Origin of the sequence: Aeromicrobium flavum (assembly GCF_007992115.1) — a bacterium.
GTDB classification, from domain to species: domain Bacteria; phylum Actinomycetota; class Actinomycetes; order Propionibacteriales; family Nocardioidaceae; genus Aeromicrobium; species Aeromicrobium flavum.
This window is the reverse complement of record NZ_BJZQ01000018.1, coordinates 1-57,035: the sequence shown is the minus strand read 5'-3', so window position 1 is coordinate 57,035 and position 57,035 is coordinate 1. Positions and strand designations below refer to the sequence as shown.

General features: G+C 71.1%; 54 protein-coding genes and 1 riboswitch (1 of these 55 running past the window's edge). Of the genes, 30 read left to right on the top strand and 24 right to left on the bottom strand.

The window, feature by feature from the left end:
• The 3 genes in view from murJ to AFL01nite_RS13785 are tightly spaced (at most 50 nt apart) and all read right to left on the bottom strand, a layout consistent with a single transcriptional unit that may run on beyond the window.
• Positions 1–104, bottom strand: partial view of a murein biosynthesis integral membrane protein MurJ gene (gene murJ / locus AFL01nite_RS13795; protein ID WP_146828342.1) — the start only. Its footprint begins 1,540 nt before the window's first position; 104 of the gene's 1,644 nt are visible here — the first part of the coding sequence; its start codon is at positions 102–104; the stop codon falls past the left edge of the window.
• Entirely contained in the window at positions 97–2,142 is a 2,046-nt protein-coding gene (locus tag AFL01nite_RS13790; protein ID WP_246119728.1) for a DUF6049 family protein, read from the bottom strand. The genes murJ and AFL01nite_RS13790 overlap by 8 nt, the downstream gene beginning before the upstream one ends.
• Positions 2,143–2,192: 50 nt before the next feature.
• Entirely contained in the window at positions 2,193–3,617 is a 1,425-nt protein-coding gene (locus tag AFL01nite_RS13785) for a CCA tRNA nucleotidyltransferase (protein ID WP_186813958.1), read from the bottom strand.
• A 244-nt stretch (positions 3,618–3,861) separates the two neighbouring features.
• Between AFL01nite_RS13785 and AFL01nite_RS13780 the strand changes: the two genes are divergently transcribed.
• On the top strand, positions 3,862–5,373 hold the full coding sequence (locus tag AFL01nite_RS13780) for an ABC-F family ATP-binding cassette domain-containing protein (protein ID WP_246119726.1): 1,512 nt from the start codon (positions 3,862–3,864) through the stop codon (positions 5,371–5,373).
• A 45-nt stretch (positions 5,374–5,418) separates the two neighbouring features.
• Here AFL01nite_RS13780 and AFL01nite_RS13775 read toward each other — a convergent pair whose 3' ends face one another.
• The 6 genes from AFL01nite_RS13775 to AFL01nite_RS13750 form a co-directional block, all read right to left on the bottom strand.
• Positions 5,419–6,714 (bottom strand): ABC transporter substrate-binding protein, encoded by a 1,296-nt coding sequence (locus AFL01nite_RS13775; protein WP_146828335.1) that lies wholly within the window; start codon positions 6,712–6,714, stop codon positions 5,419–5,421.
• Positions 6,715–6,780: 66 nt separating this feature from the next.
• A complete protein-coding gene (locus AFL01nite_RS13770; protein ID WP_146828333.1) occupies positions 6,781–7,920 on the bottom strand; it encodes a branched-chain amino acid ABC transporter permease in 1,140 nt (379 codons plus the stop codon).
• Complete coding sequence (locus AFL01nite_RS13765) at positions 7,917–8,813, bottom strand: branched-chain amino acid ABC transporter permease (RefSeq protein ID WP_146828331.1); 897 nt, start codon at positions 8,811–8,813, stop codon at positions 7,917–7,919. Before AFL01nite_RS13765 ends, AFL01nite_RS13770 begins: the two co-directional genes overlap by 4 nt.
• On the bottom strand, positions 8,810–10,678 hold the full coding sequence (locus tag AFL01nite_RS13760) for an AMP-dependent synthetase/ligase (protein ID WP_146828329.1): 1,869 nt from the start codon (positions 10,676–10,678) through the stop codon (positions 8,810–8,812). Before AFL01nite_RS13760 ends, AFL01nite_RS13765 begins: the two co-directional genes overlap by 4 nt.
• Positions 10,675–11,481: an ABC transporter ATP-binding protein gene (locus AFL01nite_RS13755; RefSeq protein WP_146828327.1), complete on the bottom strand. Its 807-nt coding sequence runs from the start codon at positions 11,479–11,481 to the stop codon at positions 10,675–10,677. The genes AFL01nite_RS13760 and AFL01nite_RS13755 overlap by 4 nt, the downstream gene beginning before the upstream one ends.
• 62 nt (positions 11,482–11,543) lie before the next feature.
• On the bottom strand, positions 11,544–12,323 hold the full coding sequence (locus tag AFL01nite_RS13750; protein WP_146828325.1) for an ABC transporter ATP-binding protein: 780 nt from the start codon (positions 12,321–12,323) through the stop codon (positions 11,544–11,546).
• A 139-nt stretch (positions 12,324–12,462) separates the two neighbouring features.
• On the opposite strand from AFL01nite_RS13750, the gene AFL01nite_RS13745 reads away from it, so the two are divergent.
• Positions 12,463–13,059: a TetR/AcrR family transcriptional regulator gene (locus AFL01nite_RS13745; protein WP_146828323.1), complete on the top strand. Its 597-nt coding sequence runs from the start codon at positions 12,463–12,465 to the stop codon at positions 13,057–13,059.
• Between the two features lie 52 nt (positions 13,060–13,111).
• Here AFL01nite_RS13745 and AFL01nite_RS13740 read toward each other — a convergent pair whose 3' ends face one another.
• Together AFL01nite_RS13740 and ppgK are read right to left on the bottom strand one after the other, a co-directional pair.
• Entirely contained in the window at positions 13,112–14,572 is a 1,461-nt protein-coding gene (locus AFL01nite_RS13740; RefSeq protein WP_146828321.1) for an endonuclease/exonuclease/phosphatase family protein, read from the bottom strand.
• 48 nt (positions 14,573–14,620) lie between these two features.
• The gene (gene ppgK, locus AFL01nite_RS13735) at positions 14,621–15,370 is read right to left on the bottom strand and encodes a polyphosphate--glucose phosphotransferase (protein WP_146828319.1); all 750 of its coding nucleotides are present in this window, start codon (positions 15,368–15,370) and stop codon (positions 14,621–14,623) included.
• A 103-nt stretch (positions 15,371–15,473) separates the two neighbouring features.
• On the opposite strand from ppgK, the gene AFL01nite_RS13730 reads away from it, so the two are divergent.
• Positions 15,474–16,430: a DUF808 domain-containing protein gene (locus AFL01nite_RS13730; RefSeq protein ID WP_146828317.1), complete on the top strand. Its 957-nt coding sequence runs from the start codon at positions 15,474–15,476 to the stop codon at positions 16,428–16,430.
• A 66-nt stretch (positions 16,431–16,496) separates the two neighbouring features.
• Here AFL01nite_RS13730 and AFL01nite_RS13725 read toward each other — a convergent pair whose 3' ends face one another.
• Positions 16,497–17,597: an inositol-3-phosphate synthase gene (locus AFL01nite_RS13725; RefSeq protein ID WP_146828316.1), complete on the bottom strand. Its 1,101-nt coding sequence runs from the start codon at positions 17,595–17,597 to the stop codon at positions 16,497–16,499.
• 7 nt (positions 17,598–17,604) lie between these two features.
• A complete protein-coding gene (locus AFL01nite_RS13720; protein ID WP_146828314.1) occupies positions 17,605–18,186 on the bottom strand; it encodes a PadR family transcriptional regulator in 582 nt (193 codons plus the stop codon).
• A 168-nt stretch (positions 18,187–18,354) separates the two neighbouring features.
• Here AFL01nite_RS13720 and AFL01nite_RS13715 point away from each other — a divergent pair, with 168 nt between their 5' ends.
• On the top strand, positions 18,355–20,583 hold the full coding sequence (locus tag AFL01nite_RS13715; RefSeq protein ID WP_146828312.1) for a transglycosylase domain-containing protein: 2,229 nt from the start codon (positions 18,355–18,357) through the stop codon (positions 20,581–20,583).
• Between the two features lie 9 nt (positions 20,584–20,592).
• Here AFL01nite_RS13715 and AFL01nite_RS13710 read toward each other — a convergent pair whose 3' ends face one another.
• Positions 20,593–21,627, bottom strand: coding sequence for an alanine racemase (locus AFL01nite_RS13710; protein ID WP_146828310.1), 1,035 nt, complete (start codon positions 21,625–21,627; stop codon positions 20,593–20,595).
• Between the two features lie 45 nt (positions 21,628–21,672).
• A complete protein-coding gene (locus tag AFL01nite_RS13705; protein ID WP_146828308.1) occupies positions 21,673–22,785 on the bottom strand; it encodes a lipid II:glycine glycyltransferase FemX in 1,113 nt (370 codons plus the stop codon).
• A gap of 119 nt (positions 22,786–22,904) precedes the next feature.
• On the opposite strand from AFL01nite_RS13705, the gene AFL01nite_RS13700 reads away from it, so the two are divergent.
• The gene (locus tag AFL01nite_RS13700; RefSeq protein WP_186813957.1) at positions 22,905–23,795 is read left to right on the top strand and encodes a siderophore-interacting protein; all 891 of its coding nucleotides are present in this window, start codon (positions 22,905–22,907) and stop codon (positions 23,793–23,795) included.
• Positions 23,796–23,829: 34 nt separating this feature from the next.
• On the opposite strand, the gene AFL01nite_RS13695 is transcribed toward AFL01nite_RS13700, so the two are convergent.
• Positions 23,830–24,264 carry an HNH endonuclease gene (locus AFL01nite_RS13695; protein ID WP_146828304.1) on the bottom strand — a complete coding sequence of 145 codons (435 nt, stop codon included), beginning with the start codon at positions 24,262–24,264 and terminating at the stop codon, positions 23,830–23,832.
• Positions 24,265–24,366: 102 nt separating this feature from the next.
• On the opposite strand from AFL01nite_RS13695, the gene AFL01nite_RS13690 reads away from it, so the two are divergent.
• The 14 genes from AFL01nite_RS13690 (at position 24,367) to AFL01nite_RS13625 (ending at position 37,641) form a co-directional block, all read left to right on the top strand.
• Positions 24,367–25,905, top strand: a complete 1,539-nt coding sequence (locus AFL01nite_RS13690) for a circularly permuted type 2 ATP-grasp protein (RefSeq protein ID WP_246119725.1) — start codon at positions 24,367–24,369, stop codon at positions 25,903–25,905.
• Positions 25,905–26,837, top strand: a complete 933-nt coding sequence (locus AFL01nite_RS13685; protein WP_146828302.1) for an alpha-E domain-containing protein — start codon at positions 25,905–25,907, stop codon at positions 26,835–26,837. The genes AFL01nite_RS13690 and AFL01nite_RS13685 overlap by 1 nt, the downstream gene beginning before the upstream one ends.
• 2 nt (positions 26,838–26,839) lie before the next feature.
• A complete protein-coding gene (locus tag AFL01nite_RS13680) occupies positions 26,840–27,676 on the top strand; it encodes a transglutaminase family protein (protein ID WP_246119727.1) in 837 nt (278 codons plus the stop codon).
• A gap of 256 nt (positions 27,677–27,932) precedes the next feature.
• Entirely contained in the window at positions 27,933–28,307 is a 375-nt protein-coding gene (locus AFL01nite_RS13675; protein WP_146828298.1) for a hypothetical protein, read from the top strand.
• 35 nt (positions 28,308–28,342) lie between these two features.
• A complete protein-coding gene (locus AFL01nite_RS13670; protein ID WP_146828295.1) occupies positions 28,343–28,870 on the top strand; it encodes a hypothetical protein in 528 nt (175 codons plus the stop codon).
• A gap of 41 nt (positions 28,871–28,911) precedes the next feature.
• On the top strand, positions 28,912–29,985 hold the full coding sequence (mgrA, locus tag AFL01nite_RS13665) for an L-glyceraldehyde 3-phosphate reductase (protein ID WP_146828293.1): 1,074 nt from the start codon (positions 28,912–28,914) through the stop codon (positions 29,983–29,985).
• 53 nt (positions 29,986–30,038) lie between these two features.
• Entirely contained in the window at positions 30,039–30,782 is a 744-nt protein-coding gene (locus AFL01nite_RS13660) for an ABC transporter ATP-binding protein (protein WP_146828291.1), read from the top strand.
• A gap of 1 nt (position 30,783) precedes the next feature.
• Complete coding sequence (locus tag AFL01nite_RS13655; RefSeq protein ID WP_146828289.1) at positions 30,784–33,342, top strand: ABC transporter permease; 2,559 nt, start codon at positions 30,784–30,786, stop codon at positions 33,340–33,342.
• A 129-nt stretch (positions 33,343–33,471) separates the two neighbouring features.
• Entirely contained in the window at positions 33,472–33,771 is a 300-nt protein-coding gene (gene rpsF / locus AFL01nite_RS13650) for a 30S ribosomal protein S6 (RefSeq protein ID WP_425546807.1), read from the top strand.
• A 76-nt stretch (positions 33,772–33,847) separates the two neighbouring features.
• Positions 33,848–34,432 carry a single-stranded DNA-binding protein gene (locus AFL01nite_RS13645; protein WP_146828287.1) on the top strand — a complete coding sequence of 195 codons (585 nt, stop codon included), beginning with the start codon at positions 33,848–33,850 and terminating at the stop codon, positions 34,430–34,432.
• A gap of 36 nt (positions 34,433–34,468) precedes the next feature.
• Positions 34,469–34,705 (top strand): 30S ribosomal protein S18, encoded by a 237-nt coding sequence (gene rpsR / locus AFL01nite_RS13640; RefSeq protein ID WP_146828285.1) that lies wholly within the window; start codon positions 34,469–34,471, stop codon positions 34,703–34,705.
• A gap of 16 nt (positions 34,706–34,721) precedes the next feature.
• Positions 34,722–35,168, top strand: a complete 447-nt coding sequence (gene rplI, locus AFL01nite_RS13635) for a 50S ribosomal protein L9 (RefSeq protein WP_146828283.1) — start codon at positions 34,722–34,724, stop codon at positions 35,166–35,168.
• A gap of 59 nt (positions 35,169–35,227) precedes the next feature.
• The gene (locus AFL01nite_RS13630) at positions 35,228–36,862 is read left to right on the top strand and encodes an ABC transporter family substrate-binding protein (RefSeq protein ID WP_146828281.1); all 1,635 of its coding nucleotides are present in this window, start codon (positions 35,228–35,230) and stop codon (positions 36,860–36,862) included.
• On the top strand, positions 36,862–37,641 hold the full coding sequence (locus AFL01nite_RS13625; RefSeq protein WP_146828279.1) for a siderophore-interacting protein: 780 nt from the start codon (positions 36,862–36,864) through the stop codon (positions 37,639–37,641). The genes AFL01nite_RS13630 and AFL01nite_RS13625 overlap by 1 nt, the downstream gene beginning before the upstream one ends.
• Positions 37,642–37,665: 24 nt before the next feature.
• On the opposite strand, the gene AFL01nite_RS13620 is transcribed toward AFL01nite_RS13625, so the two are convergent.
• Complete coding sequence (locus tag AFL01nite_RS13620) at positions 37,666–38,085, bottom strand: hypothetical protein (protein WP_146828277.1); 420 nt, start codon at positions 38,083–38,085, stop codon at positions 37,666–37,668.
• Positions 38,086–38,148: 63 nt separating this feature from the next.
• Positions 38,149–39,456 (bottom strand): MATE family efflux transporter, encoded by a 1,308-nt coding sequence (locus AFL01nite_RS13615; RefSeq protein ID WP_246119724.1) that lies wholly within the window; start codon positions 39,454–39,456, stop codon positions 38,149–38,151.
• Positions 39,457–39,924: 468 nt separating this feature from the next.
• Between AFL01nite_RS13615 and dnaB the strand changes: the two genes are divergently transcribed.
• The 5 genes from dnaB (at position 39,925) to AFL01nite_RS13590 (ending at position 44,878) form a co-directional block, all read left to right on the top strand.
• On the top strand, positions 39,925–41,262 hold the full coding sequence (dnaB, locus tag AFL01nite_RS13610) for a replicative DNA helicase (RefSeq protein WP_146828350.1): 1,338 nt from the start codon (positions 39,925–39,927) through the stop codon (positions 41,260–41,262).
• Positions 41,263–41,358: 96 nt separating this feature from the next.
• Positions 41,359–42,642: a hypothetical protein gene (locus AFL01nite_RS13605; RefSeq protein WP_146828275.1), complete on the top strand. Its 1,284-nt coding sequence runs from the start codon at positions 41,359–41,361 to the stop codon at positions 42,640–42,642.
• A gap of 101 nt (positions 42,643–42,743) precedes the next feature.
• Positions 42,744–42,962 carry a hypothetical protein gene (locus tag AFL01nite_RS13600; RefSeq protein ID WP_146828273.1) on the top strand — a complete coding sequence of 73 codons (219 nt, stop codon included), beginning with the start codon at positions 42,744–42,746 and terminating at the stop codon, positions 42,960–42,962.
• Between the two features lie 98 nt (positions 42,963–43,060).
• Positions 43,061–43,705 carry a hypothetical protein gene (locus tag AFL01nite_RS13595; protein ID WP_146828271.1) on the top strand — a complete coding sequence of 215 codons (645 nt, stop codon included), beginning with the start codon at positions 43,061–43,063 and terminating at the stop codon, positions 43,703–43,705.
• 105 nt (positions 43,706–43,810) lie between these two features.
• Positions 43,811–44,878 (top strand): hypothetical protein, encoded by a 1,068-nt coding sequence (locus AFL01nite_RS13590; protein ID WP_146828269.1) that lies wholly within the window; start codon positions 43,811–43,813, stop codon positions 44,876–44,878.
• Positions 44,879–44,887: 9 nt separating this feature from the next.
• Here AFL01nite_RS13590 and AFL01nite_RS13585 read toward each other — a convergent pair whose 3' ends face one another.
• Entirely contained in the window at positions 44,888–45,952 is a 1,065-nt protein-coding gene (locus AFL01nite_RS13585) for an SGNH hydrolase domain-containing protein (RefSeq protein ID WP_146828268.1), read from the bottom strand.
• Between the two features lie 60 nt (positions 45,953–46,012).
• On the bottom strand, positions 46,013–47,677 hold the full coding sequence (locus AFL01nite_RS13580; RefSeq protein ID WP_146828266.1) for an FAD-binding dehydrogenase: 1,665 nt from the start codon (positions 47,675–47,677) through the stop codon (positions 46,013–46,015).
• 89 nt (positions 47,678–47,766) lie between these two features.
• On the opposite strand from AFL01nite_RS13580, the gene AFL01nite_RS13575 reads away from it, so the two are divergent.
• Together AFL01nite_RS13575 and AFL01nite_RS13570 are read left to right on the top strand one after the other, a co-directional pair.
• Complete coding sequence (locus AFL01nite_RS13575; protein ID WP_146828264.1) at positions 47,767–48,951, top strand: RsbRD N-terminal domain-containing protein; 1,185 nt, start codon at positions 47,767–47,769, stop codon at positions 48,949–48,951.
• 12 nt (positions 48,952–48,963) lie between these two features.
• A complete protein-coding gene (locus tag AFL01nite_RS13570; protein WP_146828262.1) occupies positions 48,964–49,575 on the top strand; it encodes a GyrI-like domain-containing protein in 612 nt (203 codons plus the stop codon).
• Here AFL01nite_RS13570 and thiD read toward each other — a convergent pair.
• The 3 genes from thiD to thiM all read right to left on the bottom strand — a co-directional run bounded on the left by thiD (position 49,505) and on the right by thiM (position 52,448).
• Positions 49,505–51,007, bottom strand: coding sequence for a bifunctional hydroxymethylpyrimidine kinase/phosphomethylpyrimidine kinase (thiD, locus tag AFL01nite_RS13565; RefSeq protein WP_146828260.1), 1,503 nt, complete (start codon positions 51,005–51,007; stop codon positions 49,505–49,507). The genes AFL01nite_RS13570 and thiD overlap by 71 nt on opposite strands.
• Positions 51,004–51,648, bottom strand: coding sequence for a thiamine phosphate synthase (gene thiE / locus AFL01nite_RS13560; RefSeq protein ID WP_146828258.1), 645 nt, complete (start codon positions 51,646–51,648; stop codon positions 51,004–51,006). The genes thiD and thiE overlap by 4 nt, the downstream gene beginning before the upstream one ends.
• On the bottom strand, positions 51,645–52,448 hold the full coding sequence (thiM, locus tag AFL01nite_RS13555) for a hydroxyethylthiazole kinase (RefSeq protein ID WP_146828256.1): 804 nt from the start codon (positions 52,446–52,448) through the stop codon (positions 51,645–51,647). Before thiM ends, thiE begins: the two co-directional genes overlap by 4 nt.
• Positions 52,439–52,537: riboswitch (TPP riboswitch) on the bottom strand. (Overlaps the previous gene by 10 nt.)
• A 67-nt stretch (positions 52,538–52,604) precedes the next feature.
• Between thiM and AFL01nite_RS13550 the strand changes: the two genes are divergently transcribed.
• Together AFL01nite_RS13550 and AFL01nite_RS13545 are read left to right on the top strand one after the other, a co-directional pair.
• Positions 52,605–53,384, top strand: coding sequence for an inositol monophosphatase family protein (locus AFL01nite_RS13550; RefSeq protein WP_246119723.1), 780 nt, complete (start codon positions 52,605–52,607; stop codon positions 53,382–53,384).
• Positions 53,381–54,067, top strand: a complete 687-nt coding sequence (locus AFL01nite_RS13545; protein WP_146828254.1) for an NAD-dependent deacylase — start codon at positions 53,381–53,383, stop codon at positions 54,065–54,067. The genes AFL01nite_RS13550 and AFL01nite_RS13545 overlap by 4 nt, the downstream gene beginning before the upstream one ends.
• A gap of 1 nt (position 54,068) precedes the next feature.
• Here the strand turns inward: AFL01nite_RS13545 and AFL01nite_RS13540 are convergent, their stop codons facing one another.
• Positions 54,069–54,911: an MOSC domain-containing protein gene (locus tag AFL01nite_RS13540; protein ID WP_222593542.1), complete on the bottom strand. Its 843-nt coding sequence runs from the start codon at positions 54,909–54,911 to the stop codon at positions 54,069–54,071.
• 67 nt (positions 54,912–54,978) lie between these two features.
• On the opposite strand from AFL01nite_RS13540, the gene AFL01nite_RS13535 reads away from it, so the two are divergent.
• Together AFL01nite_RS13535 and AFL01nite_RS13530 are read left to right on the top strand one after the other, a co-directional pair.
• Positions 54,979–56,160, top strand: coding sequence for a sensor histidine kinase (locus AFL01nite_RS13535; protein WP_146828252.1), 1,182 nt, complete (start codon positions 54,979–54,981; stop codon positions 56,158–56,160).
• Complete coding sequence (locus AFL01nite_RS13530; protein ID WP_146828250.1) at positions 56,157–56,813, top strand: helix-turn-helix domain-containing protein; 657 nt, start codon at positions 56,157–56,159, stop codon at positions 56,811–56,813. Before AFL01nite_RS13535 ends, AFL01nite_RS13530 begins: the two co-directional genes overlap by 4 nt.
• Positions 56,814–57,035 lie beyond the last annotated feature (222 nt).

Below are 57,035 nucleotides of genomic sequence, written 5' to 3'. Positions count from 1 at the left end.
ACGACGGCCAGCAGCACGAGCGAGCGCAGCAGGCCGGTCACCCGCGAGACGATGGTGCCGAGCGCCATCCAGGCACTGGCGCGCGCGAGGTTCGGGTCACTCATCGTGGTCCTCGAACCGGGCGTCGGCGACGGGAGCGCGGCCACGACGGCGACGCCGCGTGCGGAAGCGGCGGGCCCACGTCAGCACGACGAGCAGCCCGGCCGCTCCCATCGTCACCCAGACGATCAGGCCGACGTTGCTGGAGCGGATGTTGAAGACGGCCGGCTCGCCGAAGGTGGCGCCTGACTCGGTGGCGAGTCGCGCGGTGACGGTGCTCGAGGTCTGCTCCTCGAGGTCGACCTCGACCGTGAACGTGTGGCGCTCGCCGGCGTCGATCTCGACGGGGGCGATGTCGTCCAGCTCCAGGGAGGGGTTGTCGGCCGCGAGGTCGAGGCCCACGCGCACCGGCTCCTTCGTGTCGTTGGAGATCGTCAGCGGGAACCCGCCGCGGCTGCTGGAGAGCGTGATGGTCGACGGGCTGTCGATCGCGATGTCGCCGAGGACGGACTCGACGGACGCCAGCTCGTTCGCGACGGCGCGGTCGAGCATCGCGGTGTCGGGGCGCCACCGCACCGAGAGCAGTCCGGCGACGGCCCGGTGGTGAGCGGCGCGATCGGCGTCGACCACGACCTCGTCGAGGCGGTCGAGGGTCCGCGACAGGGTGGCGATCCGGTCGAGATCCGTGGCGCTGAGGGACGTCGTGTCGACCTGCTCGGGCACGTCGCCGGTGTACGTGAGCGGCGCCGAGCGGACCAGCGCGGTCGCCGTGGTGGGCCGCGTGAGGCCTCCGCTGCCGCGGGTGGTGACCGCCCTGGCCACGACCTCGCCCCCGTCGGCACCGGGATCCCAGCTCGGGTCGACGACGGTGAGGGCGTCGGCGCGCGATCCGCTGTCGCCGTCGCGCGAGAGCGCGGCCAGGGCCGCGTCGGTCAGGATCCGCTGGCGCAGCGTCACGGCCGTCTCGGCACCGGGGATGTCGGGCAGTGCGCCGTTGACCAGCAGCGGCAGCGGACCGTTGACGGTGTCGAGGCTGACGACCGAGCCCAGGCGCGGCTCCCAGTCGGGCACGCTCTGGCGGGACACCAGCGTGGGGCCCTCGCCCCGGCCGCGGATGTCCTCGAGCATCGACAGGGTCGTGCCGGCGATGGTGGGCCACGAGGCTCGCGCCCCGGTGAGGGCGTGGTCGGCGAGCGCCTGCGAGGTGGCGTCGTCGACCCGCTCCCATAGCTCCTCGGCGTTCTCGGGGTAGCGGTTGAGCGCCAGCTCGTCGGGCCGCGCGTACGACACGACCCACGTCGTGGAGTCGAGCGCGAGGCGGCGGAGGTCGGCCAGCCACGTCGTCACCGCGTCGGCGCGGGCCTCCGGGACCCTGACTCCCTCGGGCAGGCGATCGGGATCGGTCAGCAGTCGCAGCTGGTCGAGCAGCGACGGGTCGAGCATGATCGTGCGGCCCTCGCGCGGGGTCGCGGCGGCGGCGTCGAGGTAGCGCCGCAGCTGGCCGGACTCGGCAGAGACCGCGATCTTCTCCAGGTCGCGGCCGCCGGGGCCCCAGGTGGGGGTGAACGGCCACACGACTCCGGCGGGGATGGCGGTGTCGGGGTCGGACACCCACGGCAGGAAGGTCGTGGCCCGGGCGACGGCGTCGTTGGACCGCTGGCCCTCGTCGTCGGTGGCCAGGATCTGCACGCCCACGGGGTACACGCCGCCCGCGCCGGCCAAACCCAGGCGCGAGACGGGCACGGTGACCTGGAACCGCCGGAACGCCCCCGGGGCGAGGTCGCCCACCTCGGCGAAGGTGCCGGCGTCGACCACACGCTCGCCGGTGTAGGACTGGCCGTCCTCGATCGCGGTCTCGATCTGGGCGCGGGACTCGAACGGACCGCGCGGGATGACGAGGTAGGCCTGGACGGCCTTCCACGGCGTCGAGCCGGTGTTGCGGATGATGCCGCTCATCCGGATCGTGGCGTCGGCCGACAGCCGCGAGGGGGTGAGGCCGTCGATCTGCACCGAGAGCGAGCCGTCGGAGGCGGTCGCCGCGGGCGTGGGGGCGCCGACCAGGACTGACAGCGCGACCACGAAGGCGGTGAGCCAGGCGCGCATCGTCACCACGTCATCGTAGTGGGCACGGCGGCCGGACCGGCGGCGATGACTCAGCGCGCGGCCCACCAGGCGCGCAGGGCCTCGATCGCCTGCTCCTCGGGCAGCGGGCCCCGGTCCATCCGCAGGTCGAGCAGGAAGCGGTAGGCCTCACCGACCTCGCGGCCGGGACCGATCCCCAGGACCTCCATGATCCGGTTGCCGTCGAGGTCGGGCCGGATGGACTGCAACTCCTCCTGCGCCTCGAGCTGGGCGATGCGCGCCTCGAGGTCGTCGTAGGTCCGCTGCAGGCGCAGGGCCTTGCGCTGGTTGCGCGTGGTGCTGTCCGCACGGGTGAGGATGTGCAGGCGCTCGAGCTGGTCGCCGGCGTCGCGGACGTAGCGCCGCACCGCGGCGTCGGTCCACTCGCCGCTGCCGTACCCGTGGAACCGCAGGTGCAGCTCGACCAGCTGGGCGACCCGGTCGGTGATGTCGTTGGGGTACCGCAGGGCGCGCATCCGCTTGCGGGTGAGCTTCGCGCCGACCACGTCGTGGTGGTGGAACGTGACAGTGCCGTCGCCGGCGAACCGGCGGGTGCGCGGCTTGCCGATGTCGTGCAGCAGCGCGGCGAGACGGATCGTCAGGTCGGGGCGCTCGTCGAGGCGGTGCTCGAGGTCGATCGCCTGCTCCAGGACGATCAGCGAGTGCTCGTAGACGTCCTTGTGACGGTGGTGCTCGTCGCTCTCGAGCTGCAGCGCCGGAAGCTCGGGCAGGACGCGCTCGGCGAGACCGGTGTCGACGAGGACGCGCAGGCCCAGCACGGGGTGGTCGGACACCAGCAGCTTGTTCAGCTCGTCGCGGACCCGCTCGGCGGAGACGATCTCGATGCGGTCGGCCATCGCGGTCATGGCCTCGGTGACGTCGGGCGCGGTGATGAAGTTCAGCTGCCCGACGAACCGCGCGGCGCGCATCATGCGCAGGGGGTCGTCGCCGAAGGAGATGTCCGGACCGATGGGCGTGCGAATCGTGCGGTCGGCCAGGTCGTCGAGGCCGCCGTGGACGTCCACGAACTCCAGGCTCGGCAGCCGCACGGCCATGGCGTTGACGGTGAAGTCGCGCCGGGCGAGGTCGTCGTTCAGGTTGGTGCCGAAGGCGACGACCGGCTTGCGGGAGTCGGGGTCGTACTCGTCCGCGCGGTACGTGGTGATCTCGAGCGTCTCGGAGCCCTTGCGCAGCGCGATCGTGCCGAACTCACGCCCGACGTCCCAGGTGGCGTCGGCCCAGCCCTTGACCGCCTGCTCGATCTCGTCGGGGGTGGCGGACGTCGTGAAGTCGAGGTCGGTCACCGGACGGCCCAGCAGGGCGTCGCGCACGGGGCCGCCGACCAGCGCGATCTCGTGGCCGGCGTCGACGAAGCGGGCCCCCAGCTCGGTCAGGACGGGATGGGTGCTGCGCAACTCGTCGAGGCGCGTCTTCTCGTGCGCGGTCAGTTCGGCCACAAGGGTCGAGTCTACGCGGGACGGCGACACCCCCGGTGGCGGTTCGTCCGGTCCCACCGCGCCGGTGGGGGCGGTGCGTCAGGTCCGACCGCAGTGAGCGTTGTGGGACGGTACGCACCGCCGTTAGGCTGGAACACATGGAGAACTGAGATCCCGCCCGCCCACCCGCGACCCGGAGATCTCCCGCATGTCCTCCTCCCTCTCCCTTTCCCACGCGTCGTTCGTGTTGCCCGAAGGCCGTACCGTGTTCGACGACCTCACGTTCTCGCTCGGCCCGGGCCGTCACGGCCTCGTCGGCGACAACGGCGGCGGCAAGTCGACGCTGCTCGCCCTGATCCGCGGTGACCTGCGCCCGACGTCCGGCACGGTCGAGGTCACCGGCGCCGTGGCCCACCTGCCCCAGGCCCGGTCCGATGCCGGGGCGACCGTCGCCGACGTCCTCGGGGTCGGTGCCCGGCTCGCGGCGCTGGCCCGGATCGAGCGCGGCTCCGTCGACCCGGCCGACTACGACCTCGTCGGTGACGGCTGGGACCTGCCCGAGCGCACCGAGCGCTGGCTCGGCCGGGTCGGCCTCGGCCGGCTCCACCTCGACCGGCCGCTCGCCGCCGTGTCCGGCGGCGAGGCGACCCTGCTGCGCCTGGCGGGGCTGATGCTCACCGACCCGGACGTCCTGCTGCTGGACGAGCCCACGAACGACCTCGACGCGCCGGCGCGGGCGCGGCTGGCCCGGATCGTCGACGAGTTCACGGGCGCGCTCGTGATCGTCAGCCACGACCGGTCCCTGCTCGAGCAGATGGACGACATCGGCGAGGTCCGCGCCGGGGGCGTGCGCTGGTTCGGCGGACCGTTCAGCCACTACGCGGCGGCCGTCGCGGCCGAGCAGGAGTCGGCCGCGCAGGCGCTGGCGACGGCGAAGGCCGACGTGCGTCGCCAACGGCGCGACCTGGTCGAGCAGCAGACCAAGCAGGCGCGACGCGACCGCCAGGGTCGTGCCCGGGCGGACAGCCTGCCGAAGATCGTGGCCGGGGCCTACCAGCGTCGCGCCGAGGTCTCGGCCGGTCGGGTGCGCGGGGTGCACGAGGACCGGCTCGACGCCTCGCGGACGGCGCTGGAGTCGGCGCAGGACCGGGTGCGCGACGACCGCCGCATCCGGCTCGACCTGCCCGACACGGCGGTGCCGCCGCGCCGCGAGGTGCTGCGGGCCGAGGGGCTCGTACCGGCCTTCGGCACGGCCCGCGCGGTCGACCTCGACGTCCGTGGACCCGAGCGGATCGCCCTCGTCGGACGCAACGGCACCGGCAAGACGTCGGTCCTGCGGGCGCTGCTCGGGCTCCAGGCGCCGCGGTCCGGCCGGGCCGTCGTGCACGTGCCCTGGCGGTACCTGCCGCAGGGGGTGGACCTGCTCGACCCCGACCGGTCGGTCATCGAGTCCGTCCGGGCGACCGCACCCGAGATCGAGCCGGGCACGGTGCGAGCGCAGCTGGCGCGGTTCCTGTTCCGGGGCGACGCCGTGGAGCAGCCCGTCGGGACGCTCTCCGGCGGCGAGCGGTGGCGGGCCACGCTGGCCAGCCTGCTGCTGGCGACGCCGGCGCCCCAGCTGCTCGTGCTGGACGAGCCGACCAACAACCTCGACCTCGCGAGCGTCGCCCACCTGACCGAGGCGCTGGAGTCCTACCGCGGTGCGCTGCTGGTGGTGAGCCACGACGAGGCGTTCCTGGCCGATCTGCACCTGGATCGGACGGTCGAGCTCCGGTGACGACGAAGGGGGCCGACCCTCGCGGGCCGGCCCCCTCCTGTCCTGTCAGTTCAGCGCGAAGCAGGGCTCGGTGTAGTCGTAGCCCTCGGCCGTCGGGCCGGCCTTCATCTCCTCGGCGATCGAGACACCGGTGGGCGCCTCCTTGTCGACCTTGGAGATCACGCTCTGGCGCCAGGCCACGTCGTTCGCCTCGCCGGTCTGGTTGAACGCGTCGTCGGGCAGCATGCCCTCGTAGTCGACGCTGTCCAGGTCCTTCGCGGCCTTCACGACGTTCTCACGGGTGACGCCGCCGTCCATGTCGGCAGCGGCCTTGAGCGCGGCGAGCAGCGGGTACTCCCACACCCAGCCCGCCGTGTAGCCGTCGCTGGGCGAGTCGACCTCGGCCAGGGCGTCACGCATGGCCTTGTGGCCGTCGGACTCGGTGCCCCACGGACCCCACGGACCGGCCTGGAAGTACATCGCCTCCAGGGCCGGGGCCGCCTCGGTCTGCAGCAGCGCCGGGTTCCAGGTCGGGCTCGAGCCGACGACGGTGCCCTTCCAGCCCTGCGCGGCCGCGCCACCGAGGATCGTGGCCATCTCGGCCGGTCCGGTGGTGACGTAGACCAGGTCGGGCTTCTCCTTCAGCACCGCGGCGACGGCACCGGCCTGGTTGTCCTGGCCGGTGGCGGTCTCGACGGCCTTGAAGTCGAGGTTGTTCGCCTTGGCGGCGGCCTCGACGCCGGCCGCGGCGTCTCCGCCGTAGTCGTTCGGGTAGTGGATCGCCAGGACCTTGCCCTTCACGCCACGGTTCGCGACCGCCCAGTCGACGCCGTTCATGGCCTCGAAGCAGTAGTTGGCACCGGACTGCAGGATCTGGTCCTCGAAGTCCCAGGCAGAGTTCCACGAGGCCGGCACGCCGATGACGTCGTCGGCCTTCATGTCCTCCAGGATCGCGAGCGTCTGCGAGGAGCCGAGGGTCTGGCCCAGCGCCAGGACGTCGTTGCGCATCTCCTGGTACTTCTTGTTGTGGATCTCGGGGTTGTACTCCGCGTCGGCGATGTACTTGTCGATGTTGACGTCGAAGCCGCCCACGCCGCCGTCCTCGTTGACCTTCTTCCAGAACGCCTTCTGCGCGTCGGTGATGGGCACGGCCAGCGGGGCGAACGGGCCCTTGGTGAGGTCGGAGATCGCACCGAGGTAGATGCAGCCGTTGTCCTTGTTCACGGCGTCGGGACACGCCTCCTCGGTGATGCCGGGCCCGGAGGCACTGTCCTCGTCCCCGCCGCCGCGGCAGCCCGTCAGCACGAGGGCCGCCACCGCCGCACCGGCGACCACGCGGGCCAACTTTCGGTGTTGCTTCATCTTCGATTTCCTCCTGGGGTGGTTCGACGGTGCGGGGTGCACCGCCAGCGGCCTCGCGGCCGGGGTCTAGTAGGAGAAGGGCCAGCCCTTCCAGTAGTTGCGGATCCGGGTCCAGATCCCGAACAGTCCGCGCGGCTCGAAGATCAGGAAGCCCATGATCAGCAGGCCGTAGAGGATCGCCTCGAGCTGGAAGACCGAGATCAGCCCGTCGGGCACGAAGCCGGCGATGAACTGGCTCAGCCGGGGCAGCAGGGCGATGAAGAGCGCGCCCATGATCGAGCCGCTGATCGTGGCGACGCCGCCGATGAGCACCATCGCGAGGTACTGGATCGACAGCAGCAGGCTGAACGCGCCGGGCTCGAACACGCCGATGACGGCGTAGTAGAGCGCGCCGGTGACGCCGGCGAAGAACGACGACATCGCGAACGCCATGACCTTGTACTTCGTCAGGTCGACGCCGATGACGGCGGCGGCGACGTCGCGGTCGCGGACGGCGCCGAACGCGCGGCCGACGCCCGAGCGGGCGATGTTGCGGCCCAGGATGGCGAAGATGATCAGGAAGACCAGCGCCAGGAAGAACTGCGCCTGGCCGCGGGACAGGCCCGAGATCGGCTCCATCGAGGAGAAGTCGATGCCGAACAGCTCCAGCTCGGCGCCGCGACGGCCGACACCGGGACCGCCGGTGATCTCGCGGGCCTCGCGGAACACGTGGTCGCCCAGGAACACCAGGCCGAGCGTGACGATCGCGAGGTAGAGACCGCGCAGGCGCACCGCCAGCGGTCCGACGATCAGTCCGGCGACGGCCGCGACGACACCGGCCGCCGGCAGCCAGATCCACATCGGCAGGCCGTAGCCGAGCATCGCGCCGTCGGGATCGCCACCGAGGACGGCGCCGGTGTAGGCGCCCACGCCGATGAAGAACGCGTGGCCCAGCGAGACCTGGCCGGCGTAGCCGGTGACGAGGTTCAGGCCGATCGCGCCGACGGCCGAGATCATGCCGAGCGTCAGCACCTGCAGCAGGTCGTCGGTCAGCAGGAACGGCACGACGAACGAGGCGATGACCAGGCCGATGACGCTCCGGCGCTTGGCCGGCGTGTTGGCCAGGGCCAGGTCCTGGTGGTAGCTCGTGCGCAGCAGGGGGCGGCCGCGGACGCCGGTGGACTTCCTGGCCTGGGCGGGGGGCGCAGAGCGCAGCATGGTGGTCATACCCGCTCCACCTCCTTCGTGCCGAAGAGTCCGTACGGTTTGACCAGCAGGACCAGGAACATCAGGGCGTAGGGCGCGACGAGGGCGAAGTTGTTGCCCAGCCACGGCGCGACGTCGGGCTGGTAGACCGCGGTGATCGACTCGACCAGGCCGACGGCCAGGCCGCCGATGACCGCGCCGGGGATGCTGTCGAGGCCGCCGATGATGATCGCCGGCAGTGCCTTCAGCGCGATGATCCAGGTGTTCTGCTCCATGCCGGCGCCGGTGGCCGCGACGAAGGTGCCGGCGATGGCCGCCAGCCCGCCGGCGATGGCCCACGCCAGGGCGAACATCGTGCCCACGCGGATGCCCTGCGCCAGCGCGGTCTCCTGGTTGAGCGCCGTGGCGCGCATGGCGAGGCCGGTCTTGGCGTAGCGGAAGAACATCGCCAAGGCCGCGACGGTGACCGCGGTGACGACGATCAGGCCGAGCCGCTGGTGCGAGATCGACAGGCCCCAGAACTCGAGGCGGTTGCTGCCGCCGGGGTACGGGACCGAGCGCGGGTCGGGGCCCATGTACCGGTTGGCGAAGATGCGCAGCACGATGTCGACGCCGATCGTGATGATCGCGAGCGTGAACACCGGCTTGCCGACCATGGGCCGCAGCGCGAGCCGCTCGACCAGCATGCCCAGCAGCGCGCCGGCGATGATCGCGACGATGAGCGCCGGCCAGAAGGGCAGTTCGAAGACGCTCGTCGCGTGGTAGGCGAACAGTCCGCCGCACACCATGAGGGCCGGCTGGGCGAAGCTGATGACGTGCGTGGCCTTGTAGATCATCACGTAGCCCAGCGCGAGCAGGGCGTAGATCGATCCCTGGGCGAAGCCGTTGAGGACGGACTGCAGGAAGGTGGTCATGCCTTCAGCTCCTCGGTCGCGATGACGCGGTCGGTGTCGGAGTAGAGCCCCTCGATGGCGTCGGCGAAGCGCTCGTTGATCGCCGAGCGCTTGATCTTCTGGGTGGCCGTGAGCTCGCCCTCCTCGTGGTCGAGCTCCTTCGGCAGCATCGCGAAGCGCTTGATCGTCTCGACGCTGGCGAACTTGCGGTTCGTCTCGTCGACGATCGACTGCACCAGCGCGATGACCTCGGGCTTCTCGGACAGGTCGCGGTAGGTCGTGAACCCGAGCTTCTGCTGCTGGGCCCAGTCGCCGACGGTGTCGAGCTCGATGCCGATCAGCGCCGTCAGGTACTTGCGGCGGTCGCCGATGACGATCGCCTCCTTGATGTACGGCGACGACTTGAGGCTGTTCTCGATCTCGCTGGGACTGATGTTCTTGCCACCTGCGGTGATGATGATGTCCTTGATCCGGTCGGTGATCTTGATGTGCGTGCCGTCGACCCACTCGCCGACGTCGCCGGTGTGCAGCCAGCCGTCGGGGTCGACCGTGCGGGCCGTGGCCTCGGGGTTGTTCCAGTAGCCGGCGAACGTGCCCGGGTGCCGGGTGAGGATCTCGCCGGTCTCGTCGTCGATCCGCACCTCGGTGCCGATCTGCGGCTCGCCGACCGTGCCGACCTTGACCCGGCCGGCCATGTTCGCCGTCGCGATCGCGGAGTTCTCGGTCATGCCGTAGACCTCGTGCATGCGGATGCCGATGCCCATGAAGAACTCGAGCACCTCGGGCGCGATCGGGGCCGCGCCCGACGCGGCGTACCGGACCTTGCCCAGTCCGAGCCGCTCGCGCAGCGGCCGGTAGAGGCACACCCACCCGGCGGCGTAGACCGCGCGCGTGGCGGGGGTGTGGTTGCCCTGGTTCTCGACGAGGGTGCGCCCGATCCACGCGGCGCGCTTCATCCAGAAGTCGAAGTTCTTGCGCTTGAACCACGAGGCGCCGCTCATCCGGATGTGGACGCCGGCGGCGATCTTCTCCCAGATGCGGGGGACGCCGAAGAGCAGCGTCGGCTGCACCTCGCGGAGTGCCTGCTGGACGGTCTCGATCGACTCGGCGAAGTTGACCTGCGAGCCGACCGCGGCGTTGAACCAGGTCGTGAAGACGCGCTCGGCCACGTGGCACAGCGGCAGGTAGGACACGACGAGGTCGCGGTCGCTGGCCGGCGGGTCGACGAACGCGCCGCCGCTCCGGAGCGTCTCGATGACGAACTCGATGTTCGCGATCGACAGCATCGCGCCCTTGGGCGGCCCGGTGGTGCCGGACGTGTAGACCAAGGTGGCGAGGTCGTCGGGCTGGGCCGCCTCGAGCCGCTCGGTGACGGCGCCGGGGTGCTCGGCGCGGTGCTGCTCGCCGAGGGCGAGGAAGTCGTCCCAGGAGAGGAGCCGCGGGTCGTCGTACCGCCCGCGGATGCCGCGCGGGTCGATGTAGACGACCGTGCGCAGGTCGGGCAGCTCGTCGGCGATCTCGAGGTACTTGTCGACCTGCTCCTGGTCCTCGGCGATGAGGACGCACGAGCCGGAGTCGCGCAGGACGTGCAGCACCTCGGCGGCCGGGTTGGTCGGGTAGAGCCCGACGGTGCCGGCGCGGACCGCGGTGATGCCGATGTCGGAGTAGAGCCACTCGCAGCGGTTCTCGCTGTGGACGGCGACGCGGTCGCCGACCTCGACGCCCAGGGCGATCAGCGCGTGGCCGACCAGGGCCGAGCGCTCCCAGTAGTCGGCCCACGACACCTCCTCCCACAGGCCGAAGTTCTTCTCGCGCATGGCGACACGGTGGGGGGTGTCCTGCGCGCGCTCGCGGATCCGCTGCGGCAGCGTGTTCGTGGCGGTCATGCCAGCTCCCCCTGCACCTCGGCCAGGGTGGCGTCGTCGACCGGCCCGAGGTAGGCCCGGATGACGTCGGGGTGCGACTGCACCTCGTGGGGCGTGCCGGTGGCGACGGGCTTGCCGAAGTCCATCGCCATGACGCGGTCGGCCAGGTCCATGACCAGTCCCATGTCGTGCTCGACGAGGATCATCGGGATCCTCAGCTCGTTGCGGATGTCGAGGATGAACCGCGCCATGTCCTCGGTCTCCTCGCCGTTCATGCCAGCGACCGGCTCGTCGAGCAGCAGCAGCTTCGGCTCCATCGCCAGGGCGCGACCCAGCTCGATGCGCTTCTGGATGCCGTAGGGCAGCATGCCGACGGGCAGCTGGCGGTAGCCCTCGATCTCGAGGAAGTCGATGATCTCCTCGACCCGGCGGCGGTTGGCCACCTCGGCGCGCTTGGCCTTGCCGAACCAGGCGACGGACGCCGCCCAGCCGTAGCCCAGGTGAGCATGGCGGCCGAGCATCAGGTTGTCGACGACGTCGAGGTTCTCGAACAGCTCGATGTTCTGGAACGTGCGCGCCATGCCGAGGTTGGCGATCTTGTGCGGGCGCATCCCGCGGATGTCGGTGCCCGCGAACTCGACCGTGCCCTGCTGGGGTCGGTAGACGCCCGACAGGACGTTGAAGATCGACGTCTTGCCCGCCCCGTTGGGGCCGATGACGGCGAAGAGCTCGTTGTCGAAGACGTCGAAGTCGACGCCCTGGAGGGCCTTGACCCCCGAGAACGCGAGCTCGACGCCTCGCACGCTGACGACAGGTTCGGACACGTGACCCTCCGGGACGGGACGGGGCGAGACGGTGGACGACGGGGCGTGGGGGGACGCGGCGCTCACGACAGCCAACGCTTCCGACGCTTGTAGTGCTTGATGTCGCGGTAGCTGGTGGCCAGGTCGCCACGGCCGAGGTAGAAGTCGCGGATGTCCTCGTCGTCGAGCAGTTCGGCGGCGGGCTTGTCCATCACGACCTTGCCGTGCTCCATGACGTAGCCGTGCTGGGCGATCGACAGCGCCATCGTGGCGTTCTGCTCGACCAGCAGCACGGTGGTGCCGCGCTCGTTGATCTGGACGATGATGTCCTTGATCTGCGCGACGATGCGGGGCGCGAGGCCCAGGCTCGGCTCGTCCAGCAGCAGGATCTCGGGCTGGGCCACGAGGGCTCGGCCCATCGCGAGCATCTGCTGCTCGCCGCCGGAGAGGTAGCCGGCGGTGTTCTTGCGGCGCTCCTTGAGCACGGGGAAGAGCTCGTAGACCTCCTCGATCCCCTCGGCCAGGCCGCCGCGGCGGGTGTGACCGCCGACGCGCAGGTTCTCCTCGACCGTGAACTCGCTGAACACCCGACGGCCCTCGAGCACCTGACCGAGGCCGGCGGCCACGATCTTGGGCGCGTCGAAGGTGTGGATCGGCTGGTCGCGCAGCCGCACCTCGCCCTTGGTGATCTCACCGTCGTGGATGTCGAGCAGGCCCGAGAGCGCGCGCAACAGCGTCGTCTTGCCGGCACCGTTGGCGCCGAGGAGAGCCACGATCTGGCCCTCCGGCACCGACAGGCTCACGCCGCGCAGGACCAGGATGACGTCGTTGTAGACGACCTCCAGGTTCTTGACCGTCAGCAACCTTCACTCCCTCTGATCGACAGCAGCCCCTCGTGCGAAGGTGACGACATCCTCACATACGTTGTGAGGCATGTCACTATCTATCTACACTCGGTGTGTCGAAAGGTGGGAGTCCGGTGCTCTCGGCCAGCATGGAGCGGTGGGAGCAATGGAGTACCGACAGACCGACGGGCGCATGCAGCGCAGCGAACGGACGCGAGCGTTGATCGTCCAGGCGCATGCCGACCTGCTGCGCGAGGGTGTCCTGAAGCCCACTGCGACGATGATCTCCGAGCGTGCCGGGGTGTCGCGGCGGACGCTATGGTCGAACTTCCGCGACATGGAGAGCCTGCTCGGGGCCACGGTCGCGTACTGGTTCCGCACCGACGACGAGCTACGGGTCGAGATCGACCTCGAGGCGCCGCTGCCCGAGCGGATCGTCTGCTTCTGCGCCGAACGGGAGCGGCGCCTGGTCAACATCGCGCCGGCCGCCCGCGCGGCCGTGCTGGGCGAGCCCGACTACGCGGCCCTGCGCGCCAGTCGCCGGGGCCACATCGACCGGCTGCGCCGCGACGTCCAGCAGACCTTCGCCCCCGAGCTGGCCTCCGCGCCGGAGCCCGAGATCCTCGTCGACGCCCTCACCGCCGTCACGAGCTGGAACGCCTGGTCGCTGATGTTCGACGACCACGACTACCCGGCAGCCCGCTGCCGCCAGATCATGGAGCGCTCCGTGCGGGCGCTGCTGGCCTCGGTCTGAGCGAGCGGCGGGGGGATCGGGCGGACCCTGACGGGCCCGCCCGATCGGCGGGCTACCAGCGCAAGGACGCCATCACGGGCACGTGATCGGAGCCGATGCAGCCGGCGGTGGCGATCACCGTCTTGTTCGTCACGCCGAGGCAGTTCTCCTGCCACCTCTCGCCATCGGCCAGGCGCGTCCGGGCGACGACCCAGGACGCCACGGCCTGCACCGGAGTGCCCGAGCCGGGCTTGTAGGCGACGTGGTCGTACGGATACTGGGACGGCACCTTGCTCGGCAGGAACGAGCGTACGGATCGGTACGTCGGATTGATCCTGGTCGCGGCGTCGTCGTTGGCGATGCCGTAACCGTTCCTGCGGAGCCAGTCCAGCCCGCCGTTCGAACGGGTCGGCGAGTTGAAGTCCCCCATCAGCAGCACGGGCAGGCCCTCGGTGTTGGCGGCCTTCACCTTCTTGTCCACGTTCGCGAAGAACGCGCGGTGTGCAGCGTCGGGGTCGGCGCCGAGGTTCTTGAGGCTGGTGGACGACGCGGTGTGGATCGAGACGACGAAGACTCGCGACGCCGGCCTGGCTCGGTCCTGCAGCACCACCCAGTTCGTCCAATCCCGGACGCCCTCGTAGTCGTTCGGCGCATAGAGATCGGTGAATGCGCCGCCGCGCACCCGGTCGAACTTGGACGCCCGCCAGAAGATGCGACCCTCGCTCGAACTCGGATCGAGGTAGCTGGAGTACTTCGTCCCCAGCCGGGCCGCGACGGTCTCGTGGATGAGCAGTCGCTGGGAGGCCGGAGCGGAGACCGGGATCTCGCCGCCGACCTTGGCCAACAGGTGGGACGGAGAACCGTTCTTCGGGTCCAAGCACGCAGCGGCCGAGGCGTCCATGGGCGGGGCACAGCCCCACTTCGTGGCGATCGGACCGTTGTCCTCCTGGATCGCGAACACGTCCAGATCCAGGTTCGCCAAGGTCGAGATCACCTTCGATCCACGCTTGGCCCACGGGAAGGTGTTCTTGTCCTTGGCGCCGTTCACATGGCTCGACGTCGCACTCAGGACGTTGTAACTGCCGACCTTGTAGCGCGGGATGGACTCGCTGACGGCGTTCACCGCAAGCCAGGGAGAGAACGCGGAAGCCCGGTCGTCGGTGGCGCGGTCGGCCTCGTCCCTGCTGCGCGCTCGAACCACGACGTAGTAGCGTCCCGAACTCGGTACGGCCCGCAAGGTGGCGTTGAGATTGATGGTCGTGCCGCTCACGCCCGCATCGAGCCAGGACCACTGGGTCGTCGACTTGTCGGGGCTGACGCCGACGAGGTAGGACCCCGAACCGCTGATGCGGTCCCAGGTGACGGCGACCTGCCCGCCGCCGAGATCGGCGGCCTGGACGTTGGTGGGTGTGGGAAGGCTCGAGGCTGCCTCAGCTGGCGCGGTGAGAACCGTCAGTCCCGCTGCACACGTCACTCCAGCGAGAAGGACGCGCCCCCCGAACCACCCGTGGAAGAAATTCTTCATGGATGTCATGGGGGCACTGTGCCAGAAACTCGGAGTTACTCCACCGTGCGAGCGAAATCAGCCGCGCTCGCCGAGCGCGGCGGCACCGATGATGCCGGCGTTGTTGCGGTGCTCGGCGGGGACGATCGGGGTGCGGAGGTCCAGCAGGGGCAGGAACTTCTCGCTGTTCTTGCTGACGCCGCCGCCGACGACGAACAGGTCGGGCGACAGGATCCGCTCGAGGTGGCTGAAGTACACCTGCAGGCGCTCGGCCCAGTCCTTCCAGGACAGGTCCTCGCGCTCGCGGGCGCTCGTCGCGGCCCACTTCTCGGCGTTCGGGTGACCCGCCACCTCGAGGTGGCCGAACTCCGTGTTGGGCACGAGGGTCCCGGCGTTGATCAGCGCGGAGCCGATGCCGGTGCCGAGGGTGATGACGCAGACGAGCCCGTCCTCGTCACGCGCGGCGCCGTAGTCGTTCTCGGCCACGCCGGCCGCGTCGGCGTCGTTCACGACGTGCACCTCGCGACCGAGGACGTCGGTGAACAGCGCGTCGACGTCGGTGTCGATCCACGACGGGTCGATGTTGGCCGCCGACCGGGCGACGCCCCGCTGCACGACGGCCGGGATGGCGACGCCGATCTGCGGCACGTCCTGCGTGTCGGGGAAGTGCGCCACGATCTGCGCCGCGACCTCGGCCACCGCCTGCGGAGTCGCCGGTCGGGGCGTGGGGATGCGGAAGCGGTCGCCCACGAGCGTGCCCGTGTCGAGGTCGACCGGAGCCCCCTTGGTGCCGGTCCCGCCGATGTCGATGCCGAAGCCGATGACCATGGCAGCACCCTATCCACGGGTCGGTCGCTCGGCGTGCCGGTCACCGGCGCGGTCGGCCCCGGTGCGCCGTGCCGGCCCGCGGCCACGCCCGTACGCTGAGCCCATGGCTGGAGGACTTGTCGCCCTGCTCGACGACGTGGCTGCGCTGGCACGACTGGCGGCCGCGTCCGTCGACGACGTCACCGCGGCGGCCGGCAAGGCCAGCGCGAAGGCCGCTGGCGTCGTCGTCGACGATGCCGCGGTCACCCCGCGCTACGTGCACGGCGTCGACCCCAAGCGCGAGCTGAGCATCATCGGCCGCATCGCCAAGGGCTCGCTGCGCAACAAGCTGCTGTTCATCCTTCCCGGCCTGCTGCTGATGAGCCAGTTCGTGCCGTGGATCCTGACCCCGCTGCTCATGGTCGGCGGCACGTACCTGTGCTTCGAGGGCGCCGAGAAGATCTGGCACCTGCTGAAGCCGCACGAGGGTCACGCGAAGGAGGAACCGGCGTCAACCAGCGGGCCCGAGGCCGAGAAGCAGGTCGTCTCCGGCGCGATCCGCACCGACTTCATCCTCTCGACCGAGATCATGGTGATCTCGCTCAACGAGGTCGCGGACGAACCGCTGGTGTCCCGCGCGATCATCCTGGTGCTCGTCGCCCTGGGCATCACCGCGCTGGTCTACGGCGCGGTCGCGCTGATCGTGCGGATGGACGACGTGGGCATGAACCTGGCCGGCCGGACCTCGAACCTCGCCCAGCGCGTGGGGCGGCTGCTGGTCAAGGCGATGCCCAAGGTGCTCTCGACCCTGGCCACCGTCGGCATCGCCGCGATGCTCTGGGTCGGCGGGCACATCATCCTCGTGGGCACCGACGAGCTCGGCTGGCACTGGGTCTACGGCAAGGTGCACGACCTTGAGCACTGGGTCGCCGACGTCATGCCCTTCGCCGACGGTGCGTTCGAATGGGTCGCCAACACCGCGGTCTCGGCGCTCATCGGCCTGCTGATCGGCGCGGTGGTCGTGACGATCGTCAGCGGGATCAAGCGCCTGCGCAGCGGCACGTCCACCGCCGCCCACTGAGACCTCCGTACACAGAGACGCACCGGACCCCCTCGGGTCCGGTGCGTCTCTGGCGGGTGCTGAGGCTCAGCGCTCCTCGGTGCCCGCGATGAAGGCCTCGAGCGTGGCGCGACCCTCGTCGTCGGGACGCTGCTCCGGCGGCGACTTCATCAGGTACGACGAGGCCGACAGCAGCGGGCCCGCGACGCCGCGGTCCTTGGCGATCTTGGCCGCGCGGATGGCGTCGATGATGATGCCGGCCGAGTTCGGCGAGTCCCAGACCTCGAGCTTGTACTCCAGGTTGAGCGGGACGTCACCGAACGCGCGACCTTCGAGGCGCACGTACGCCCACTTGCGGTCGTCGAGCCAGGCGACGTAGTCCGACGGGCCGATGTGGACGTTGCGGTCGTCGACCTTGTCGGCCAGCGAGCCGTGCAGGTTGGACGTGACGGCCTGGGTCTTCGAGACCTTCTTGGACTCCAGGCGCTCGCGCTCGAGCATGTTCTTGAAGTCCATGTTGCCGCCGACGTTCAGCTGGTACGTGCGGTCCAGGGCGACGCCCCGGTCCTCGAACAGCTTGGCCATGACGCGGTGCGTGATGGTCGCGCCGACCTGGCTCTTGATGTCGTCGCCGATGATCGGGACGCCGGCGTCCTCGAACTTCTTGGCCCACTCGGGGTCGGAGGCGATGAACACGGGCAGGGCGTTGACGAACGCGACCTTCGCGTCGATGGCGCACTGCGCGTAGAACTTGTCGGCCTCCTCCGAGCCCACGGGCAGGTAGGAGACGAGCACGTCGGCCTGCGTGTCCTTGAGGACCTGCACGACGTCGACCGGCTCGGCCTCGGACTGCTCGATGGTCTGGAGGTAGTACTTGCCCAGGCCGTCCAGCGTCGGACCACGCTGGACGATCACGCCGGTCGGCGGGACGTCGGTGATCTTGATGGTGTTGTTCTCGCTGGCGAGGGTGGCCTCGGCCAGGTCGAACCCGACCTTCTTGGCGTCGACGTCGAACGCGGCGACGAACTCGACGTCATTGACGTGGTACTGCCCGAGCTTGACGTGCATGAGCCCGGGGACGGTGGCCTCCGGGTCGGCGTCCTTGTAGTACTCGACGCCCTGGATCAGGGACGTGGCGCAGTTGCCGACGCCGACGATGGCCACGCGGACCTTGTTCTCCGAACTCATGGAGACCTCACTTTTCCTTGTCTGTCGTGCTGGTGTCTTCGTGCTCCGAGAACGCGTCGGCGCGCTCACGGTCGATCAACTCGGTCAGCCAGTTGATCTCGCGCTCCACGGACTCGAGACCGTGACGCTGGAGTTCGCGGGTGTAGGCGTCCATGCGTTCACGGCGGGTGGCCGCGGCCGTGCGGACGTTCTCGAGTCGCTCCTCCAGGCGGGACCGGCGTCCTTCGAGGATCCGGACCCGGGTGGGGGAGCTGGTGCGCGCGAACAGGGCGAACCGCACCCCGAAGTTCTCGTCGTCCCAGGCCGACGGGCCGCCGTCCTCGAGCAGGGAGGTGAAGTACTCCTTGCCCTCGGCCGTGAGCCGGTACACGATCCGGGGCCGCTTGCCGCGCGGCGTCGTCTCGGTGTCGGCCGCGATGAAGCCGGCGCGCGTCAGCTGCTTGAGGCAGGGGTAGAGCGTCCCGTAGGACAGCAGCCGGGTCCAGCCGAGCAGGCCGTTGACCTGCTTGCGCAGCTCGTAGCCGTGCATCGGCGAGTCGGCGAGCAGGCCGAGGACGGCCAACTCCAGTGCTGCTCCGCGTCGGGCCATCGTCGCCTCCTCCCCCAGGGATCACTTCCGTTCGATGCCACGAACGGCTATATCGGTACGATACATCGAGTAGGGCACAAAACCACCCCCCGGCCCTCCGGGATTCGCGTTCTCAGGAACACGGGTCAGACTGGAGCGTTGGATTCGTCGTCCGGAAGGAACCCGTTCGTGGCGAAAACTCGCACGAAGAACACGCAGGGACCGTTGAAGCGGTTCAGCCGCAGGATCGGAGGCACCGGCTCCCTGCCGGTGCGCGCGCTGCGGTGGCTGCTGTTCCTCATGGTGGCCGGCTTCATCGTCGGAGCCCTGGTCTTCGCGGTCCTGTACGCCACGATCAAGATCCCCGACCCCAACGCCGACTTCCAGACCGAGACGACGAACGTCTACTACTCGGACGGCAAGACCAAGATCGGCAGCTTCGCGACGCAGAACCGCGAGCGCCTGGAGTACGACGAGATCCCCGAGGTCATGCGCGACGCCGTCGTGGCCGCGGAGGACCGCACCTTCTGGGAGAACCGCGGCATCGACGTGCGCGGCATCGTCCGGGCGGCGCGCAACAACGCCACGAGCGGCGCCATCACCGGCGGCGGCTCCACGATCACGCAGCAGTACGTGAAGATCCTGTACCTGAACCAGGAGCGCTCCTACACCCGCAAGGTGAAGGAGGCCGTCCTCTCGGTCAAGATCCACAACCAGCTGACCAAGCAGGAGATCCTCGAGGGCTACCTCAACACGATCTACTACGGCAACGGCGCCTACGGCGTCGAGGTCGCGTCGCGCACCTACTTCGGCAAGCCGGCCGCGAAGCTCAACATCGGCCAGGCCGCCTTCCTGGCCACGGTCATCAACAACCCGTCGTACTTCGACCCGTACGCCGAGGGCGCCCGCGACCGTGTCCTGCCCCGCTTCAACTACGTCCTCGACGGCATGGTCAAGCGCGGCTCCATCACGGCGGCCGATGCCGCGGCGCACAAGGGCAAGTTCCCCAAGTTCAAGAAGCAGCGCGCCAACCAGCGGTTCGAGGGCCCGAAGGGCCACGTGCTGGAGCTGGTGCGGGCGCAGATGCGCGCCGAGGGCTTCCTCGACACCGAGATCGAGGGCGGCGGCCTCCGGGTCGTCACCACGTTCGACAAGGACGCGCAGGACGCGGCGGTCGACGCGGTCAAGGAGGTCCGTCCCGACGGCCTCAAGGAGCTCAACAACGCCGTGGTCTCCGTCCAGCCCGGCACCGGTGCGGTCCGTGCCCTGTACGGCGGGCCCGACTACCTGAAGAACCAGCTGAACTGGGCCACCGAGAAGACCCAGCCGGGCTCGACCTTCAAGGCGTTCGCGGTCGTCGCAGCGCTCGAGAACGGCTACAGCCTGCAGACCCGCCTCAACGGCAACGCGCCGCTGAGGATCGGCGACGCCGAGATCCAGAACCAGGGCGACAGCGGCGGCAAGTCCTACGGCTTCATCAACCTCGAGCGGGCCACGGAGTTCTCGGTCAACACCGCGTTCGTCGACCTCACCGACCAGATGGACAACGGCGGGCGCAAGATCCTCAAGGCGGCGCGCGAGGCCGGCATCCCGCAGTCGACCATCGACACGATCGAGCCGGTCATCGGCGTGTCCCTGGGCTACGCCCCGGTCGCCCCGATCGACATGGCCAACGCCTACGCGACCTTGGCGGCCGAGGGCAAGCGGGCCCAGTGGTACGTCATCGAGCGCGTGGACGACGCGCGGGGCGCCCGCGTCTTCAAGCACAACGTCGCGACCACGCAGACCATCGACGAGGACGTCGCCGCCGACACGCTCGCTGCGCTGCAGACCGTGGTGCGCAGCGGCTCGGGCGTCCAGGGCCGAACGTTCTGCCCCACCGCGGGCAAGACTGGCACCGCCACGGCCAACGACGGCAAGGACGGCGAGGACCGCGTGTCCTCCTCATGGTTCGTCGGTGCGACCCCGAAGCTCGCCACGGCGGTCATGTACAACCGCGGCCGGGGCAACGAGGAGCTCGAGGGCTACCTCAACCCCTTCTTCGGCGGCACCTACCCGGCGCAGACGTTCGCCGCGCACATGAACCGCGCCCTCGCGGGCAGCGAGTGCGGCTCCTTCCCGCCGCGGGCGAACATCAAGGCTGAGAAGGGAACGGCGGTCGCCAACCCCGGCACCGCCCCGAAGCCCAAGAAGAAGGACGACGAGAAGGTCGAGAAGCCGACGCCGAAGCCGACCCAGCCGGCTCCCCAGCCTACGACACCGGCCCCGACGCAGCCGGCTCCCGAGCCGACGGCGCCCCCGGTGACGACCCCGCCGCCCGCGCCCACGCCGACCGTTCCCGCGCCGAAGCCCGGTGGCGAGGGCGGTGCCGGCAACGGCCGGGACGGTGGGACCGGTCCCGGCGGCGGCCAGGGCTGAGCGGGCGGCTCAGACCTCGGTGATCGCGTCGAACTGCGCGATCGTGTAGCGGACGGCCGCCGGGAGGCGGTCGCCCACTGCGGGCACCGGGGTGCCCTCGGGCAGCAGGATCATGCTGGCCTGCATGTGCGGCGGCTCGACGAACCAGCGCTGCTTGCCACCGATCGTGAACGGCGACAGGGCCAGTCCGGCGGCGGCCAGCCCGCCCTTCGCGGCGGCCTTGCCGCGGCTGGCGACGCCGGCCACCGCGCGGGGCGCCTCGAGGCCGATCCCGTGGCTGGTCCCCCCGGCCACGACGACGACGTGGCCGGCGCGCGGGACCCGGCCCTGCCGGTAGCCGACGCGCTCGCCGCGCTGCACGGTGTGCACGTCCAGCACCGTCGACCGGACGGTCAGCGATTCGAGGCGGCCGAGCCACAGCGACGTGCCCACGCGGGGCCGGATCGTGAGGTTCGGGCGCTCGGCGCGCAGCTGCTCCAGCTGCGGCACCGTCAGGTGCGAGCAGTACACGGTGGTGGTCTGCAGGGCGGACGTCTCGAGGATCGCGCACCACGTGCGGGCCTCGGCCAGGTTGCCGCCGGCCATCGGCAGGTGGATCGCGAAGCCCTCGACCACGAGGTCGGTCGCGGCGATGGCGCGAGCGGCCTCGGCGAGGTGGTGGCGATCGAGTCCGTGGCGGGCCATCGAGGTGACGGCCTCCACGACGATGCGCGCACCCGGCCGGGCGGCAGCGAGCGCGGGGATGTCCTCGATCCGGCCGACCGTGTGGATCACGCGGGGGTCGTCCACCGGCAGCGAGAACGGCCGCCACGGGGTGAGGACCTGCACGTCGCCGGGGAACGCCCCGAGCAGCTCGGCAGCCTCCTCGTACGTGCCGACGGAGATCAGGTCGGCGCCGAAGCGCTCCGCCTCGTGGGCCAGCCGCTCGCGGCCGAGGCCGTAGCCGTTGCCCTTGATGACCGGGACGAGGCCCGGCTGGGCGTCACGGGTGGTGGCCAGGTGGGCGCGCCAGTCGGCGGCCCGGATCTCGAGGTCGAACGCCATGCGCCCCATCCTGCCGGGTTCGGGCTGAGGCCCGGCGACCGACGGTCAGCCGCGCCGCTTCATGTACGCGGTGAACGCGGCGTAGAGGGGCCGGTTGATCGCCAGGTCCCACTCGCCGAGGTACTCCACCGCCTCGCCGCCGGTGCCCACCTTGAACTGCAGCAGGCCCACGTGCGGGTCCTCGGCGTCGATCGTGTCGGTGATGCCGCGCAGGTCGTAGACCTCGGCGCCGGCCGCGAGCGAGTCGCGGATCATCTGCCACTGCACGGCGTTCGAGCCGCGCACCTCGCGCTTGGCCGTGGTGGATGCGCCGTAGGAGTACCAGGCGTGCGTGCCCACCTGGACGAGCGTCGTGGAGGCCACCAGGTCGCCCTCGTGGTGCGCCAGGTACAGGCGCAGGCGCTGCGGGTCCTCGGCGGTCATCGCGTCCCACATCGTCTGGAAGTACGACAGCGGCCGCGGGGTGAAGTGGTCGCGCTCGGCGGTCTCGACGTAGACGCGGTGGAACTCGGCCAGGTCGTCGCGACCGCCCTCGGTCACCTCGACGCCCTGCTTGGCGGCCTTGCGGATGTTGCGGCGCCACTGCTGGTTCATGCCGGCGAGGACGTCGTCCTCGGTGCGGCCGGCCAGCGGGATCTGGAAGTTGTACTTCGGCTGGCCCGCGGAGAAGCCACCCTCGGCGGACTGCTCCTTCCAGCCGAGGGAGCGCAGCCGGTCGGCGAGGGCCACCGCCGCGTCGTCGGTGTGGTCGGCGGGCACGTCCCCGAGCCGGTTCAGGACCTCGTCGGCGAGCGCGGCCTTCAGGGTCGCGGCCTCCCAGCGGCGGGTGACGACCGGCGGCCCCATCCGGATGCCGAACGCGCCCTGACCCTTGAGGTGCGTGCGCAGCGCGTCGAGGGCTTCGGCGACGTCACCGCTCCAGTCCAGCACCGGTCCCTCGGGCAGGTAGGCCAGGTAGCGCTTGAGCTTCGGCACTTGGCGGTAGAGCACCAGGCCCACGCCGACGAGGGCTTCGCCGTCGAACCAGCCGAGGGACTCGCCGCGCCACTCGCTCTTCACCGCCGCCCAGGCCGGGGTCTGCAGGAAGCTCGCCGATCCACGGCCGGCGACGAACGCCAGGTGCTCGTCGGATCCGATGGTGCGTACGCGGATGGTCACGGGTCGAGGCTATCCAACGATGTTTGTTAGGCTGGCCTTGCCTAACGCACGAACCGGTCTCGCAGATGGCGAGTCGGCTTCCTCGGCCGGTCCACCGGTCGACACCCGGAGGGACATCTGTGAAGACCTTTGCCGCGACCGTTCTCGGTCGAAGGGCCCTGACCCCGCACCTCGTCTCGATCACGCTGGGCGGCCTCGAGGGCTGGCAGTCCACGGGCATCCCCGACGAGTACGTTCGGCTGCTGCTGCCGCCGCGCCCCGACGCACCGCTGGTGCTGCCGGAGATCGGCGAGGACTTCTCGTACTCCTATCCCGAGGGCGCCGAGCCGCTCGTGCCCCGCGTCTACACGATCTCCGACCACCGGGTGGTCGACGGCGACGTGCGCGTCGACATCGACATCGCCGTGCACGAGCAGGGCGTCGGCTCGGACTGGGCGCGCGTCTGCCAGCCCGGCGACCAGGTCGGCGTCATCGAGCCGCACGGTCTCTACCGCCCGCCGGCGGGCTCGACGTCGCAGCTGCTGGTGTGCGACCTCACCGGCGTCCCCGCGCTCGCGCGGATCCTGCGCGACCTCGCGCCGGGGGTCCACGCCGAGGTGCACGTCGTCGTCACCGACACCTCCGACGAGGTGCCGCTGCCGTCCGCCGCCGACGTCTCAGCGACGTGGCAGGTCGTCCGCAACGACCACGACATCCCGCCGGCACTCGAGGCCGCCGTGACGCAGCGCGAGCTGCCCACCGACCCCGCCGGGCACTACGTGTGGCTCGCCGGCGAGGCCCGCGCCAGCCGCGCGGTCCGCAAGCACCTCCGCAAGGGCCTGGGCTGGTCGCAGGCCTCCTTCTACACGTGCGGCTACTGGCAGATCGACGCCGAGAAGTGGAACGCCCGCTACGAGCAGGTGGCCGAGAAGGTCCAGGCCGAGGCGATGGAGGCCTACCAGCGCGCCGGCGCCGACGAGGGCGCCTACCTCGACGAGCTCGACCGGATCTACGAGTCCGTCGGCCTCTGAGGTCCGCTGCCGGAGGCGCGGGCACGGGACCGCCTCAGGCCACGAACGACGTGGGGCGCCCGGGCGTGAGGAGCAGGGGCATGTTGGCCTCGCTGGGGGTGCGGTTGCCCTTCTTGTGGTTGCAGCGCAGGCAGGCGGCGACGGCGTTCTCCCAGGTCAGGGTGCCGCCACGCGAGCGGGGGATGACGTGGTCGACCGTCTCGGCGGAGCCGCCGCAGTAGGCGCAGGCCTTGTCGCGCGCCTTGATCGCGCTCTTGGTGCAGAGGTGGCTGCGGACGTGCATCCACCGGGTCCGCACGTACCGGACGAGTCGCAGGACCAGGGGCTTCGGGAACGGGCCGAACGACTCCTCGCCGGCCTCCTCGATGACCGCCACCTCGCGCACCAGCATCTTGATCGCATGGTGGAGGGACACGCGCTGCAGTGGTTCGTAGCTCGCGTTGAGCACCAAGACGTCACCTGCGGTCATGGGCGCGCCCCTTTCCGGTACGAATCGTAACCGGCAGAGGGTGAAACCGGCAGCGCCGATCGTCGAAACGTGCCCGAGACAAATCGCCCCTAGGGTGTACCCGTGACCCAGGCGCAACTGTTCGAGGGATACGGACCCGTCAAGGGCTACGACGAGATGTACGGCGAGTCGGGCCTGCGTGACCTCTACACCTCGGTGCACGCCGCCTTCGGTCAGATGCCGCCCGAGGAGGTGCGCCAGCGCGCCGAGGGACTCGCCTCCTCGTACCTGGAGCAGGGCATCACGTTCGGCGTCGCCGGCGAGGAGCGCCCGTTCCCGCTGGACATCGTGCCCCGCATCATCGAGGCCGACGCGTGGGACGAGGTCGAGGCCGGCGTCAAGCAGCGCGTCAAGGCGCTCGAGGCGTTCCTCGCCGACGCGTACGGCGCGGGCGAGCTCTTCCGCGACGGCGTCGTGCCGCGCGCGACCGTCGTCACCTCGAGCCACTACCACCGCGTCGTCGCGGGCATCGATCCGGCGAACGGCGTGCGCATCCACGTCTCGGGCATCGACCTGATCCGCGACGGCGACGGCGACTTCCGGGTGCTCGAGGACAACGCGCGCGTCCCGTCGGGCGTCTCGTACGTGATGACCAATCGCCGCGCCATGTCCAGCGGCCTGCCCGAGGTCTTCGCGCACCATCGCATCCGACCCGTCGCGCGCTACTCGCGCCAGCTGCTCTCGGCCCTCCGCGCCGCGGCGCCCGCCGGCGTCAGCGACCCGACCGTGGTCGTGCTGACGCCGGGCGTCTACAACTCGGCCTACTTCGAGCACACCCTGCTGGCCCGCACGATGGGCGTCGAGCTCGTCGAGGGTCGCGACCTGGTGTGCCACGGCGGCCGCGTGATGATGCGCACCACCGACGGCCTCGCTCCGGTGCACGTCATCTATCGCCGCATCGACGACGAGTTCCTCGACCCGCTCGCGTTCCGCGCCGACTCCGCGCTGGGCGTGCCCGGCCTGGTCAACGCCGCGCGCGCCGGCAACGTCACGATCGCCAACGCGATCGGCAACGGCGTGGCCGACGACAAGCTGCTCTACACCTACGTGCCCGACCTGATCCGCTACTACCTGCGCGAGGAGCCGATCCTGCGCAACGTCGACACGTGGCGGTGCGGCGACGCCGACCAGCGCGAGGAGGTGCTCGACCGGCTCCACGAGCTCGTGCTCAAGCCGGTCGACGGCTCCGGCGGCAAGGGGATCGTGATCGGCCCGTCGGCCACGCGCGAGGAGCTCGACGAGCTGCGCGCCAAGGTCATCGCCGCGCCGCGCGACTGGATCGCCCAGCCCGTGATCTCGCTGTCCACGGTGCCCACCCTCGTCGAGGACGGCATCCGTCCCCGCCACGTCGACCTGCGGCCCTTCGCTGTCAACGACGGCGACGACGTGTGGGTGCTGCCCGGCGGCCTCACCCGCGTGGCGCTGCCCGAGGGCGAGCTGATCGTCAACTCCAGTCGCGGCGGCGGGTCGAAGGACACCTGGGTGCTGGCGCGCCCGACCGAGCCGATCGAGGAGCCCGACGACGACCTCGAGCCGCTCTCGCAGTCCTCGTCGCAGTCCCAGACCATGGCACCCGTGCCCGCACCCTCGAGGGAGGTCTGATGCTCAGCCGGATCGGTGAGTCGCTGTTCTGGATCGGCCGCTACCTCGAGCGCGCCGACGACACGGCCCGCCTGCTCGACGTCCAGATGCAGATGCTGGTCGAGGACCCCGCCACCGACGAGGTCACCAGCTGCCAGCAGCTGTTCGCGGTGATGGGCATCGACGACTTCGGCGGCGTCCCGAACCGCTGGTCGATGCTCGACCTGCTGGCGTACGACCAGAAGTCGCCCACGTCGATCGCGGCCGTCATCGGCTCGATGCGCGAGGCCGCCCGCAGCGCCCGCGAGACCCTCTCGACCGACGTCTGGTCGGCGATCAACACGACGTGGCAGGGCGTGCCCGCCGCCACCTCGATGCGCCCGGTCGAGATGTTCAACTGGGTCCGCCGCCGCACCGCGATGATCTCCGGCTCGGCCGACGACTCCATGCCGCGCGACCAGGGCTGGTACTTCTACGTGCTGGGCCGCAACATCGAGCGCGCCGACATGACCGCGCGGCTGCTGTCCACGGCGGCCAGTGCCGGCGGCTCGGGCTCGGGGGTCGCCTGGCAGAACACGCTGCGGGCGTGCGGTGGCTACGAGAGCTTCCTGCGCACCTACCGCGGCATCGAGCGCGACAGCGCCGCCGCCGAGTACCTGCTGCTCGACCGGTGGTTCCCGCGCTCGCTCGTCTCCAGCCTCACCGAGGCCGAGCGCGCCCTGACCCGCCTCGACGTTGCCGGTCGCCGCGCCGGCTTCTCGGACGAGGCGCTGCGGCTGCTCGGTCGCGCCCGCACCGAGATCGAGTACCGCCCCTTGAACGAGCTGCTCGAGACCATGCCGTTCGAGATGGAGCGGCTGCAGCGCGCCTGTGCTGCGGCCAGCGACGCGATCACCGCGCGCTACTTCGCCCAGGAGGACTGGCACATGTGGACCGGGAGGGTGTCGCTGTGAGCATGAGGATGCGCGTCCGGCACGCGACGACCTACACGTACTCCGTCCCCACGGAGGCGTCCTACAGCGAGGCGCGACTGACCCCGCAGACCACGGCCGACCAGTACGTCCGCCGCACCCGTCTCGAGATCTCGCCGACGGCGTGGTCGCAGGAGTACCGCGACTACTGGGGCGCCACGGTGACGGCCTTCGAGGTCACCGACCCGCACGACGAGCTGTCGGTCGTGGCCACCTCGGTCGTCGACACCGCCGACCCGGTCGAGCCGGGCGAGTCGATCGGCTGGGAGGCGCTCGACGCCAACACGCTCGACCGGTACTGCGAGTTCGTGCACCAGCAGGACAAGGTGCGCCCGGCCGCGTCGCTCGTGACCGAGCTCGACGCGATCCGGGCCGAGGCCGCCTCGCCCGCGGCGTACGTCGACCGGGTCGTCGAGCTGCTCAGGTCGCGGGTGAAGCGCCTCGTCGCCGCCACCCATGTCAGCTCCACCGCCGAGGACGCGTGGGAGACGGGCAAGGGCGTCACCCACGACCTCACGCACGTCGCGATCGGTGCCCTGCGCCACGCCTCGATCCCGGCGCGCTTCGTGGCCGGCTACGTGCACCCCGACGCCGACCCCCAGGTCGACGCGCCGGTCGCCGCCGAGCCGCACGCGTGGCTGGAGTGGTGGGACGGACGCTGGGTGGGCTGGGACGTCACGCGCGGCGAGGCCCCCGGCGAGCGCCACATCGTGGTCTCGCGCGGGCGCGACTTCGACGACAACCCCAACCTGCGGGGCATCTACTCCACCGACGGCGAGGTCAGCACCACCGTCGAGGTCGAGATCACCCGCCTGGCCTGACCCGCCGCGCGGCGCGTGTCGCAATCTGCGCGCCAGTCGCCGAGTGGTGGGCAGATTGGGGCCATTGACGACCCCGGTTCGCGCCACTCGGCGTCGTGGGGGCGCTCCCGATGACTGTCCGGAGCCGGAGGAATCCGGTTCACGGCCAAGTTCAGGTCTGTCCCGAATTCCCGAACGGACGGACCCTTTCGTCGCTACAGTCTCTGCCGTCGCTCTCGCATCATGGCGGGTGCGGGAGAGCGCACCCGGAGGATGCATGGGCGAGGACTCGATCTGGCGAACGTGGCAGCCCTACGTGGTCGGTGCCGTGCTGGTAGTGAGTGGCCTGTGGTGGTACACGACCCAGTCCTCCTTGGTGGCTCTCGACGACGGCGAGTACGCCTGCCATGCCGTGTTCGTCAACGCCACCAAGCAGTACGAGATGCTCACTGACGAAGAGGGTCGTTCGCTGTCGCCGATCGCGGCGACGGTCGCGGGTGGTGCGATCACCGCCTTGTCCGGCCCCACGCCCTTTCCCTCCCAGCAGCTCGCGCGTCTGACGGTGCGGTCGCAAGGGAAATCCCACTTCCACGTCACGGACGATCCCGCCGCTCACAGCTACAACGCCGTGGCGTGCGACCGGGTGTCATGAGCCGGGCACGGTTCCGTGTCGGGGGGTCCGTCGTAGTGGTGCTGCTGGTGGCGGGGTGCGGGCCGACCACGGTCGGTGAGACCGCCGTGGATCGGACACGCGTGGGCCTCGAGAGCTCCTGTGCCGAGTTGTTGGAGGAGGTCATCGAGCAGACCGGGACCCGTCCCAGTGACGGCTCGACCGACAGGATGCTGGACGTACTCGGGCACCACTGCCCGAAGGAGTACCCGGTGTTCGTCGACTACCAGTCGATTCGCGGGACGGTGGGGCTCGTCGGTGACGACTGCCCCGATCCTCGTGAGGTCCAAATCGATGCGGAGGCACTCGCGTTGGCCAAGCGTGACGGCCTGTGCTCGGCGGCGCGCACGGTGGACGAGACGGCAGAGCAGGAGTGGACCTGTTCGTGGTCGCCGACCATGAATGAGGACTGGTACGACGACGTGCTCTGCTCGGATGGAACTCGGGAACAGCGTCCTCGGTTGCGCGAGTGGGACAGCTTCGTCACGCCGGACGAGATGATGGAGTCGGCGCGCAAGTACGAGGGCGAACTGAACCGCCGGTAGCGCGGTGAGCGAGCGTCGGTGGCGCGGCATAGCGTGGACGCATGAGCACCGACTGGACCCGCAACCGCGTCCCCGAGACCCATCAGCCGTGGCAGGCCGCTGCCGATCGCTACCAGGGACTGGACTACCGGCGGGTCGGTCGCTCGGGGCTGCTGCTGCCGCCGATCAGCCTCGGTCTGTGGTGGAACTTCGGTGACAACCGCATCTTCGACACCCAGCGCGAGGTGCTGCGGCACGCGTTCGACCTCGGCATCACGCACTTCGACCTGGCCAACAACTACGGCCCGCCGTACGGCTCCGCGGAGGAGAACTTCGGCCGGATGATGCGCGGCGACTTCGCGCCCTACCGTGACGAGCTGGTCATCTCCACCAAGGCCGGCTGGGACATGTGGCCGGGCCCGTACGGCTTCCTCGGGTCGCGCAAGTACCTGCTGTCGAGCCTCGACGCGTCACTGAGCCGGATGGGCCTCGACCACGTCGACATCTTCTACTCGCACCGCGCCGACCCGGACACCCCCGTCGAGGAGACCGTGGGCGCGCTGGACACGGCCGTGCGGCAGGGCAAGGCCCTCTACGTCGGCATCTCCTCGTACTCGGCCGAGCGCACCCGCCGGGCCGCCGAGGTGGCCGCTGACCTGGGCACCCCGCTGGTGATCCACCAGCCCGCGTACTCGATGGTCAACCGCTGGGTCGAGGACGAACTGTTCGCGACGCTGGAGGACACCGGCATGGGCTCCATCGCGTTCACGCCGCTGGCCCAGGGGCTGCTCACCGACCGCTACCTCGGCGACGAGCCGGTCGAGCGCTCCGGTGGGCGGTCCTCGTTCGACGAGTCGGTGGTCGAGGCCAACCGCGACCGGCTGCGCGGGCTGGCCGACGTCGCGCGTGAGCGCGGCCAGACCCTCGCCCAGCTCGCGATCGCGTGGGTGCTGCGCCCCGGTGCGGCCACCTCGGCCCTGATCGGCGCGTCCAGCACGAAGCAGCTGGACGAGAACGTCGCCGCCGCGGCGAACACCGATTTCAGCGCCGAGGAGCTCGATCGGATCGATGATCTGGTGGGCCACGACGCCGACGCGCGGGTCGATCTGTGGGGCGGGTCGGCGGACATCGTGTAACTGTGAGTGACATCGCGCGGTCAAACATGGCGCCGTCGCCTAGGCTCTGGCCCATGGAGAAGACCGTCGCGGCGCACGCGCACGAGCTCACGAAGACCTACGGCAAGGGCGACGCCCAGGTCCGAGCGCTGGACGGCGTGTCCATCGAGATCTACGAGGGCGAGTTCACCGCGGTCATGGGGCCCTCCGGTTCGGGCAAGTCCACGCTCATGCACTGCATGGCGGCGCTCGACACCCCCGACTCCGGTCGCGTCACGATCGGCTCCACCACGCTGGCCAAGCTCGACGACAAGGCGCTCACGGTCATGCGTCGGGAGAAGCTCGGCTTCATCTTCCAGGCGTTCAACCTCGTGCCCACCCTGACGGCCGAGGAGAACATCCTGCTGCCGCTGTCGATCGCCGGCAAGAAGCCCGACCCCAAGTGGTACGCCAACGTGATCGAGGCCGTCGGCCTGGCCGACCGCCTCAAGCACCGCCCGAACGAGATGTCCGGCGGCCAGGCCCAGCGCGTCGCCTGCGCGCGCGCCCTCGTCAGCCGGCCGAAGATCGTCTTCGCCGACGAGCCCACCGGCAACCTCGACTCCACCTCCGGGGCCGAGGTCCTGTCGTTCCTGCGCCGCAGCGTCGACGAGTTCGGACAGACGATCGTCATGGTCACGCACGACCCGGTCGCCGCCAGCTACACCGACCGGGTCGTCTACCTGGCCGACGGCCGCGTCGTGTCCGAGCTGCGCCACCCCACGGCGGAGAAGGTCCTCGAGCGCATGAGCGTGGTTCAGCGCCGGATCGGCGTGTGACGTGCGGAGGGTCACCTGGCGCAATCTCGTCGCCCGCAAGGTCCGCCTGTTCCTGAGCGCCTTCGCGATCGTCCTGGGCATCGCGTTCCTCTCGGGCTCGCTGGTGTTCACCGACACGATCGGCGAGAGCTTCGACCAGATCGCGTACGGCACGGTCACCGACGTCGCGGTGCGTCCCGAGACGGGCAACGGCGACGCCATCGCGATGAGCGTCAACCGCGAGGCCCGGTCGATCCCGGCCTCGGTCATCGACGAGATCTCCGCCCTGCCCGGCGTCGAGCGCGCCCAGGGTGCCGTGAACGGCGGCGGCCTGTTCGTCGTCAAGAAGAACAACCGCCTGCTCGGTGGCACCGGTGCGCCCACGATCGCCCTCAACGCGGGGCGCGGCGAGCCGATCCCCAACGCCGCGGGCGACCAGATGCTGAAGTGGGAGCAGGGCACGGCCCCCGTGAAGGACGGCGAGATCGCCCTCGACGCGCGCTCGGCCGAGGTCGCGGGCTACGCGCTCGGCGACACCGTCAAGATCGCGCTGCCCAGCGACCCGCCGATCCTCAAGGCCAAGCTCGTAGGCATCTTCGGGTTCACCTCCGGCGGCCTCGCCGGCGCGACCCTCGTCCTGTTCGACGACGACAGCGCCCAGAAGTACTTCCTCGACGGCAAGGACGCCTACAGCGTCATCCAGGTCGAGGCCAAGGTCGGCGCCACCCAGCGCGAGGTGGCGGACCAGGTGGCCAAGGTGATCCCCGAGGGCACGGAGTCGGTCACGGGCGACTCGGTCGCCGAGGAGTCCAAGGACCTCTTCGACCAGCTGCTGGGCTTCCTCAACACCTTCCTGCTGGTGTTCGCCGGCATCGCGCTGGTGGTCGGCACGTTCCTCATCGTCAACACGTTCTCGATCCTGGTGGCGCAGCGCAGTCGCGAGCTGGCCCTGCTGCGCGCCCTGGGGGCGTCCCGGCGCCAGGTCAGCAGCTCGGTCCTGACCGAGGCGTTCGTCATCGGCATGATCGGCTCCACCCTCGGGCTCGCGCTCGGCTTCGGGCTGGCGATGCTGCTCAAGGTGCTGTTCAGCCAGTTCGGGCTCGACCTGTCGGGCACGTCGCTGGTCTTCCAGACCCGCACGATCGTCCTGGCGTACGCCGTCGGCGTGCTGGTGACGATGCTCGCGGCGTGGATCCCGGCGCGTCGGGCGGCCAAGGTGCCCCCGGTGGCGGCGATGCGCGACGAGATCGCGATGCCCGAGTCGTCGCTGCGCTGGCGCCTCCTCATCGCGCTGCTGTTCGGCTTCGCCGGTGCCGGGGCGATGGCGGCCGGCTCGTGGCTCGACGTGCCGCGGCCCATCGTCTGGGTCGGCGCGGGCATCTTCGGCGTCCTGATGGCCGTCGCCCTCGGCAGCCCGATCATCGCGACGCCGGTGCTGGCGGTGTTCGGAGCGATCTACCGCGTCATCTACCGGTCCGTCGGCAAGCTGGCCGCGCAGAACGCCCGGCGCAACCCGCGTCGCACGGCCGCCACCGCCTCGGCGCTGATGATCGGCCTGGCCCTGGTCACGACGATGTCGATCCTCGGCGCCTCGATCAACACGTCGATCGACAAGGGCGTCGAGCGGGAGTTCTCGGCCGACTTCATCGTCCAGAACGTCAGCGGCCAGCCGTTCTCGCCCGAGATCTCCCAGAAGATCACCGCGGTGCCCGGGGTTGACGCGGTGTCGCCGGCGCAGTCCATCGTCTTCAAGGCCGACGGCACCCAGGTGTTCGCCTCGGCCACCGACGCCGAGCAGTTCGCCGAGGTCTTCGAGCTCAGCTTCGCCAGCGGCGAGGCCCCCACCGCCGACAACACGATCGCCCTCAGCGAGTCGATGGCGGAGTCCATCGACCGCACCACCGGCGACGTGGTCGAGCTGACCTTCAGCTCGGGCTCGTACGACGCCACGGTGACCGGCGTCTACGCCGACAGCAACGTCGTCGGCCAGGCCCTGGTGCCGCTGTCCACGGTCACGACGGCCGGCATCAAGCGCGGCGACACCTCGCTGGCCATCAACGCCGTCGACGGCACGGGCACCCGCACGGTCCGCGCCAACCTCGAGCGCGCGGTCGGCGACAACCCCACGATCGTCGTCCAGGACAAGGAGAGCTACGCCGAGGCCCAGCGCTCCCAGGTCAACACGCTGCTCTACCTGATCTACGCGCTGCTCGGCCTGGCCATCGTGATCGCGGTGCTCGGCATCATCAACACCCTGGCGCTGAGCGTCATCGAGCGCACGCGCGAGATCGGCCTGCTGCGGGCCGTCGGCCTGACCCGGCCCCAGCTGCGCCGCATGGTGCGGCTGGAGTCGGTCGCGATCGCGATCCTCGGCGCCGTCCTGGGCATCGGCGCGGGGCTGCTGTTCGGCGTCGCCCTGCAGCGGTCGTTCCAGAACGACGGCATCAGCGACCTGGCGATCCCGACCGGATCGCTGGCGGTGTTCGTCCTGGTGTCGGCGCTCGTCGGCGTGCTGGCGGCGGTGCTGCCGGCCCGGCGGGCGGCCAAGCTCGACGTCCTGCGCGCCATCACCGGGGAGTGAGCTCCCGGGTCGGAGCTCGGGATTGGTCCGGAACGACGGCCCACTGATAGACTCGTGAGGTTGCCGTCCGAGGCAACGCCTCCTGTGACGGAAAGCCCGTCACCGCTCAGTCCAAAGGAGAACCCCGCAGTGTCACTGCGCAAGTACGAACTCATGGTCATCCTCGATGCGGACGTCGATGAGCGTTCCGTCGAGAAGAGCCTCTCGACGTACCTCAACAACACGATCGTCGCCGACGGCGGTTCGATCGATGCGATCGACGTCTGGGGCAAGCGCCGTCTTGCTTACGAGATCAACAAGAAGTCCGAGGGCGTCTACGCCGTCATCGGTCTTTCCGCCGGGCCCGACTCGGTCAAGGAGCTGGATCGTCAGCTCTCGCTCAACGAGTCCGTCGTCCGTACGAAGGTCACGCGTCCCGACGTGAAGTGATTCTGTGGACGGAGAGATTCCGTCCCCCGAATCCGACACACTCGTCGCGAGAGCACCTCGAGAGAAGGCTGATTCCATGGCAGGCGAAACCACCATCACCCTCGTCGGCAACCTGACGCGCGATCCCGAACTGCGTTTCACGCCGTCGGGCGCGGCTGTCGCCGACTTCACCGTCGCGTCCACCGCGCGCACGTTCGACCGCCAGACCAACGAGTGGAAGGACGGCGACACGCTGTTCATCCGCTGCTCGGCCTGGCGCCAGCTCGCCGAGAACGTCGCCGGCTCGCTGACCAAGGGCACCCGGGTCATCGTGACCGGGCCGCTGAAGGTCCGTGAGTACGAGCGTCAGGACGGCGGTCGTGGCACGAGCGTCGAGATGACGGTCGACGAGGTCGGCCCGTCGTTGCGCAACGCCACCGCGCAGGTCACCCGCACGTCGGGTGGCGGCGGCGGTCAGGGCGGCGGCTTCGGCGGCAACTCCGGAGGCTTCGGCGGCAACAACGCCGGTGGCAACTCCGGTGGCTTCGGTGGCCAGCCGGCCGGTCAGCAGTCGGACGCCAGCGCGTGGGCCCAGCCCGCGCAGCCGCAGGCGCCTTCCGGGGGCAACGACCCCTGGGGCGGCGGCGGAGCCGGCGGCTCGACCGACGAGCCCCCCTTCTGATCCCTCATTCGTAGCAAGACATTTTCCAGGAGCATCATGGCCAAGCCCGCAGTCCGGAGCCCGAAGAAGAAGAGCAATCCGCTCAAGGTCGCCGGCGTCACCGAGATCAACTACAAGGACACCGCACTGCTGCGGAAGTTCATTTCCGATCGCGGCAAGATTCGCGCCCGTCGCGTCACCGGCGTGTCCGTCCAGGAGCAGCGCTTGATCGCCAAGGCGATCAAGAACGCGCGCGAGATGGCGCTGCTGCCCTACACGTCCAACGGCCGCTGAGTCAGGAGCACCACAGATGAAGCTCATCCTCACGCACGAGGTCACGAACCTCGGCCAGCCCGGCGACATCGTCGACGTCAAGAGCGGCTACGGCCGCAACTTCCTGCTGCCGCGCAACTTCGCCATCCGGTGGACGAAGGGCGCTGCCAACCAGGTCGAGTCGATCAAGGCCGCGCGCGATGCGCGCGCCGTGCACGACCTCGAGACGGCGAAGTCGATCAAGGGCAACCTCGAGTCGTCCGCGATCAACGTCTCGGCCCAGGCCGGCGAGGGCGGTCGCCTGTTCGGCGCCGTCACCGTCACCGACATCGCCGATGCGCTGGCCGAGGCCGGCGCGCAGGTCGACAAGCGTCGCATCGAGGTCGGCAACCCGATCAAGAGCCTCGGTTCGCACACGGTCTCCGTGCGCGTTCACCCCGAGGTCGTCGCGACGGTCAAGCTGAACGTCGTCGCCTCCAAGTGATTCGCCAGTCGCCGGGTCCCGCTTCACGCGGGGCCCGGCGCCTTGCTGTCGGGGCGCTGGTGGGCGTGCTGCTCGCCGGCTGCTTCGGCGGTGATGAGGGTGGCGGCGACGCCGCCCCTCAGAGCAAGAAGCCCGCCGCCACGTCGCTGCCGATGGCCGACGTGCATCCGGCGGAGCCGTCCGACGTCCGCGACGGGGGCACGCTGCGGATCGGCATCGGGTCGTTCCCGGCGACCTTCAACCCGGTCCACACCGCGGGTGTCGCCAGCACCGCGCCCCAGATCCTCGCCCCCACGCTCGGTCGTGCCGTGCGCGTCGAGGAGGACGGCTCGTGGGCCGTCGATCCCGACTACGCCACGGACGTCGAGATCACCTCGCGTGATCCCCTGACCGTCCGGGTCGACCTCAACCGGAAGGCCGTCTGGCAGGGCGGCACGTCGATCACCTCGGCGGACATGGTCTCGTTCGTCGCCGCGATGCAGGACGACGACTACGCCGCGGCCACCCCGCCGGTGATCGACCTCGTCGACGAGGTCCGACCCGACGGCAGGTTCGCCTACGAGGTCGTGTTCGAGGAGCCCACCGCCGACTGGCCCGCGGCGATCTACCCCGCCCTGCCGAAGGCGTACACGAAGTCCGTCACGAGCTTCAACCGCGGACTGACGGCGAAGGCGCCGTCGTCGAACGGCCCCTACCTCGTCTCGGCGATCGAGCGCCGCACCGGCACGATCACCCTCGAGCGCAACCCCCGCTGGTGGGGCAGCGCACCGAAGCTCGACTCGATCGTCTGGCGGATCGGAGACGAGGACGTGCTGGCCGCCGCGCACGTCGCCGGCGAGCTGGAGTCCGCTCCCATCGGTCCGGCCAACCGCGCCACCCTGGCCGACTCCGACCTGCGCGCGTCGCGCGGATCGGAGTGGTCGCACCTGACGATCAACGCCGGCACCGGCCCGCTGGCCGACGCCGACGTGCGCCGCGCCGTCCTGTTGGCCGTCGACACCGGGCGCATCGTGAGCGACACGTCGAAGCGCTACGGCGTCCCGGCTGACGCGATGGACTCGGTGGTCCTGCTCCCCGGACAGCAGGGGCACCGCCGTTCCGCCGCGGTCGCGCGCGACGTCGACCGCGCGCAGCGACTGTTGGCGCGCGCCGGCTGGAAGCGCAAGGGAGGCAAGGGGCCGGTGCTGCGCAAGGGCCGTCCCCTCGCCCTGACATTGCCGGTCCCCGACACCCGCTCCGGCGCCGTGGATCGGGCCGAGTCGATCGCCGAGGACCTCGCCGAGGTGGGCATCCGGGTGAAGGTCACGAAGGTTCCCGGTGCCTCGTTCTTCGACCGGTTCGTCATCCCCCTGAAGTTCGACCTGACCACGTTCGCCTGGTCGGTCGAGCCGTTCGACCTCGGCGACGTCAAGCGCCTGTTCACCCCGATCGACAGCCCGCTGAACTTCACCGGCAAGTCGTCCAAGGCGATCGGCAGGTCGTTCGACCGGGCGATCGCCCAGCTGGCCGACGACAAGCGCGCCGCGGCGATCCGCGAGATCGACAAGGTCGCGCGGGCCCAGGCGACGATCATGCCGCTGGCGGTGGTGCCCGAGGTGCTCGCCGTCGACCCCGACGTCCGCAACTACGGCCCCACGGCGCTGCAGGACATCGACTGGACGGTCGCCGGCTTCGCAGCCGGAAAGGACGACTGATGGCGCGTACCCGCCGTGAGGCGGTGAACTGGCCCACGATCCTGCGCGAGCTGCGGGTCGTGCGGGTCGCCGACGTCACCGCGACGACGCGCCGGGTCACGCTCGCCGGCGAGCAGCTCGAGGAGTTCCCGGTCGCCGGGGGCACCGCGGCACCGTTCCGCTCCGAGGGCTTCGACGACCACGTCAAGCTGCTGGTGCCGCTCGAGGGCACCGACCGGCCGCCGTTGCCGGTCCAGGGTCCGGACCGGCTCGAGTGGGGCGGTGCCGGTGGCCGCCCCGTGGCCAAGGACTACACGCCGCGCCGCTTCGCCGACGGCGAGCTCGACCTCGACTTCGTGCTGCACGAGGGCGGCTTCGCCGCGGGCTGGGCACGCCGCACGCAGCCGGGCGATCCGGCGTGGATCGTCGGGCCGACGCGCTCGCTGCTGCTGCCCGCCGGGGTCGACCGGCTCGTGCTGACCGGCGACGAGACCGCGCTGCCCGCGATCGCCCGGCTGCTCGACGCGTGGCCCGGCACGATGACCGCCGACGTGGTCGTCGAGGTCGCCTCCCCGGCCGGCGTCCAGGACCTCACGGCGCACGACGGCGTCACGGTGCAGTGGGTGCACGGCGCCGACGCCTGGGTCGAGGCCGTCCGCGACCTCCCGTGGCCCGACGTGCCCACCTTCTGCTGGGTCGCCGGCGAGTCCGGAGCCGTCCGCCAGGTGCGCCGCCACCTAGCCGACGACCGCGTCGTCCCCCGTGACTGCCTCGACGCCACCGGCTACTGGCGTCGGTGAGGGGAGACCGCTCGGGCTCGGCGATCAGCCGCGCGGGTGGAGGCGGGCGGCGACGGGGTGCCCCTGCCACCACAGGATCTGGTCGAGCTCGGAGCCGTCGCGCGGGGCCCAGGTGCGCACCAGCACGCGGTCGGTGCCCAGCTCGTGGTCGAGGTGCGCGATGCCGTTGACGAGGCTGACGTCGGTCCGCTCGACGTCGCCGCACGGCACGTGGCGGCGGTGACCCGGCAGCCGCCACCAGCCGGCCGGGCGGGTGGTGCCGCGCACGATGTGGCTCAGCAGGCCGTCGTGCGTCACGACGTGCGCCTGGGGCCCGAGGTCGTCGAGCACGGCGGCGACCTGGTCGGTCGTGAGCACGTAGAGCCGGCCGACCTGGCCGAGGTGGGGGAGCGGGCCCGGCTCGACGCGCAGGCGGGAGACGGCGGAGGCGACGGAGATGCTCATGGACCCAACGGAAGCCCTCCGACCTGTCGGCCCGCTGAAGACCGGGTGAACATCAGCCGTGCGTCAGCGGACACCCAGGACGAGCCAGCGGTCGCCGCGCTGGCGCACCCACAGCGTCACCCACCGCGAGAGCTGGAACAGCGCGTACGCACCCCACAGCCAGGTGAAGCCGGCGTCGGTCACCTTGATCAGCAGCGCGACCGGGGCGTAGACGAGGAGCGTGACCAGGCCCGCCCACGCCAGGTACACGCCGTCGCCGGCGCCGATGAGGACGCCGTCCAGCACGAAGACCACCCCGGACACGGGTTGGATCAGTGCGACGAGCAGCAGCGCGGGCACGGCGGCCGCCCGCACGTCCGCGTCCGGGCTGAACGCGCGGGCGACCCACGGGGCGGTGACGGCCAGCAGCACTCCCGAGGCCACGCCGAAGCCGAGGCCCCAGGCGATGACCCGGCGGGTGATGTGGCGCGTGCCCGCGGCGTCGCCGGCTCCGAGGGAACGCCCGGTGAGGGTCTGCGCGGCGATGGCGAACGCGTCCAGCGCGAAGGCCAGGAACATGACGATCGTGGTGGCAATCTGGTGCGCGGCCAGCGAGGCGTCGCCGAACCCCGCGGCGACGAGCGTGGCGAGCAGCAGGACGGTGCGCAGGCTCAGGGTGCGCAGCAGGAGGGGGACGCCGTCGCGGCCCGCACGTGCGACGTCGTCCCACCGCAGCCTGGCCGACGCGCTGCTCTCGCGGCTGCGGCGCAGCACCTGCGCGACGAGGGCCAGGGCGGCGGCCCACTGGGCCAGGACGAGTCCGAGCGCCGCGCCACGGAGGTCGAGCCCGGCGCCGTAGACCAGCCCGACGGTCAGCACCACGTTCAGGACATTGGCCACGACCATCACCACCAACGGCGTACGCAGGTCGAGAACGCCGCGCAGGGCACCGGTGGCGGCCAGCACGAGGAGCACGGCCGGGATGCTGGCGGCCGCGATCTGCAGGTACTCCGTGGTCAGGTCGGCCACCCGCGGCGAGCTCGACAGGGCGGCGGCCAGGGGTCGCGCACCGAGCGCGGTGAGTCCGCCGAGCACGACCCCGATCAGCAGGGCCAGCCAGACGCCCCCGAGGGCCGCCTCCAGGGCCCGGCGCGGGTCGCCGGCACCCTGGTGTCGGGCGACCGTCGCGGTGCTGCCGTACGCCAGGAAGACGCACAGGCCGACGATGGTCGACAGGATGGTGGAGGCTGCTCCCAGCGCGGCCAGTTCGGCCCGGCCGAGGTGCCCGACGATCGCGGTGTCGGCCATGAGCATCAGCGGCTCGCAGATCAGAGCGGCGAACGCCGGGACCGTGACGGCGAGGATTCGCCGGTCGAGAGATGAGCCCTGCACCCGGGCGACGATACCTCTGTGACGAATGTGGTTGATTTATCGACAAGTCGGCGCCGAGCGTGCTAGTGCCCGTGGAAAACCCGGCGGACGAAAATCACACGCGCCTAAGATCGCTCCACACCTTGTGACTCACGTTTCCGCAGGTCAGAGCCCTGTGTGATCCACGCCACACTGGTGTTTCCACAGACTGGTCCACCGACTGTGCACATCCTTGCCCGGCGTTTTCCACAGGATCGGCCACCTTGTTCACATCCCCTGTGCACGGCTGTATCGACCCTAGCTCCGGCGCCCCGTATGGTCACCGAGGTGGGTCACTCGAACCGAGGGGAAGTCGGTTCTGTCAGACCCCACTCGTAGGTTTGAAAACAGCTGCCGATCACGTCAAGGAGTGCCGTGAGCGTTACCGATCTGTATGAGTCCGAGCGACCGTCGGACACTGCTGGATCGGGGTACGTTCCGCCCCAGGACATGGCCGCCGAGCAGAGTGTCCTCGGCGCGATGCTGCTGACGAAGAACGCCATCGACCCCGCCGCCGACCTGCTCGAGCCGCGCGACTTCTACCGCCCGGCCCACGAGTTGATCTTCGACGTGATCTGCGACCTGTCGGGTCGCGGCGAGCCCGCCGACGCCATCACCGTCGCCGCCGAGCTCACCCGCCGCGGCGAGATCGCCCGCATCGGCGGCGCCGCCTACCTGCACGACCTCGTGCAGGGCGTGCCGATCGCCGCCAACGTCGACTACTACGCCGAGATCGTCCACGAGAAGGCCGTGCTCCGGCGCCTCGTCGAGGTCGGCCAGCAGGTCGCCCAGCTGGGCCAGTCCGGCACCGGCGAGATCCAGGACATCGTCGACCGCGCCCAGAAGGCCGTCCTCGACGTCGACGGCACCAAGTCGGGCGAGGACTACAACGTCCTGTCCGACCTGATGTCCTTCACCATCGACGAGCTCGAGGAGCTCGAGACGCGCTCGGGCGAGGTGCACGGCGTCCTGTCGGGCTTTCCCGACCTCGACCGCCTCACCACCGGCTTCAAGCCCGGTCAGATGATCGTCGTCGCCGCGCGACCCGGTGTCGGCAAGTCGACGCTCGGCCTCGACTTCGTCCGCAACGCCTCGATCCGCCAGGGCCTCACGTCGGCGATCTTCAGCCTGGAGATGACGGGCTCGGAGATCGCGATGCGTCTGCTCTCGGCCGAGGCCAAGGTGGCCATCCACCACATGCGCGCCGGCTCGATGTCCGGTCGCGACTGGGACGCCATCGGCCGCGCGATGGCCACGGTGCAGGCCGCGCCGATCATCATCGACGACAGCCCGAACATGACGATGCCCGAGATCCGGTCCAAGGCGCGCCGGATCAAGAAGCAGCACGGCCTCGACTTCATCGTCCTCGACTACCTGCAGCTGATGACCTCGGGCAAGAAGGTCGAGAACCGCCAGGTCGAGGTCTCGGAGTTCTCCCGTCAGATCAAGCTGTTGGCCAAGGAGCTCGGCGTTCCGGTCGTCGCGATCAGCCAGTTGAACCGAGGTTCGGAGCAGCGCACCGACAAGACGCCGCAGATCTCCGACCTGCGAGAGTCCGGCTCGATCGAGCAGGACGCCGACATCGTCATGCTGCTCAACCGCCCCGACGCCCACGGCGCCGGCGAGTCCGAGCGGCCCGGCGAGGCCGACATCATCGTCGCCAAGAACCGTTCCGGCCCGGTCAACAAGGTCGCCGTGTCCTTCCAGGGTCACTACTCGCGCTTCACGCCCATGGCGCGCGAGCCCGAGAGCGCCGCCGGCGGCGCCTCGGGTGCCGACTTCGCCTGAGCGTCCCGACGCCTCGTCGTGGTCGAGCCGTCGACCCCTCTGCAGTCCGTATCAACGGCACGTGTCCGCAGCTCCTCGTAGGAGAAGGAGGCGGGCGTGATGATCAATGCCATCAGGCGGGTCGCAGCATCGATCCTGGTCGTGGCGACAGTGGGCGCAGCGATGCTTCCGGCCGCGTCCGCACGGACTGTCCTCACTCAGCACGCGTACGCCATGCAGATTCTCGCCGAGGAGCCCCGTCTCGAGGGCTCGTTCTATGCCTGCATGTACCGCCTCTACCACCAAGGGCTGCGTCCTGAGCAGGTGCAGGCGCACTGCGAGAGCCGGCTGGTGGCCGCGTCGGTGTCGTCGGGAAGGGACCTGCCCGAGGGGTTCAGCCCGGACGTCGGTGACTCGCGGACGCTGAGTTGTCCCGGACGATGGGCCGGGCCGGCCTCCGCGCCCAGCGGCGCCAAAAACTTCACGCACCCGAAGCTTCCCGACCACGACCTCGGCGGCTACACCTGGGGCGGGAAGGGGGAGGTGAAGAGGGTCGACCCGGATACCGGGGAACAGCAGTGGTACCGCCTCAAAGGGTTGACCGAGACCGAGGCGAGATTGCGGAAGGCGGAGGCTGCCGACAGGTACGTGGAGAGCCTCAAGGCGTGGGGGGCCGCCTGGGACGAGTACACCGCAGCAGCGCGACGCCTCGACGAGGCGAAGGCCACGGGCGATGCTGCGCAGGTCGCTGCCGCGGAGGCCGCGTTCAAGGCCGCCGCCGCCAAGAGGGACGCGGCTGCGGAGGAGCGCGACAAGGCCCTCAAGGCAGCAGAGTCCGACCCGAACAAGGCGCCTCCATCGGTGTCGCAGCCCGCGTCCCAGGACACGAGTGCCTGCGCCGAAGCTCTGGCCTTCTTGACCGAGTGCGACCGCGTGGAATGGAGCACCCACGCCTGCCAAGAACTCCTGGCCAAGGCCAACAACTGCGCGGACCCCGCCTTGATCTACCCAGATCCCTTGGGAGGTGGGGTGGCGTGCGGCGAACCCGCGCCCCCAGCAGAGGACATCGCAGCGGCTGTCGAGCTCTGGTGCAGCATGCGCATCGACCATGGGCCGGACACGGACCCGTGCTCCGGTGAAGTCGCAGGTCTGACCCTCCGAAGCTGGATCTGGCCGACGGGCGCAGGGGCCGTGTGCAACTCGCCGTACGCCTACGTCACCGAGGACTCCTGTGCCGTGACGATCACACTTGCAGGCTTTGGCACCAAGAACGTGCAATCAGTCCTTGCCGTTGGCTTGAGCAAGCTTGGAGGACCCGTCTGGGTCATGCCGAGCCCCTCGCCCATCTGCCCTACGTGTCGAGACGGGCTACCTGCTGGGCCCCACGGTCCATTGCCGTGACACGGTGAACAATCTGGCAGCCTTCAACCGGCCGCCGGAGTGGTGATCAGCCGGTCGACACGCGCACGGTTCGCATCGCCGGAATCGGGTACGTCCCGGGCATGACTGACACGAACATCGATCTCGAAGCCGTCCAGACCGTCGTCGACCGCGTCACCTCCTGGCAGGACGGGGCCACCGAGGGCACGGTCGAGGAGGAGCTGCGGAAGGGCTTCTCCGAGGTGGGCATCGACGTCTCGGAGGAGCACGTGACCGCCCTCGGCGAAGCCATCCAGAGCAAGCACGGAGCCGTCGACGCCGCCGAGGTGCTTGGCCGCTGAGCCGCTGATCCCGAACGTTGTGCCGGTTTGGCCCATATACGGGCCGAACCGGTACAACGTCGCGTCCTTCGGCTCTCGTCCTTGCCTACCCTGAGCGCATGGCCGCGCTCAGACGCCTCGTCCTCGCGGTCGGCGCTGCGCTGACCCTGTCCGCCTGTTCCTCGCCCGGCGCCTTCGACGACGACGTGGTGGATCAGCGGAAGACCGCCACGCGGGCCGTCGAGAAGCTCCGGCCACCGCTCGCCTCCGCCGGCAGCGCCGTGGCCGTCGCCGGCAGGGACGTGTGCCGCCACGGCGAGCAGAGCTTCACGATCCACGAGCCGACCTTCGCGTGTGCCGTGGGTCGGACGTGGGTGGTGTTGGGTGCGCGCACCGACGCGGGCGTCCTGAAGCAGATCGAGACGATGAAGCGATGGGTCGACTATCCGGCGTGCGACCTGCTGTACGCCGCGCCCGGACTCGAGGCGGCACGCCAGGCGTGGGTCGGCCGGAGCGTCCAGGACCCGACGAAGCTCCCCGCGGGCATGTACGAGTGTGGCGACGTCCGTGTCAGCGTGCACTTCATGAGCCTTCGGGACATGTTCGGTGAGCCGTCCAGCGACGTCCATTCGATGTCGACCGATGGTGAGGAGGTCGTGTCGCGCATGGAGTTGCCGCCCGATCTCGTCGCAGAACTGCGCGAGCGGGGCGACCCCTTCGTCTGGTGGGTCGGCGTGATCACCGACTACGCCTACATCGAGTGAGCGCCACACGAGTCTCGTGACAGCACTGACGCCTCACGAGTCACTGATTTCCTTGGAATGACAGTGTTTCGACGTGGCGTGGCGGCGGCGTTCCTAGCATGGAGCATGAGAATCTTCGTGGCTGTCGGCGCCGCCCTGGCCCTGGTGCTCACCGCGGCTCCCGCCCGGGCGCAGTCCGCCTCGTGGGCCGACCGCCCGCACGACGTGGCCGGGCTTCCCTACCTCGATCTGACGTCCGTGAGCGTCAAGAACACCAAGAAGGCCATCACGGTGACGTATCGGAGCCGGAGTCTCGGCAACCGCAACGGCACCGAGGTCGTGCTCCTCGACACGGATCCGCGCAAGCCCGGACCCGAGCTGCAGGTGGGCTTCGGCCGCTACAGCGAGGGATGGCACGCGCCCATGAGGCGGTGGAAGGTCGACCGTTCGAAGGCGGCGAGGAAGAAGTGGAACCCCAGCCCGTACGGGAAGGCGCGCCCGTGCGACGGCACCGTGCGGATCAACTCGCGGTGGAAGAGGAACTTCACGCCGGTCACGATCACCGTGCGCGAGAAGAAGGGCTGCATCACCAGCAAGCGCGTCCGCGTCCAGGTCAGCACGGCGACCGATGGCTTCAGCAACCACCAGCGCTCCGACACCTTCGGCGCGGTCGTGCGCGATCAGCTCCCCCACGGCAAGCGCGCGTTCACGCCGTGGGTGAAGCAGCGGTCGACGAAGGCGAAGGCACGCCGGACCGTCGACGGGGCTGACAGCCTGCGGTGGTGGTCCGACATCCGTTCGGTCGCCGTCGACCTCACGAACGAGCGACTCTCCGTCGCCGTGAACCACCTGGCGCGGCCCGTCCAGCGGCACGGGATCTTCCTGGTGTACCTGGACACCAACGGCGACCCGACCCCTGACTACGTGATCGAGCTGGGCACGAACCACCCGATCGTTCGGCAGGCCTCCGGGTGGACGACCGGCGGCCGACAGATCGCCTGCAGCATCGACGGCGAGCTGGCCGGGGCCGGGCTGACGCGGACGCGGTTCTCGATGCCTTCCGCGCCGTGCCTCGGAAACCCGGAGTCGGTACGCGTGGCCGTCGTGGCGACCGACCGGACCAGCCCGGTGTACGCCCCCGTCGACTGGTGGGGCGGCACGCGGACGTGGACCCCGGCGGTGGCCCGCGGGTGACCGATCGGTTCAGCTGAGCGTGATGAAGCCCGAGTCCGTGGCCGGCTCCGCGTGGTCGACGCTGGCCCAGGACGCCTCCACCACCAGAGGTGTGCGCGAGGACCGGGCCGAGGGGACTGTCAGGGTCCGCGCGGCGGCGACAGTCAACACGCTGTGGTGGCTGGTCCGCGGCCCGGTCCATCGCGGTGGCTTCCCGAACACGAGTCCCGTGGCGCGCAGCTCGTTCTCGAAGAACCTCGCGAGCGACCGCGTATAGGTGCCGGCGAGGTGCTCGTCGTCGCGGTACATGATCTGGCCCTGCGCGGTCACGACGCGGCACACCCCGTCCGGGCAGTACTCGTCGAGCATGGAGATCCGGGCGGCGGACTGCGGTCCGTACCTCTGGCGTGCCAGGCCCACGGCCGGCGCGGTCCAGTCGTACTCCATCACCTCGTCCGCGGGGGCGGAGCAGTTCTCCCACCGGTCCGGGGCGGAGTTCGAGCGCAGGCACCGGGTGGGCGGGTCGTCCCAGTGGGCGGCGTTCGAGACGGCGATCACGGGGATCCGCCGATCCAGGGCGACGCGCCACGCCTTCACCGTGTCCGGCCCGCGTTGGGCCTCGGTGCCCGCCATCCGCCAGGCGCGGTGGTGGGTGATGATCGCGCGGACGTCCTTCTGTTCCTTGATGTAGCGCGAGAGCCTGGTGCGCCATTCCTGGCAGTCGCCCGGGACCCAGGAGAGCTTGTGCTTGAGCACGCGCGACGTCCAGCCGCAGCGGGACCGCGTGATCAGGGTGACGCGGATCTTCCCGTCCTCGGCCAGGCGGCGTAGGGCGGGCGACAGGGCGCGCATGTGCGAGTCGCCGACGGCCAGCAGTCGAGGGCCTCGGTGCCCGTAGTGGCACCGGAGCAGCTGGGTCTCGCCGGGCTCGTCACCCTGGAAACAGGCCGGGGTGCCCGGAGGAATGTCGGCCTCGGCCGCGGCGATGCTCGACAGGCGAGGGGCCTCCTCGTCCGCCCGCGCCGGCGACAGGACGGCGAGCAGGAGCACCGCCGCCGCGAGGACGGCGGTGACGACGCCGGCAACAGGGGACACGGGTCACCTCGCTCGATCGACGGTCCCTGGTCTCAGAGGGTGTACCCGTTCCGAGCCGGATCAGTCCCGGGCGAGCGCCATTCCGGCGGCGCGGCCCGAGAAGATGCAGCCGCCGAGGAACGTGCCCTCGAGGGCGTTGTGGCCGTGGACGCCGCCGCCGCCGAAGCCGGCGACCTCGCCCGCGGCGTACAGCCCCGGCACCGGCTCGCCGTCAGCCCCGAGGACCTGCGAGTCGAGGTTGGTCTGCAGGCCGCCGAGCGTCTTGCGCGACAGGATGTTGAGGCGCACCGCGATCAGCGGACCGTGCGCGGGGTCGAGGATCCGGTGCGGCTTCGCGACGCGCACCAGCTTGTCCATGCGCGAGCGGCGCGCGTTGTGGATCGTCATCACCTGCACGTCCTTGGTGAACGGGTTCGCGAACTCACGGTCGCGCGCGACGATCTGCCGCTCGAGGTCCGCAGGGTCCAGCTTCGGCCCGCGGGCGATCTCGTTCATCTGCTCGACCAGCTCGGGCAGCGTCTCGGCCACCACGAAGTCGACGCCGTGCTGCTTGAAGCTCTCGACCGGGCCGGGCGCGCCCTTCGCGAGCCGGCTCTTGAGGAGGAACTTGATGTCGCGGCCGGTGATGTCGGGGTTCTGTTCCGAACCCGAGAGCGCGAACTCCTTCTCGATGATCGACTGCGTCAGCACGAACCACGAGTAGTCGTGCCCGGTCGCGAGGATCTGCTTCATCGCACCGAGGGAGTCGGCGCCGGGGACGCCCGACATCCCGGTCAACCGACGGCCGTTCGCGTCGAACCACAGCGACGACGGACCGGGCAGGATGCGGATGCCGTGGTCGGGCCAGACGGGGTCCCAGTTGATGATCCCCTCGGTGTACGCCCACAGCCGGTCGCGGTTCACGATGCGGCCGCCGGCGCTCTCGGTGATCGCCAGCATGCGGCCGTCGACGTGCGCGGGGACCCCCGAGATGAGGTGGTCGGGCGCCTCGCCGAGCCGCTGGGTGGGCCAGTTCTCGCGCATCAGCGCGTGGTTGTGGCCGATGCCGCCCGAGGTCACCACGACGGCGGCGGCGTGGTGCTCGAACTCGCGCACCACGGTGCGCGACGACTTCACGCCGCGCGCGGACTCGTCGGGCTCCAGCACCGACCCGCGGACGCCGACGACGGCCCCGTTCGCGGTGAGGAGCTCGTCCACCTGGTGGCGGAACGCGAACTCGACCAGCCCACCGGTCTCGGCCTTGAGCACCGGGTCGGCGAACGTCTCGACCAGGCGCGGCCCGGTGCCCCACGTGAGGTGGAACCGCGGCACCGAGTTGCCGTGCCCGGTGGCCGAGCCGTCGCCGCGCTCGGCCCAGCCCACCATCGGCAGCACGCGGTGACCGAGCTCGCGCAGGTACGCGCGCTTGTCGCCGGCGGCCCACGCGACGTACGCCTCGGCCCAGCGCCGGCCCCAGGCGTCCTCGTCCTCGAGGCGGTCGAACGCCGCCGAGCCGAACCAGTCCTGCAGCGCCAGCTCGGGGGAGTCCTTGATGCCGGTGCGTCGCTGCTCGGGGCTGTCGACGAAGAACAGCCCGCCGAGCGACCAGAACGCCTGACCGCCGAGGTTCTTGCGGTTCTCCTGCTCGACGACCAGCACGCGCTTGCCGACCTTGCTCAGCTCGTGAGTGGCGACCAGTCCGGCCAGGCCGGCGCCGACGACGATCACGTCAGGGGTGAAGGACATGAGGACACCGTCGCCCACCCCGGGCCGCGGCACCACTACCTTTGTCGTCAGGTGACAAGAACCGTTGTCACCGGCGACGAGAGGCGACGATGACCGAGCTGACCGGGCACCGGCGCGCGATCGCCGGCCGGCTGACGGCGGGCGAGGCCGATCTCGTCGACACGTTCCTCGCCACGATCACCCGCGAGATCCCGGCCTATTCGTCGCTCGACGAGCGACAGCTGCAGGAGGTCCGCTCCATCATCGTGTGGACGCTGCACCGGGTCCTCGAGCTGTGGGCCGAGGAGGGCACGCTCACCGACGACGACGTCCGCCTGTTCCGCGGGGTCGGGGCGGTCCGCGCCCGCGACGGGCGACCGCTGTCGGCGGTGCTGCGTGCCTACCGCGTCGCCGCCACCGCGTTCCTCGACCAGGTCTCCGACCAGTTCCGTGACGACGTGTCCGTCGAGGACGTCACCTCGCTCGTGCGGGTCTGGTTCGCGGTCCTCGACGAGCTCTCCGACGCCATCTACGACGGATACGAGTCGACGGGCCGCAGCCTCGGCTCGGACCGCGAGACCTCGCTGCGCCACCTGCTGGCCGACCTCCTGCTCGGCCGGCAGAGCCACGCCGGCACCCTGGCCGCCCGGCTGCGCGAGCTCCACGCCCGGCTGCCGGCGACCTTCGACCTGGTCGTCGTGCGACCCGGCGCCGACCTCGACGCCACCCGCGCCGCGGCGGCCGTCGCGGCGACCCTGGCGCCCGAGACCGACGACGGCCCGGTCGTCACGGCGATCGACACCGTCATGGACGGGCTCGGGGTGGTCCTGCTGCGCGCCGCCGACCGGCCGGCGCTGGCCGCGTGGGCCGCACGCAGCGGCGTGCGCGTCGCGACCCACGGCTCGGTCACGCCCCGCTCGGCGCCGCGGGCGTACCGGCTCGCCGCCCACGCCGTGCAGGCCGCTCCGGAGTTCGCGTGGGTGCGGCGCTCGGTCCTGACCGACGGCGACCTCGAGGTCGTGGCGCTGGCGACCGGCCACGCCGACGCCGATCCCGCGCGCGCGGCCGGCGAGGTGCTGGGCGCGCTGGCGGACGACGCGGAGGCCCTGCACACCCTCGACGCGGTGCTGGACGCCGGCGGTGCCGCGCAGGCCGCCCAACGACTCCACCTGCACCCCCAGACGGTCCGGTACCGGCTGCGCCGCATCGCCGCCTCGACCGGACGCGACCCGCGTGACCCCTGGGACCGCTACGTTTTCCAGACCGCACGGGTGGCCGGGGGTCCGCCGGCCTGAGCAGGAGGACGCGTGAAGACCGACCTGAGGAAGTCCCTGCCCACCTACGCCGCGAAGCACGGCGAGTTCTCGATCATCACGGTCCCGCCACTGCGCTACCTGATGCTCGACGGCCACGGCGATCCGAACGAGGCCGCGGACTACGAGCGGGCGATCACGACGATCTACCCCTTCGCCTACAACCTGAAGTTCCTGAGCAAGCGGGTGCTCGACCACGACTACGTCGTGCCGCCGCTCGAGGCGCTGTGGTGGGCCGAGGACCTGAGTGCCTTCACCGACTCGCGCGACAAGACGACGTGGGACTGGACGCTGCTCAGCCTCGTGCCCGAATGGATCGGCGACGACCATCTCGCCGAGGCCCGCGCCACCGTAACGCGCAAGGGCGGCGCACCCGGGCTCCACGACCTGCGGGCCGAGACGCTCGACGAGGGCACGTGCGTCCAGACGCTGCACGTCGGCCCCTACGAGATGGAGGGGCCGGTGATCGCGGCGCTGCACGACTTCGCGGCCGCCGAGGGATTCGACCTGACCGGCAAGCACCACGAGATCTACCTCAGCGACCCGCGACGCGTCGCCCCGGAGAAGCTGAGGACGATCCTGCGGCAGCCGGTCGCGCATCGCTGAGAGGCGGCGGTCCGGCCGCCTCGAAGAAGGCCAGCTCGCAGACCATCGACCGGGCGAACGCGCTGCGCATCCGCGCCCGTTCGGCCGGGGTGGCCGCGTCGGCCGCACGGTCGACGAGGTCGCGCGCGGTCCGGGCCGCCGCGGCGAACGTCGGGTCGGCGTAGAGGCGCAGCCACTGCGTGTACGGATGGGCGGGATGGTCGCCGAGCACGAGCCGGGCACCGAGATCGGCGTACAGCCAGTAGCAGGGCAGCAGCGCCGCGACGAGCTCGCCGTGGCCGCCGCCGTGCGCCGTGGCCCGGAGGTGGTCGAGGTAGGCGCGGGTGGCCGGGCCCGGCTCGGCCGGCTCGCCGACCCAGTGGCGGTGGAGCCGCTCCTCCTCCGACAGCGCCGACGCGGCCGCCCGGGTCCAGAAGAGGCGCTCGTCCGCCCCGGTGGCGAGCGAGCCGGCCCGCACCAGCCAGCGTGCGTACTCGCCCAGGTAGAGCGCATCCTGCGCGAGGTACCGGGCGAACCGCTCGGGCTCCAGCGACCCGTCGCCCAGGCGCCGCACGAAGTCGCACGCCTCCACCCGGGCCCGGACGTCGGCCGACTCCTCCCACATCCACGTGCTCCAGCCGGTGGTCCCGGACGGCTGCGCCCGCAGGGCGTGGAAGTGGTCGACGGGCCCGTTCCCCTGCCCGACCCGCAGGGCGGCGCCGTGGTCGATCGCCTCGGTCAGCCACGCCTTCGCCCGGTGCAGCGCCTCGGGCCAGGGGGTGCCGGACGCCGCCAGGGTGGCCATGGCCGAGGACAGCGTGCAGCCGGTGCCGTGGGTCGACGTGGAGCGCACGCGGCGGCCGGGCACGGAGTGGATCGCGTCGGCGGTGACGATCGCGTCGTCGCACGCGGCGCCGGCCAGGTGTCCGCCCTTGAGCAGGACCGTCGCGCCGCTCGCGGTCGCGAGGTCGGTCGCCTGGCCCACGGCGTCGTCCCAGGTCGTGGCGGGCGCGCGCTCGGTGAGGACAGCCAGCTCGGGCAGGTTGGGTGTCACGAGGTCGACGTGGTGGCACAGGCGACGGATCGCCGCCTCGGCCTCCTCGTCGAGCAGGCGGTCACCGCTCGTGGCGACCATGACCGGGTCGAGCACGACCACGGGCGGTCGCACCCGGTCGAGCCACGTGGCGACGGCGTCGATGAGGGGGGTCGAGTGCAGCATCCCGAGCTTGACGGCATCGATCTCGACGTCGTCGGACACCGCCTCGAGCTGCTCGGTGAGGAACGAGACCGGCGGCACGTGCACCGACCGCACGCCGCGAGTGTTCTGCGCGACGAGTGCCGTCACCACCGCCATCGCGTACCCGCCGAGTGCGCCGATCGTCTTCAGGTCGGCCTGGATGCCGGCTCCGCCGGTCGGGTCGGTGCCGGCGACGCTCAGCACCCGCGGCGTCATCGGAGTGCTCCGAGGGCGTCGACGAAGCCGCCGGCGGCCGCGCCGGGGTCGGGCGCGTCGGCGACCGCGGTGACCACCGCGACCCCGGCCGCTCCCACGGCCGCCAGGTCGGGGACGTCCGTGACCCGGACGCCGCCGATCGCGATGCAGGGCAGCTCCGTGGACAGGGCGAACGACCCGAAGCCGCCGACCCCCAGGACGGGCGGGCCGTCGGCCTTGGACGTGGTGGGCCGGACCAGTCCGACGCCGAGGTAGTCGACCGTCCCCTCCGGGAGCGAGGCCAGGGCCCGCAGGTGCGCGTCGCGGTGCGCGGTCCAGCCGATCAGCGCGTCCCGGCCGAGCAGGTGGCGGGCGACGACGGGGTCGAGGTCGTCCTGGCCCAGGTGCACCCCGTCGACCCGAGCGCCGCCGTGGCGGGCGGCCAGCGCCACGTCGAGCCGGTCGTTCACGAGCACCGCCGCCCGGTCGTCGACCACCTGCGACACCGCCACGACGGTCTCGGTGAGCTCGCGGGCGGAGGCCTCCTTCCCGCGCACCTGCACCACGGCGGCCCCGGCCCGCACGGCCGCGTCGACGACGATCAGGAGACGGTCCAGGCGCAGGCGTCCGTCCGTCACGAGGTGGAGGCCTGCCGGGCTCACGAGACGCCCTGCAGGTGCGCTTCCCGGTCACGGAGGTCGGACGGGTCGAGCGCGGCGAGCGCGTCGAGGAAGTCGACGGCGAAGGTGCCCGGACCCGAGCTGGTGCGGGCCGCGTGCTCGGCCGCGACGGCGTGGGCGACGGACGCCGCGACGGCCGCGGAGAGCGGGTCGCACACCGCGAGGAAGGCCGCCATCGTGGCGCCGAGCGAGCAGCCGCCGCCGGTGACGAGCGTCAGCAGCCGGTCGCCCCCGGGCACCCGCACGGTCTCGGTGCCGTCGGTGATGACGTCGACCTCGCCCGACACGGCGACGACGGCACCGGCGGAGCGGGCGATCGAGGTGGCGGCCTCGAGCGCCTCCTCGGCACCGGCGGTGGAGTCGACGCCCCGCCCGCCGCTGCCCAGGCCGGCCAGGGCGATGATCTCGGAGGCGTTGCCGCGGACGATCGCCGGCCGGGACTGCAGCAGCTCGGCGGCCAGGGCGGTGCGGACCGGGAGCGTCCCGATCGCGACGGGGTCCAGCACCCAGCGGTCGGTGGCGACGACGGCCGCGCGGGCGGCGTCGCGCTGTTGCGGGGTGGGGGTGCCGAGGTTGACCAGCAGGCCGCCGGCGATCCCGGCGAAGATCCCGGCCTCCTCGGGCAGGTCGACCATCGCGGGAGCGGCACCGACGGCGAGCAGGACGTTGGCGGTGAACCCGGTGACGACGCTGTTGGTGATGCACTGCACCAGCGGTGTGGCCTCCCGGAGCCGGGCCAGGGCCAGGTCGGCGGGAACGGACGGAACGGACAGAGCTGTCATGGGGACAATCCCTTCGCGAGTACGAACTCGAGCAGGTTCGACGGGTCTGATCTCAGCCCGCTCGGTTGCGGGCACCCCGTGTCGCGGCCCACAGTAGCCATCGCGCGGGCCCCGGCCAACCGTTCTCTCGACGGGTGGACCTTCTACGGTGGAGGGGTGAGCGTGACACCGGAGGACGTGGCCCTGGCGAGCGAGCTGGTCGTCGAGGCGGCGGCGCTCGCCGCGCGGATCCGGGCCGATGGCGGGCTCGAGACCCGCGCCAAGACCTCCGTGTCCGACGTCGTCACCGAGGCAGACCTGGCCGCCGAGGCCCACATCGTCGAGCGGCTCGGCCGCGAGCGTCCCGACGACGGCCTGCTGGGCGAGGAGGGCACCTTCCGCGAGGGCGCCTCCGGCCGTCGCTGGGTGATCGATCCCGTCGACGGCACCTACAACTTCTCGACGGACTCCGACTACTGGTGCTCGGCCGTCGCGCTGGCCGAGGGCGACCGGGTGCTGCTCGGCGCCGTCGCCCACCACGCCACCGGCACCGTGGTGGTCGGCGGGCCCGGCGTCCCCACCACCCGCAACGGCGAGCCCCTCCCGGACATCGAGGACGCGGAACTGGCCGGGCTCGGTGCCGCCACCTACGCGCACCCGGGCTTCATCGGCACCGGCGCCGGGTTCGACGCGTGGGTCCGCGCAGCCGCCCTGCCGGCCACGATCCGCATGCTCGGCTCGGGCTCGATGGACCTCGTGGGCGTCGCGACCGGCCGGCTCGGCTGCTGGTTCCAGCACAGCACCCCCGACTGGGACTGGCTGCCGGGCACGGCGCTGGTCGCCGGCCTCGGCGGCTCCGCTGAACGGGTGGAGGCCCACGGCCTGGTGTGGTCGATCGCGGGCCCGCCGACCGCCGTGCGCGAGCTCGGCGACGCGATCCGCGGGGTGGCGGCATGAAGGTCGTCGTCCTCACCGGTGCCGGCATCTCGGCCGAGAGCGGGCTGGCCACCTTCCGCGACGCGGACGGGCTCTGGGAGGGTCACCGCCCCGAGGACGTCGCCACGCCCGAGGCTTTCGCGTACAACCGCGCCTTGGTCCAACGGTTCTACGACGAGCGCCGCGCCTCGCTGCGCCGCGTGAAGCCGAACGCCGCGCACCACGCACTGGTCGAGCTCGAGCGGCGCCTCGGCGACGACCTGCTGCTGGTCACCCAGAACGTCGACGACCTGCACGAGCGGGCCGGCTCGCGCCGCGTCCTGCACATGCACGGCCAGCTGCAGCGGGTGCGGTGCGAGGTCTGCGCCGCCGGGCACGAATGGCAGGACGACCTGCTGCACGAGCCCGCGTGCCCCGAGTGCGGGCGCCCGGCGCTGCGCCCCGACATCGTCTGGTTCGGCGAGTACCCGCACGGCATGGACGAGATCCACGAGGCGCTCAGCGAGGTCGACGTCTTCGCGGCGATCGGCACGTCCGGCGTGGTGTACCCGGCGGCCGGGTTCGTCGACTACGCCCACGCGTCCGGCGCGACGACGGTCGAGCTCAACCTCGTGCCGACGCCGCGCGGCGACTTCCACACGACCTACGCCGGTCCGGCCACCGAGGTCGTGCCGCGCTGGGTGCGGGACCTGCTGGGCGACTGACTCAGGCGCCGAGGGGCCCGGCGCCGGACGGAGCCGTCTCGAGCACCTCGACCTCGTCGCCGGCGCGGATGATCGCGCCGGGGGTGTCGGGGATGAGGTTGACCCCGAACCAGGCCTTCGTGCCGAAGCGTCGCACGCGGGCAAGGGTCCGGAGCGGCTCCTTGCCGCCCGCGACCTCGCCCGTGTCGAGGTCGGGCTCCAGCGTCGTGATGACGCACCGCGCGCAGCCCTTCACGGCGCGGAAGACCGCCTCGCCCACGCGCAGGAGCCGCCAGTCGTCCTCGGTCCACGGGGCGTCGCCGTCGACGACGATGCTCGGCCGGAAGCGCGCCATCGGCACGGGCGCGCCGCCACCGGCGACGATCTCGTCGTTGAGTGCGGCCAGGGAGGCCTGCGTCGTCACGAGCAGCGGGTACCCGTCGGCGAGGTTGACCCGGTCCTCCGGGCGCGCGAAGCCGGTGACCGGGCGACGCGTCGGGTCGTCGAGGTGGACCAGCCGCACCGGCCGGCCCAGCAGGTCGCTCAGCCACCGGGCGGCCTCGGGGGCCTCGGCCGCCGTGAACTCGGACTTCCACAGCTCGACCGGCACCTGGTGGCGCGGATCGGGACGGACGACCTCGAGAGGCTCGGCACCGGGCGCCGAGAGGCTCAGGCCGATGTCGGTGAGGCGAGGCAGCACGGTCAGCAGCCGCCGCGTCTCACGCGCGGTCAGGAAGCCGCCGGCCTCGTCGACCACCATCCAGCGCCGGTCGCCCGCGAGTCCCCACGGCTCGACGACCGCTGACGTGAGGTCCTCCACGCGGGCGGACTTCAGGGGGTAGCGGTGGACGGACGTCAGGTGCACCGGATCAGGTTACGGGTGGGGCGTCCGGGGCGGGGCGCCCTCGTGAAGGTCTGAGACGATGGCGGGCGTGGACAGTCGATCGGAGGCCCTGAGCCGGGCATCCTCCCGATCGTCGGCGCGCCGGGCCGAGTGGGGGATCGCCCTGGTCGGGCCGACCATGCGCACCGTCGTCCTCGTCCAGATCCTGCTCGCTGCCGCCTCCGGTGCGGGCGTCGCCGACCACGCCGGCGCTTACTGGGCGCTGACGCTGTGCGTCGTGGCGGTGTCGCTGCTGCTGATCGTGCAGTGCCTCGTCCTGGGCACGGTGCGCCGCGGCGCGTGGCACGTGCCCGATCTCGTGCTCGCGTGGGTGGCCGTCCCCGCGATGAACCTGCTGCTGCCCGACCCCTTCGTCGTGGGCACGTGGGAGGCGTGGGCCTCGGGCTTCGCCATCAACGTCACCGCCCTGGCCGCCGCCTGGCTGCCGCCGGTGCTGGCCGTGGGCCACGGCGTGGCGCTCGGCGGTTGGTACCTGGCCTGGACCCTCACCGCGAACACCACCTCGTGGGAGACCAGCCTCAGCAACGCGCTCACGATCCCGGGCTACGCGCTGGTCGTGGCGATCCTCGTCCGGTACCTGCGTGGCCTCGCCCGCGACGCCGACCAGTCGCGCGAGGACGCCGTCGCGGCCACCCGCGCCCTCGAGCTGGAGCGGTACCAGCTCACCGTCCACGACGCCTCGAGCATCCTGCGGCTGCTGTCCGACGAGGACACCCCGGCCGAGGTGCTGCCGGGACTGCGCCGGCAGGCCGACCGCGAGGCCCAACGGCTGCGCACCTACCTCGGCGCCGAGCCGCCACCCGTCGATTCGTCCGTGCCCACGGTGGGCGCCATGCTCACCGCGGCGATGGAGGGCTTCGAGGACCTGCCGCTCGAACCGGCCGTCGCCCTCGGGGCCCACGTCGAGCTGCGCCAGGACGTGTGGACCGCCGTCGGCCGCGCGGTGACGACGGTGCTGCACAACGTCCGCCTGCACGCGCAGGCGCACCAGGTCGTGGTGCACGCCGACACGGACGGCACGACGTGGGAGGTCGTCGTCTCCGACGACGGCGTCGGGTTCGACCAGGCCAGCCAGCCGCTCGGCTTCGGCCTCGACACGCAGGTCGGGCAGGCGCTGCGCGACGTCGGCGTGGCGGTGGACGTCCGGTCGGCGCCGGGTCGCGGCACCTCGGTGACGATCACCGGTCCGGTCACGGAGGGTCGGGCATGAGCGATCGCACCCGCGTCGTCGTGATCGACGACAGCACCGTCATCCGCGGCGGGTTCGCCACGGTGCACCCGCAGCTCGACGTCGTCGCCACGTTCCCCGGCGTCGAGGAGTTCGAGGCCGCCGCCGTGGGCTGCGACGTCGTCGTGCTCGACCTGCTGTTGCGCGGCCCGCAGGGCTCCTCGACCACGACGAAGCAGGGGCGCACCGCCATCCGAGCGCTGCGCGAGCGCGGGCTGAAGGTCTGCCTCTACACCGACGAGCGGCGCCCCATCGTGCTCGCCCTGTGCCTGCGCGCTGGTGCGCAGGGCGTGGTGCACAAGGCCGACCCGCCCCACGTGACGGTGCAGGCCGTCGAGGACGTCCGCGACGACCGGGTCGTCGTCACGCAGTCGCTCGTCGGCCTGACCGAGCTGTTGGACCGCCGCGGCGCCCGTCTCGACCTCACCGCCCGCCAGCGCGAGGTCATCTCAGGGCGCGCCCGCGGCCGGCACTGGGCCGACATCGCGTCGACGCTCTACATCACCGAGGACACGGCGCGCGAGCACTACCGCGTCGCGTGCCGGAAGCTGCGCGACTACCTGGAGCACACCAGTCCCGGCGACATCGAGCGAGCGATCGGGCTCGCCCCCGGGGACGTCCTCGACGAGGACTGACCCCCCGGTTCCGGGGGTTCCACGCCCGCGCGACTCCCGTGAGGATGGAACAGGGACCCGGCCCGTGGAGTCGGCCTGGTCCCGAACTCGGGGGGGAGCCTACTCGGGGGGACGCATCGACCGGGACACGTGCTGCACGCGTCCCGGTCGATGCGTCTCGAGGTCCCCGCGCCTGACCAGCCCCCCCGAGTGGCGCAAGAACGCCCGCCACTCGCCGAGTGG

Coding starts and splice junctions, on each gene's coding strand:
- AFL01nite_RS13790 (WP_246119728.1), bottom strand. CDS start 2,142: ATGCGCGCCTGGCTCACCGCCTTCGTGGTCGCGCTGTCAGTCCTGGTC.
- AFL01nite_RS13775 (WP_146828335.1), bottom strand. CDS start 6,714: ATGAAGCAACACCGAAAGTTGGCCCGCGTGGTCGCCGGTGCGGCGGTG.
- AFL01nite_RS13770 (WP_146828333.1), bottom strand. CDS start 7,920: ATGACCACCATGCTGCGCTCTGCGCCCCCCGCCCAGGCCAGGAAGTCC.
- AFL01nite_RS13765 (WP_146828331.1), bottom strand. CDS start 8,813: ATGACCACCTTCCTGCAGTCCGTCCTCAACGGCTTCGCCCAGGGATCG.
- AFL01nite_RS13760 (WP_146828329.1), bottom strand. CDS start 10,678: ATGACCGCCACGAACACGCTGCCGCAGCGGATCCGCGAGCGCGCGCAG.
- AFL01nite_RS13740 (WP_146828321.1), bottom strand. CDS start 14,572: ATGACATCCATGAAGAATTTCTTCCACGGGTGGTTCGGGGGGCGCGTC.
- ppgK (WP_146828319.1), bottom strand. CDS start 15,370: ATGGTCATCGGCTTCGGCATCGACATCGGCGGGACCGGCACCAAGGGG.
- AFL01nite_RS13730 (WP_146828317.1), top strand. CDS start 15,474: ATGGCTGGAGGACTTGTCGCCCTGCTCGACGACGTGGCTGCGCTGGCA.
- AFL01nite_RS13725 (WP_146828316.1), bottom strand. CDS start 17,597: ATGAGTTCGGAGAACAAGGTCCGCGTGGCCATCGTCGGCGTCGGCAAC.
- AFL01nite_RS13720 (WP_146828314.1), bottom strand. CDS start 18,186: ATGGCCCGACGCGGAGCAGCACTGGAGTTGGCCGTCCTCGGCCTGCTC.
- AFL01nite_RS13710 (WP_146828310.1), bottom strand. CDS start 21,627: ATGGCGTTCGACCTCGAGATCCGGGCCGCCGACTGGCGCGCCCACCTG.
- AFL01nite_RS13695 (WP_146828304.1), bottom strand. CDS start 24,264: ATGACCGCAGGTGACGTCTTGGTGCTCAACGCGAGCTACGAACCACTG.
- AFL01nite_RS13685 (WP_146828302.1), top strand. CDS start 25,905: ATGCTCAGCCGGATCGGTGAGTCGCTGTTCTGGATCGGCCGCTACCTC.
- AFL01nite_RS13680 (WP_246119727.1), top strand. CDS start 26,840: ATGAGGATGCGCGTCCGGCACGCGACGACCTACACGTACTCCGTCCCC.
- AFL01nite_RS13675 (WP_146828298.1), top strand. CDS start 27,933: ATGGGCGAGGACTCGATCTGGCGAACGTGGCAGCCCTACGTGGTCGGT.
- mgrA (WP_146828293.1), top strand. CDS start 28,912: ATGAGCACCGACTGGACCCGCAACCGCGTCCCCGAGACCCATCAGCCG.
- AFL01nite_RS13660 (WP_146828291.1), top strand. CDS start 30,039: ATGGAGAAGACCGTCGCGGCGCACGCGCACGAGCTCACGAAGACCTAC.
- AFL01nite_RS13645 (WP_146828287.1), top strand. CDS start 33,848: ATGGCAGGCGAAACCACCATCACCCTCGTCGGCAACCTGACGCGCGAT.
- rpsR (WP_146828285.1), top strand. CDS start 34,469: ATGGCCAAGCCCGCAGTCCGGAGCCCGAAGAAGAAGAGCAATCCGCTC.
- rplI (WP_146828283.1), top strand. CDS start 34,722: ATGAAGCTCATCCTCACGCACGAGGTCACGAACCTCGGCCAGCCCGGC.
- AFL01nite_RS13625 (WP_146828279.1), top strand. CDS start 36,862: ATGGCGCGTACCCGCCGTGAGGCGGTGAACTGGCCCACGATCCTGCGC.
- AFL01nite_RS13620 (WP_146828277.1), bottom strand. CDS start 38,085: ATGAGCATCTCCGTCGCCTCCGCCGTCTCCCGCCTGCGCGTCGAGCCG.
- dnaB (WP_146828350.1), top strand. CDS start 39,925: ATGGCCGCCGAGCAGAGTGTCCTCGGCGCGATGCTGCTGACGAAGAAC.
- AFL01nite_RS13600 (WP_146828273.1), top strand. CDS start 42,744: ATGACTGACACGAACATCGATCTCGAAGCCGTCCAGACCGTCGTCGAC.
- AFL01nite_RS13595 (WP_146828271.1), top strand. CDS start 43,061: ATGGCCGCGCTCAGACGCCTCGTCCTCGCGGTCGGCGCTGCGCTGACC.
- AFL01nite_RS13590 (WP_146828269.1), top strand. CDS start 43,811: ATGAGAATCTTCGTGGCTGTCGGCGCCGCCCTGGCCCTGGTGCTCACC.
- AFL01nite_RS13580 (WP_146828266.1), bottom strand. CDS start 47,677: ATGTCCTTCACCCCTGACGTGATCGTCGTCGGCGCCGGCCTGGCCGGA.
- AFL01nite_RS13575 (WP_146828264.1), top strand. CDS start 47,767: ATGACCGAGCTGACCGGGCACCGGCGCGCGATCGCCGGCCGGCTGACG.
- thiD (WP_146828260.1), bottom strand. CDS start 51,007: ATGACGCCGCGGGTGCTGAGCGTCGCCGGCACCGACCCGACCGGCGGA.
- thiM (WP_146828256.1), bottom strand. CDS start 52,448: ATGACAGCTCTGTCCGTTCCGTCCGTTCCCGCCGACCTGGCCCTGGCC.
- AFL01nite_RS13545 (WP_146828254.1), top strand. CDS start 53,381: ATGAAGGTCGTCGTCCTCACCGGTGCCGGCATCTCGGCCGAGAGCGGG.
- AFL01nite_RS13530 (WP_146828250.1), top strand. CDS start 56,157: ATGAGCGATCGCACCCGCGTCGTCGTGATCGACGACAGCACCGTCATC.